This is a genomic window from Enterococcus sp. DIV0174, from assembly GCF_050529065.1.
Lineage (GTDB): Bacteria > Bacillota > Bacilli > Lactobacillales > Enterococcaceae > Enterococcus_B > Enterococcus_B thailandicus.
In genome coordinates this window covers 806,547-864,217 of the sequence record NZ_CP172881.1, presented here as the reverse complement: position 1 = coordinate 864,217, position 57,671 = coordinate 806,547, and the positions used below count along the sequence as shown (strand labels likewise).

43 protein-coding genes, 2 tRNA genes, 2 rRNA genes and 1 other RNA gene (1 of these 48 only partly in view) are annotated in these 57,671 nt (G+C 37.0%); 16 read left to right on the top strand and 32 right to left on the bottom strand.

The annotated features are described in order from the left end of the window. From IGJ93_RS04250 to IGJ93_RS04210, 9 genes are all read right to left on the bottom strand, one after another. Window positions 1-2,436: ribosomal RNA gene (locus IGJ93_RS04250) — 23S ribosomal RNA — on the bottom strand (it extends 478 nt beyond the left edge of the window). A 173-nt stretch (window positions 2,437-2,609) separates the two neighbouring features. Continuing rightward, window positions 2,610-2,682, bottom strand: a tRNA-Ala gene (locus IGJ93_RS04245). An 83-nt stretch (window positions 2,683-2,765) separates the two neighbouring features. Beyond that, window positions 2,766-4,326: ribosomal RNA gene (locus tag IGJ93_RS04240) — 16S ribosomal RNA — on the bottom strand. The 16S and 23S rRNA genes sit together here with 1 tRNA gene alongside, the layout of an rRNA operon. Before the next feature lie 652 nt (window positions 4,327-4,978). After that, the gene (locus IGJ93_RS04235) at window positions 4,979-6,484 is read right to left on the bottom strand and encodes a HAMP domain-containing sensor histidine kinase (RefSeq protein WP_067484140.1); all 1,506 of its coding nucleotides are present in this window, start codon (window positions 6,482-6,484) and stop codon (window positions 4,979-4,981) included. After that, a complete protein-coding gene (locus IGJ93_RS04230; RefSeq protein ID WP_002290973.1) occupies window positions 6,481-7,167 on the bottom strand; it encodes a response regulator transcription factor in 687 nt (228 codons plus the stop codon). The genes IGJ93_RS04235 and IGJ93_RS04230 overlap by 4 nt, the downstream gene beginning before the upstream one ends. A 191-nt stretch (window positions 7,168-7,358) precedes the next feature. Then, window positions 7,359-8,780: an NADP-dependent phosphogluconate dehydrogenase gene (gene gndA, locus IGJ93_RS04225; protein WP_067484139.1), complete on the bottom strand. Its 1,422-nt coding sequence runs from the start codon at window positions 8,778-8,780 to the stop codon at window positions 7,359-7,361. Between the two features lie 167 nt (window positions 8,781-8,947). Beyond that, entirely contained in the window at window positions 8,948-9,127 is a 180-nt protein-coding gene (rpmF, locus tag IGJ93_RS04220; protein WP_067484136.1) for a 50S ribosomal protein L32, read from the bottom strand. Between the two features lie 69 nt (window positions 9,128-9,196). After that, entirely contained in the window at window positions 9,197-9,757 is a 561-nt protein-coding gene (locus IGJ93_RS04215; protein ID WP_067484133.1) for a YceD family protein, read from the bottom strand. A gap of 161 nt (window positions 9,758-9,918) precedes the next feature. Then, on the bottom strand, window positions 9,919-10,050 hold the full coding sequence (locus IGJ93_RS04210) for a hypothetical protein (protein WP_285701910.1): 132 nt from the start codon (window positions 10,048-10,050) through the stop codon (window positions 9,919-9,921). Window positions 10,051-10,163: 113 nt separating this feature from the next. On the opposite strand from IGJ93_RS04210, the gene IGJ93_RS04205 reads away from it, so the two are divergent. After that, window positions 10,164-11,069, top strand: coding sequence for a LysR substrate-binding domain-containing protein (locus IGJ93_RS04205; RefSeq protein ID WP_430597013.1), 906 nt, complete (start codon window positions 10,164-10,166; stop codon window positions 11,067-11,069). A gap of 30 nt (window positions 11,070-11,099) precedes the next feature. On the opposite strand, the gene pyk is transcribed toward IGJ93_RS04205, so the two are convergent. The 3 genes from pyk to dnaE all read right to left on the bottom strand — a co-directional run bounded on the left by pyk (window position 11,100) and on the right by dnaE (window position 17,458). Continuing rightward, a complete protein-coding gene (gene pyk, locus IGJ93_RS04200) occupies window positions 11,100-12,884 on the bottom strand; it encodes a pyruvate kinase (RefSeq protein WP_067484128.1) in 1,785 nt (594 codons plus the stop codon). A 130-nt stretch (window positions 12,885-13,014) separates the two neighbouring features. Next, the gene (pfkA, locus tag IGJ93_RS04195; RefSeq protein ID WP_067484127.1) at window positions 13,015-13,977 is read right to left on the bottom strand and encodes a 6-phosphofructokinase; all 963 of its coding nucleotides are present in this window, start codon (window positions 13,975-13,977) and stop codon (window positions 13,015-13,017) included. 166 nt (window positions 13,978-14,143) lie between these two features. Continuing rightward, window positions 14,144-17,458 carry a DNA polymerase III subunit alpha gene (gene dnaE, locus IGJ93_RS04190; protein ID WP_270346749.1) on the bottom strand — a complete coding sequence of 1,105 codons (3,315 nt, stop codon included), beginning with the start codon at window positions 17,456-17,458 and terminating at the stop codon, window positions 14,144-14,146. 118 nt (window positions 17,459-17,576) lie between these two features. Between dnaE and IGJ93_RS04185 the strand changes: the two genes are divergently transcribed. After that, complete coding sequence (locus IGJ93_RS04185; protein WP_067484125.1) at window positions 17,577-17,765, top strand: YjzD family protein; 189 nt, start codon at window positions 17,577-17,579, stop codon at window positions 17,763-17,765. Between the two features lie 64 nt (window positions 17,766-17,829). Here IGJ93_RS04185 and IGJ93_RS04180 read toward each other — a convergent pair whose 3' ends face one another. Both IGJ93_RS04180 and IGJ93_RS04175 read right to left on the bottom strand, forming a co-directional pair. Beyond that, entirely contained in the window at window positions 17,830-19,026 is a 1,197-nt protein-coding gene (locus IGJ93_RS04180; protein WP_067484123.1) for a multidrug efflux MFS transporter, read from the bottom strand. A gap of 213 nt (window positions 19,027-19,239) precedes the next feature. After that, a complete protein-coding gene (locus tag IGJ93_RS04175) occupies window positions 19,240-20,676 on the bottom strand; it encodes an NCS2 family permease (RefSeq protein ID WP_067484121.1) in 1,437 nt (478 codons plus the stop codon). A gap of 276 nt (window positions 20,677-20,952) precedes the next feature. Between IGJ93_RS04175 and IGJ93_RS04170 the strand changes: the two genes are divergently transcribed. After that, window positions 20,953-21,762, top strand: a complete 810-nt coding sequence (locus tag IGJ93_RS04170) for a Cof-type HAD-IIB family hydrolase (protein ID WP_067484119.1) — start codon at window positions 20,953-20,955, stop codon at window positions 21,760-21,762. A gap of 191 nt (window positions 21,763-21,953) precedes the next feature. Here the strand turns inward: IGJ93_RS04170 and asnB are convergent, their stop codons facing one another. The 3 genes from asnB to IGJ93_RS04155 all read right to left on the bottom strand — a co-directional run bounded on the left by asnB (window position 21,954) and on the right by IGJ93_RS04155 (window position 25,048). Then, a complete protein-coding gene (gene asnB, locus IGJ93_RS04165; RefSeq protein WP_086270651.1) occupies window positions 21,954-23,849 on the bottom strand; it encodes an asparagine synthase (glutamine-hydrolyzing) in 1,896 nt (631 codons plus the stop codon). 416 nt (window positions 23,850-24,265) lie between these two features. Beyond that, a tRNA-Ser gene (locus tag IGJ93_RS04160) sits at window positions 24,266-24,353 on the bottom strand. 128 nt (window positions 24,354-24,481) lie between these two features. Continuing rightward, window positions 24,482-25,048: a TetR/AcrR family transcriptional regulator gene (locus tag IGJ93_RS04155; protein ID WP_067484071.1), complete on the bottom strand. Its 567-nt coding sequence runs from the start codon at window positions 25,046-25,048 to the stop codon at window positions 24,482-24,484. Window positions 25,049-25,529: 481 nt separating this feature from the next. Here IGJ93_RS04155 and IGJ93_RS04150 point away from each other — a divergent pair, with 481 nt between their 5' ends. Both IGJ93_RS04150 and IGJ93_RS04145 read left to right on the top strand, forming a co-directional pair. Further along, window positions 25,530-26,126: a TVP38/TMEM64 family protein gene (locus tag IGJ93_RS04150; RefSeq protein WP_071869302.1), complete on the top strand. Its 597-nt coding sequence runs from the start codon at window positions 25,530-25,532 to the stop codon at window positions 26,124-26,126. 103 nt (window positions 26,127-26,229) lie between these two features. Further along, on the top strand, window positions 26,230-28,029 hold the full coding sequence (locus tag IGJ93_RS04145) for a glycerophosphodiester phosphodiesterase (protein WP_270344837.1): 1,800 nt from the start codon (window positions 26,230-26,232) through the stop codon (window positions 28,027-28,029). Between the two features lie 248 nt (window positions 28,030-28,277). Here IGJ93_RS04145 and IGJ93_RS04140 read toward each other — a convergent pair whose 3' ends face one another. Continuing rightward, window positions 28,278-28,490, bottom strand: coding sequence for a hypothetical protein (locus tag IGJ93_RS04140; protein ID WP_067484065.1), 213 nt, complete (start codon window positions 28,488-28,490; stop codon window positions 28,278-28,280). 503 nt (window positions 28,491-28,993) lie between these two features. Here IGJ93_RS04140 and IGJ93_RS04135 point away from each other — a divergent pair. Beyond that, window positions 28,994-29,143, top strand: coding sequence for a hypothetical protein (locus IGJ93_RS04135; RefSeq protein WP_169819341.1), 150 nt, complete (start codon window positions 28,994-28,996; stop codon window positions 29,141-29,143). 169 nt (window positions 29,144-29,312) lie between these two features. Here the strand turns inward: IGJ93_RS04135 and IGJ93_RS04130 are convergent, their stop codons facing one another. Together IGJ93_RS04130 and gdhA are read right to left on the bottom strand one after the other, a co-directional pair. Next, window positions 29,313-30,659 carry a glucose-6-phosphate isomerase gene (locus IGJ93_RS04130; RefSeq protein ID WP_067484063.1) on the bottom strand — a complete coding sequence of 449 codons (1,347 nt, stop codon included), beginning with the start codon at window positions 30,657-30,659 and terminating at the stop codon, window positions 29,313-29,315. Between the two features lie 109 nt (window positions 30,660-30,768). Next, window positions 30,769-32,118 carry an NADP-specific glutamate dehydrogenase gene (gene gdhA / locus IGJ93_RS04125; protein WP_071869301.1) on the bottom strand — a complete coding sequence of 450 codons (1,350 nt, stop codon included), beginning with the start codon at window positions 32,116-32,118 and terminating at the stop codon, window positions 30,769-30,771. 62 nt (window positions 32,119-32,180) lie between these two features. Here gdhA and IGJ93_RS04120 point away from each other — a divergent pair, with 62 nt between their 5' ends. After that, window positions 32,181-33,497 carry an NAD(P)/FAD-dependent oxidoreductase gene (locus IGJ93_RS04120; RefSeq protein WP_256924757.1) on the top strand — a complete coding sequence of 439 codons (1,317 nt, stop codon included), beginning with the start codon at window positions 32,181-32,183 and terminating at the stop codon, window positions 33,495-33,497. Between the two features lie 91 nt (window positions 33,498-33,588). Here IGJ93_RS04120 and ybaK read toward each other — a convergent pair whose 3' ends face one another. The 3 genes from ybaK to IGJ93_RS04105 form a co-directional block, all read right to left on the bottom strand. Continuing rightward, complete coding sequence (ybaK, locus tag IGJ93_RS04115) at window positions 33,589-34,074, bottom strand: Cys-tRNA(Pro) deacylase (protein ID WP_067484057.1); 486 nt, start codon at window positions 34,072-34,074, stop codon at window positions 33,589-33,591. Window positions 34,075-34,140: 66 nt separating this feature from the next. Next, window positions 34,141-34,890, bottom strand: coding sequence for a type I 3-dehydroquinate dehydratase (aroD, locus tag IGJ93_RS04110; RefSeq protein ID WP_270346747.1), 750 nt, complete (start codon window positions 34,888-34,890; stop codon window positions 34,141-34,143). Between the two features lie 17 nt (window positions 34,891-34,907). Then, window positions 34,908-36,083 (bottom strand): class I SAM-dependent rRNA methyltransferase, encoded by a 1,176-nt coding sequence (locus IGJ93_RS04105; RefSeq protein WP_071869299.1) that lies wholly within the window; start codon window positions 36,081-36,083, stop codon window positions 34,908-34,910. A 237-nt stretch (window positions 36,084-36,320) separates the two neighbouring features. Here IGJ93_RS04105 and IGJ93_RS04100 point away from each other — a divergent pair, with 237 nt between their 5' ends. The 3 genes from IGJ93_RS04100 to IGJ93_RS04090 all read left to right on the top strand — a co-directional run bounded on the left by IGJ93_RS04100 (window position 36,321) and on the right by IGJ93_RS04090 (window position 39,831). Then, window positions 36,321-38,453, top strand: coding sequence for an LTA synthase family protein (locus IGJ93_RS04100; RefSeq protein WP_075491368.1), 2,133 nt, complete (start codon window positions 36,321-36,323; stop codon window positions 38,451-38,453). Between the two features lie 153 nt (window positions 38,454-38,606). Beyond that, window positions 38,607-39,335: a hypothetical protein gene (locus IGJ93_RS04095; protein ID WP_067484049.1), complete on the top strand. Its 729-nt coding sequence runs from the start codon at window positions 38,607-38,609 to the stop codon at window positions 39,333-39,335. Next, complete coding sequence (locus IGJ93_RS04090) at window positions 39,319-39,831, top strand: hypothetical protein (protein WP_067484047.1); 513 nt, start codon at window positions 39,319-39,321, stop codon at window positions 39,829-39,831. Before IGJ93_RS04095 ends, IGJ93_RS04090 begins: the two co-directional genes overlap by 17 nt. Window positions 39,832-39,924: 93 nt before the next feature. Here the strand turns inward: IGJ93_RS04090 and IGJ93_RS04085 are convergent, their stop codons facing one another. The 3 genes from IGJ93_RS04085 to IGJ93_RS04075 are packed head-to-tail and all read right to left on the bottom strand — an operon-like array spanning window position 39,925 to window position 42,432. After that, window positions 39,925-41,385, bottom strand: coding sequence for a sensor histidine kinase (locus tag IGJ93_RS04085; RefSeq protein WP_067484045.1), 1,461 nt, complete (start codon window positions 41,383-41,385; stop codon window positions 39,925-39,927). Next, on the bottom strand, window positions 41,385-42,101 hold the full coding sequence (locus tag IGJ93_RS04080) for a response regulator transcription factor (protein WP_067484043.1): 717 nt from the start codon (window positions 42,099-42,101) through the stop codon (window positions 41,385-41,387). Before IGJ93_RS04080 ends, IGJ93_RS04085 begins: the two co-directional genes overlap by 1 nt. Beyond that, the gene (locus IGJ93_RS04075; RefSeq protein ID WP_067484041.1) at window positions 42,082-42,432 is read right to left on the bottom strand and encodes an SdpI family protein; all 351 of its coding nucleotides are present in this window, start codon (window positions 42,430-42,432) and stop codon (window positions 42,082-42,084) included. Before IGJ93_RS04075 ends, IGJ93_RS04080 begins: the two co-directional genes overlap by 20 nt. A 144-nt stretch (window positions 42,433-42,576) precedes the next feature. Here IGJ93_RS04075 and IGJ93_RS04070 point away from each other — a divergent pair, with 144 nt between their 5' ends. The 4 genes from IGJ93_RS04070 (at window position 42,577) to ssrA (ending at window position 45,964) form a co-directional block, all read left to right on the top strand. Continuing rightward, window positions 42,577-43,350 carry a Cof-type HAD-IIB family hydrolase gene (locus IGJ93_RS04070; protein WP_067484039.1) on the top strand — a complete coding sequence of 258 codons (774 nt, stop codon included), beginning with the start codon at window positions 42,577-42,579 and terminating at the stop codon, window positions 43,348-43,350. Between the two features lie 232 nt (window positions 43,351-43,582). Then, window positions 43,583-44,005, top strand: a complete 423-nt coding sequence (locus tag IGJ93_RS04065; protein WP_095803485.1) for a MarR family winged helix-turn-helix transcriptional regulator — start codon at window positions 43,583-43,585, stop codon at window positions 44,003-44,005. Window positions 44,006-44,032: 27 nt separating this feature from the next. After that, window positions 44,033-45,382 (top strand): MFS transporter, encoded by a 1,350-nt coding sequence (locus IGJ93_RS04060; RefSeq protein ID WP_075491370.1) that lies wholly within the window; start codon window positions 44,033-44,035, stop codon window positions 45,380-45,382. A 214-nt stretch (window positions 45,383-45,596) separates the two neighbouring features. Continuing rightward, window positions 45,597-45,964: a transfer-messenger RNA gene (gene ssrA / locus IGJ93_RS04055) on the top strand. A gap of 2,139 nt (window positions 45,965-48,103) precedes the next feature. Here the strand turns inward: ssrA and IGJ93_RS04050 are convergent. From IGJ93_RS04050 to IGJ93_RS04035, 4 genes are all read right to left on the bottom strand, one after another. Further along, complete coding sequence (locus tag IGJ93_RS04050) at window positions 48,104-48,592, bottom strand: GNAT family N-acetyltransferase (RefSeq protein WP_083571979.1); 489 nt, start codon at window positions 48,590-48,592, stop codon at window positions 48,104-48,106. Window positions 48,593-48,694: 102 nt separating this feature from the next. Then, window positions 48,695-48,931 (bottom strand): hypothetical protein, encoded by a 237-nt coding sequence (locus IGJ93_RS04045; protein WP_067484028.1) that lies wholly within the window; start codon window positions 48,929-48,931, stop codon window positions 48,695-48,697. 173 nt (window positions 48,932-49,104) lie between these two features. Next, window positions 49,105-49,599, bottom strand: coding sequence for a GAF domain-containing protein (locus IGJ93_RS04040; RefSeq protein ID WP_067484027.1), 495 nt, complete (start codon window positions 49,597-49,599; stop codon window positions 49,105-49,107). A gap of 66 nt (window positions 49,600-49,665) precedes the next feature. Beyond that, window positions 49,666-50,328, bottom strand: coding sequence for a winged helix-turn-helix transcriptional regulator (locus tag IGJ93_RS04035; RefSeq protein ID WP_067484025.1), 663 nt, complete (start codon window positions 50,326-50,328; stop codon window positions 49,666-49,668). A gap of 239 nt (window positions 50,329-50,567) precedes the next feature. On the opposite strand from IGJ93_RS04035, the gene IGJ93_RS04030 reads away from it, so the two are divergent. Continuing rightward, window positions 50,568-51,944 carry a peptidoglycan DD-metalloendopeptidase family protein gene (locus IGJ93_RS04030; protein WP_086270647.1) on the top strand — a complete coding sequence of 459 codons (1,377 nt, stop codon included), beginning with the start codon at window positions 50,568-50,570 and terminating at the stop codon, window positions 51,942-51,944. Between the two features lie 119 nt (window positions 51,945-52,063). On the opposite strand, the gene budA is transcribed toward IGJ93_RS04030, so the two are convergent. Both budA and alsS read right to left on the bottom strand, forming a co-directional pair. Further along, entirely contained in the window at window positions 52,064-52,774 is a 711-nt protein-coding gene (gene budA / locus IGJ93_RS04025; protein WP_067484021.1) for an acetolactate decarboxylase, read from the bottom strand. Between the two features lie 19 nt (window positions 52,775-52,793). Further along, entirely contained in the window at window positions 52,794-54,458 is a 1,665-nt protein-coding gene (alsS, locus tag IGJ93_RS04020) for an acetolactate synthase AlsS (RefSeq protein WP_075491373.1), read from the bottom strand. Window positions 54,459-54,944: 486 nt separating this feature from the next. Between alsS and IGJ93_RS04015 the strand changes: the two genes are divergently transcribed. Then, window positions 54,945-57,287, top strand: a complete 2,343-nt coding sequence (locus IGJ93_RS04015) for a glycoside hydrolase family 18 protein (protein WP_067484017.1) — start codon at window positions 54,945-54,947, stop codon at window positions 57,285-57,287. Window positions 57,288-57,671 lie beyond the last annotated feature (384 nt).

Here is a 57,671-nt window from a genome sequence, read left to right as displayed (position 1 = left end):
GCGATGGCCCTTCCATGCGGAACCACCGGATCACTAAGCCCGACTTTCGTCCCTGCTCGACTTGTTGGTCTCGCAGTCAAGCTCCCTTCTGCCTTTACACTCTTCGAATGATTTCCAACCATTCTGAGGGAACCTTTGGGCGCCTCCGTTACCTTTTAGGAGGCGACCGCCCCAGTCAAACTGCCCATCTGACACTGTCTCCCACCACGATTAGTGGTGCGGGTTAGAGTGGCCATAACGCAGGGGTAGTATCCCACCAGCGCCTCCATCGAAACTAGCGTTCCGATTTCTACGGCTCCTACCTATCCTGTACATGCGGTACAGACACTCAATATCAAACTACAGTAAAGCTCCATGGGGTCTTTCCGTCCTGTCGCGGGTAACCTGCATCTTCACAGGTACTAAAATTTCACCGAGTCTCTCGTTGAGACAGTGCCCAAATCGTTACGCCTTTCGTGCGGGTCGGAACTTACCCGACAAGGAATTTCGCTACCTTAGGACCGTTATAGTTACGGCCGCCGTTTACTGGGGCTTCAATTCGTACCTTCGCTTACGCTAAGCACTCCTCTTAACCTTCCAGCACCGGGCAGGCGTCAGCCCCTATACTTCATCTTACGATTTTGCAGAGACCTGTGTTTTTGATAAACAGTCGCTTGGGCCTATTCACTGCGGCTGATCTGACGATCAGCACCCCTTCTCCCGAAGTTACGGGGTCATTTTGCCGAGTTCCTTAACGAGAGTTCTCTCGCTCACCTTAGGATTCTCTCCTCGACTACCTGTGTCGGTTTGCGGTACGGGCCGTTGTTTTCTCACTAGAAGCTTTTCTTGGCAGTGTGACATCAGGAACTTCGGTACTATTATTTCCCTCCCCATCACAGCTTGTCCTTAAAAGATTAAGCATTTGACTCAACCTAAGACTTACTGCTTGGACAGACATTTCCAATCGTCTGCATTCCTTAGCCTCCTGCGTCCCTCCATTGCTCAAACAAAAACAACGGGTACAGGAATATCAACCTGTTATCCATCGCCTACGCCTTTCGGCCTCGGCTTAGGTCCCGACTAACCCTGGGCGGACGAGCCTTCCCCAGGAAACCTTAGTCATTCGGTGGACAGGATTCTCACCTGTCTTTCGCTACTCATACCGGCATTCTCACTTCTAAGCGCTCCAGCAGTCCTCACGATCTACCTTCAACGCCCTTAGAACGCTCTCCTACCATAACACCATAGGTGTTATCCACAGCTTCGGTAATATGTTTAGCCCCGGTACATTTTCGGCGCAGGGTCACTCGACTAGTGAGCTATTACGCACTCTTTAAATGGTGGCTGCTTCTGAGCCAACATCCTAGTTGTCTGTGCAACCCCACATCCTTTTCCACTTAACATATATTTTGGGACCTTAGCTGGTGGTCTGGGCTGTTTCCCTTTCGACTATGGATCTTATCACTCACAGTCTGACTCCCGGATATGAATGAATGGCATTCGGAGTTTATCTGAATTCGGTAACCCGAGATGGGCCCCTAGTCCAAACAGTGCTCTACCTCCATCATTCTCAATTCCGAGGCTAGCCCTAAAGCTATTTCGGAGAGAACCAGCTATCTCCAAGTTCGTTTGGAATTTCTCCGCTACCCACACCTCATCCCCGCACTTTTCAACGTACGTGGGTTCGGTCCTCCAGTGCGTTTTACCGCACCTTCAACCTGGACATGGGTAGATCACATGGTTTCGGGTCTACGACTACATACTCAAACGCCCTATTCAGACTCGCTTTCGCTACGGCTCCGTCTCTTCGACTTAACCTCGCATGCAATCGTAACTCGCCGGTTCATTCTACAAAAGGCACGCCATCACCCATTAACGGGCTTTGACTTGTTGTAGGCACACGGTTTCAGGTTCTATTTCACTCCCCTTCCGGGGTGCTTTTCACCTTTCCCTCACGGTACTGGTTCACTATCGGTCACTAGGGAGTATTTAGCCTTGGGAGATGGTCCTCCCGGATTCCGACGGAATTCCTCGTGTTCCGCCGTACTCAGGATCCTCCTAGGTGTCTTCCAAATTTCATCTACGGGGTTTTTACCCTCTTTGACTGACTTTTCCAAGTCATTCGATTATCTGAAAAAACTACCATATCGGAGTCCTACAACCCCAACAAGCAAGCTTGTTGGTTTGGGCTTTTCCCGTTTCGCTCGCCGCTACTCAGGGAATCGAATTTTCTTTCTCTTCCTGCAGGTACTTAGATGTTTCAGTTCTCTGCGTCTACCTCAAATATGCTATGTATTCACATATTTGTAACATCCTATAAAAGATGCTGGGTTCCCCCATTCGGAAATCTCTGGATCATAGCTTACGTACAGCTCCCCAAAGCATATCGGTGTTAGTCCCGTCCTTCATCGGCTCCTAGTGCCAAGGCATCCACCGTGCGCCCTTATTCACTTAACCTTATCAACCTTACGGTTGGGTTTTGACATCATTTCTAGCGATAGAAACTAGTCAAGAAAAATAAGCAATTGAACTTATTAAAAAACTCATTCAACGCGGTGTTCTCGGTTTGTTTTGATCTTACTTCAAATATCCAGTTTTCAATGAACAAAGTTAACAACAAATGTTGTTAATGGAGCCTAGCGGGATCGAACCGCTGACCTCCTGCGTGCAAAGCAGGCGCTCTCCCAGCTGAGCTAAGGCCCCGTATTTAAATGAAGAGAGTAAACCTCTCAAAACTGAACAAAGTAATGATGACAAACGTGTGTAGTCTCCGTAATATTCCTTAGAAAGGAGGTGATCCAGCCGCACCTTCCGATACGGCTACCTTGTTACGACTTCACCCCAATCATCTATCCCACCTTAGGCGGCTGGCTCCAAAAAGGTTACCTCACCGACTTCGGGTGTTACAAACTTTCGTGGTGTGACGGGCGGTGTGTACAAGGCCCGGGAACGTATTCACCGCGGCGTGCTGATCCGCGATTACTAGCGATTCCGGCTTCATGTAGGCGAGTTGCAGCCTACAATCCGAACTGAGAGAAGCTTTAAGAGATTAGCTTAGCCTCGCGACTTCGCGACTCGTTGTACTTCCCATTGTAGCACGTGTGTAGCCCAGGTCATAAGGGGCATGATGATTTGACGTCATCCCCACCTTCCTCCGGTTTGTCACCGGCAGTCTTGCTAGAGTGCCCAACTAAATGATGGCAACTAACAATAAGGGTTGCGCTCGTTGCGGGACTTAACCCAACATCTCACGACACGAGCTGACGACAACCATGCACCACCTGTCACTTTGCCCCCGAAGGGGAAGCTCTATCTCTAGAGTGGTCAAAGGATGTCAAGACCTGGTAAGGTTCTTCGCGTTGCTTCGAATTAAACCACATGCTCCACCGCTTGTGCGGGCCCCCGTCAATTCCTTTGAGTTTCAACCTTGCGGTCGTACTCCCCAGGCGGAGTGCTTAATGCGTTAGCTGCAGCACTGAAGGGCGGAAACCCTCCAACACTTAGCACTCATCGTTTACGGCGTGGACTACCAGGGTATCTAATCCTGTTTGCTCCCCACGCTTTCGAGCCTCAGCGTCAGTTACAGACCAGAGAGTCGCCTTCGCCACTGGTGTTCCTCCATATATCTACGCATTTCACCGCTACACATGGAATTCCACTCTCCTCTTCTGCACTCAAGTCTCCCAGTTTCCAATGACCCTCCCCGGTTGAGCCGGGGGCTTTCACATCAGACTTAAGAAACCGCCTGCGCTCGCTTTACGCCCAATAAATCCGGACAACGCTTGCCACCTACGTATTACCGCGGCTGCTGGCACGTAGTTAGCCGTGGCTTTCTGGTTAGATACCGTCAAGGGATGAACAGTTACTCTCATCCTTGTTCTTCTCTAACAACAGAGTTTTACGATCCGAAAACCTTCTTCACTCACGCGGCGTTGCTCGGTCAGACTTTCGTCCATTGCCGAAGATTCCCTACTGCTGCCTCCCGTAGGAGTTTGGGCCGTGTCTCAGTCCCAATGTGGCCGATCACCCTCTCAGGTCGGCTATGCATCGTGGCCTTGGTGAGCCGTTACCTCACCAACTAGCTAATGCACCGCGGGTCCATCCATCAGCGACACCCGAAAGCGCCTTTCAAATCAAAACCATGCGGTTTCGATTGTTATACGGTATTAGCACCTGTTTCCAAGTGTTATCCCCTTCTGATGGGTAGGTTACCCACGTGTTACTCACCCGTTCGCCACTCCTTTTCTTTCGGTGGAGCAAGCTCCGGTGAAAGAAAAAGCGTACGACTTGCATGTATTAGGCACGCCGCCAGCGTTCGTCCTGAGCCAGGATCAAACTCTCATAATAAAAGTTAGAACAATCTTGCGATTGTTAAGCTCAATTTGTTTGCTAGCATATTGCTTGCTGTTTAAAAAATGTTTGTTGTCTTGAATTGAATCAAGACGCCCTACACATTTGGTTTGTCTTACTTTGTTCAGTTTTCAAAGGTCTATTCTTTTTTGTTTTAACAACTTTTATATCTTAACAGATTCTTTAGAAGTTGTCAACACTTTTTGTTTTTTAATTTTCCGCCGCTTTTTTAACGACTTGATAAGTTTATCATTCAGTTTGTTATTTGTCAACAACTTTTTTTATTGAAATATCAAACTTTTGAAAGCTTATTACTTAAGCGACTTTGTTATTCTAACATGTCATTCTTTATTCGTCAACACTATTTTTTAAAGAAATTAATGTTGTTAGTAGGTAAAGAATTATTAGAGAACAAATAATAATATAGCAATCTATTTCTTAAATTGCAACAGAAATAATTACTTTTTTGAATAATATTTTTAAAAACGAATATTCAAAAAAAATGTTTCTTTTTTGTTCTATTTTTCCTACTATTTTCTTGCTAAGTTTTACAAATTACTGCTTATAGTTCGTCCATCAAATACTTGTGTTCCCCCGTCTTGTAGCTATTTTCTATAAAAAAGGAAAAGACAAGCAAAACGAAATCGTTTTACTTGTCTTCAGATTTTACTATTGGGATGAATATTCGGAAAATCGTTCCTTGACCAACAACACTTTCAGCGATAATTCGCCCCTTATAACTTTCAACTAATTGCTTAGCGATAGACAGGCCGAGACCATTTCCACCTTTTGTGCGAGCTCTAGCTTTATCAACTCGATAAAACCGATTAAAGATTTTCTTCAAGTCTTCTTGTGGAATCCCCTCACCAAAATCTTGAATCGCAATCTCAAATTCACTTAACGTAGAAGAAATCGAAATATGCACTTCTTTTCTCGTCGTAGAGTATTTAACCGCATTATCAAGAATAATAATGATTAATTGTTCAAAATGATTACGGTAGATTTGCAAGATTACTTCTTTAGATAAATCATCATCCAAAGTGATTACATAGTCTGGATATAAGATCTTAAAGTTATTGTAAACTTGATAGGTAACTTCTTTTCCTTTTGTTGTTTCATTACCATAATGAATATCAACTTGTTCCGCCCTCGAAAGATCTAGCATTTCTTGAACAAGACTTTTCATACGGCTAATTTCTTGCATACTTGCGCTAAGAGACTCCTCTAAGATTTCAGGGTCATCTTTTCCCCAGCGGTTTAGCAAACTCAAATGACCTTCAATAATTGCTACTGGTGTTCGTAATTCATGGGACACGTCTTGAACAAATTGTTCTTGTTGCTCCATGTATAATCGCATCCGATCAAGCATTTCATTAAAGATCTCAGCTAAATCTGCTAATTCATCATTTGTATCAATTTCAGGCATATGAATATCTGACTGTGGATCTTTTCGGATAGTATCCATCGTATCTCGCAGAACTTTTAACGGCTTCAGGAAATAAGAAGATAGGAAAAACCCCAAGATACTACTTAGAATCAATGAAACGACTTCTAAAATAATCAGTGTTAACAATAATTTATTGCGTATATCATAAAAAGAGGACAGCTCATAGAAAGTTTGCGCATACCCAATTTTTTCACGGGTTCCTTTAGAATAGATTGGTTGAATAGATAAAAATCCTGTTCTCCCATCAATCGTAACGATCGTTGGAACTTTTCTGGTTGTTTGTAACAATGATTGACTATGCTGCTGCGTTTTAAATATCAGCTTTTCTTCTAAATTGTAGACGAATAAATCCAATGATGACTGACCAAGTTCTGCAATGAAAGAATCAATTTTCATTAAGTTCCCTTCGATATTCGTCGTTTGGTCGTCAATATTACTATCATTTGTAGTTGTATTAGTCAAATTTCGGTACGTATTGACTAAAGTCAGCTCTTCATCTGAGTTAGCTAACCGAGAGGCCACTTGTGAAATCGTTCGTTCCACATTGTTTCGTTCTTTAGCAACAATCAGATTGATTGAAGACTTATAAGTAATAACCGCAAAAATAGTAAAAACAACAAATATAAAGAAAGAACTTGCAAAGGCCCACTTGATAGTCAAGGAGGGACCTTTCAGTTCTCTTTTTTCCGATTTTTTCGGTTTGATCACGAGCGCATCACATAACCTGTTCCGCGGACAGTTTGGATATAGCTTTCCTCCCCAGGAACATCAATCTTATTGCGCAAGTAACGAATATATACATCGACAACATTCGTTTCGACTTCTGTTTCATAACCCCAAACTTTGTTTAATAGAACATCACGGGCTAATACTACATTGACGTTTTCCATCAACGTCAATAATAGCTCATACTCACGTTTGGTTAATTCAATTACTTCGTTTCCACGGCGTACCACACGATTTTCTTTTTCAATTGTTAGGTCGCGATAAGTAATTGTTGTTTGTTTTGCTACGTTTTTATCACCTTCGATATCAATTCGACGTAACAAAGCTCGCAAGCGGGCTAATAATTCTTCAATTGCAAATGGCTTAACAATGTAGTCATCTGCTCCATGGTCTAAACCTGATACGCGGTCAATCACTGAATCCCTAGCAGTCATCATGATGATTGGTGTGTTTTTTACTTGACGGACACGTCGACAAACTTCTAATCCATTTAACTCTGGTAACATCAAATCTAGTAAAATGGCATCCCATTCATTATTTAAAGCAGCGTCTAATCCTGTGCGGCCATTATAATGAACTTCAGCATTGTACCCTTCGTGCTTTAATTCCAACTCGACAAAGCGAGCTAAGTTCTTTTCATCTTCAATGATTAGAATATTACTCATCTATTATTTTATCCTTTCCCTCTACGCGATTTCTACAAACTCTATCATTATACCGATATTCTACTTAAAAATCTATAGTCATTCTATCATGAATAAACAATTTTAAAAAGAGCCGAAGTCTATTCGTAACAAATGACTTCAGCTCTATCATGATTTATCTAAATTTTCAGTTTTGCAAAGTCAAGAACTACTTACTCTTCATGATACCAAGAGTAGTGGAAGATTCCTTCTTTGTCCACACGTTCATAAGTGTGTGCACCAAAATAATCACGTTGTGCTTGAATAATGTTTGCTGGCAAGCGTTCTGCTCTATAAGAGTCAAAGTAAGAAATTGCTGAAGAGAACGTTGGCACTGGTACACCAGCTTGAACGGCTAAAGCAACTACATCTCTCACTGATTGTTGATATTTCTTTGTGATTTCAACAAAGTAATCATCTAACAATAAGTTTTCGATGTCTGGGTCTTTATCATATGCATCTGTGATCTTTTGTAAGAAACGAGCACGGATGATACATCCTGCACGCCAGATTTTAGCGATTTCGCCAAATGGCAAGTCCCAATCGTATTCTTTTGAAGCTACTCGTAGTTGTGCGAAGCCTTGAGCATAGCTCATAATTTTGCTAAAGTACAATGCTTCACGGATTTTCTCAACCAATTCTTTTTTGTCACCAGTATATTCAAAATTATTTGGATTTGACAAAATTTTACTTGCTTGGACACGTTCGTCTTTATAAGCAGAGATATAACGAGCAAATACAGATTCTGTGATCAATGGAAGTGGCACACCTAAGTCTAAAGCACTTTGACTTGTCCATTTACCAGTTCCTTTATTGCCAGCTGCATCAAGAATGACATCAACAATCGGTTTGCCTGTGCCTTCATCGTCTTTACGAGTCAAAATGTCAGCAGTGATCTCGATTAAGTAGCTATCAAGTTCCCCTTGATTCCATTCTTTGAAGATCTCAGCCATTTCATCAACTGATAGCCCAAGAATATTCTTCATTAAGTCATAAGACTCCGCAATCAATTGCATATCTCCATACTCAATTCCATTGTGAACCATTTTTACATAATGACCTGCACCATTTGGCCCAATATAAGTTACACATGGTGCGCCATCTTCTGCTTTAGCAGAAATTTGTTCTAAAATCGGTGCCACTAATTCGTAGGCTTCTTTTTGCCCACCAGGCATGATAGAAGGGCCTTTTAGCGCGCCTTCTTCTCCACCTGAAACACCAGTACCAATAAAGTTGATTCCAGAGTTTGCTAATTCTTCATTGCGACGAATTGTATCTTTGAAGAATGTATTTCCGCCATCGATCAAAATATCGCCTTTATCTAAATGAGGTAATAATTCTTGAATCGTTGCATCAGTAGCTGGTCCTGCTTTAACCATCAAAAGAATACGACGTGGTTTTTCAATTGAAGCAACAAAGTCTTCCATTGTATAAGTTGCTTTAAAGTTTTTATCTGGATGTTCTTCTACTACTTCTGTTGTTTTTGAACCAGTACGGTTAAATAGAGCGACTGAATAACCGCGGCTTTCAATATTTAAGGCTAAGTTTTTGCCCATAACGGCCATACCGACAACGCCGATTTGTTGTTTCGTCATATGAACTCCTCCTACATTTGGGGTTAATCCCCTAATCTCTCTCATTATAGCCTAACATTGGTGCAATGCAAACCAATGTGCAAAATATTTTGGCGATTCCGAGAAAAAAATAAACCCCAAGGCTCCATGGTTAGCCTTGAGGTTTTACATTTTCTAATTAAAATGTATTAAGCTTCTTTAGACATTACGTCCTTACCATCATAGTAACCACAATTTGTACATACGTGATGGCTTTTTTTCATTTCACCACAGTTAGGACATTCGTTTAAACCTTTGATTGTCAATTTGTAGTGTGTACGACGTTTTGCTTTTTTAGCTTTTGATGTTCTTCTAGCTGGTACTGCCATTTTGCTACACCTCCTTGTAAAGTCTTGCATCCATTTAGATACAATATATTCCAATCTTACTCGTTATCTTTATTCCTTTGATTCATCATCAAAAAATTCCGATAGTTTTGCAAGACGAGGATCTACTTTTGTCTCAGCTTCTTCCACTTTTCTGCGCTCATGTTCTGCTTCAGAAATAACTTCCCAATCTGCCCCTTTAGGTAGGTTGGTTTCGTCTGCTTCCTCTGCTTCAGTAAGCACACGCATTGGAATTGCCAATAAAATATTATCTTCGATTGACTCTGTCAAATCAAGCTGTGTGCCCTCAATCAACAAAATCTCATCAGCAGATAATTGTTCGTCTCGACTTTGATACTGTTCTACTGTCATGAATAATTCATCAACCGGAAAATCCATCACTAACTCAACAGGTTCGAGTGAACGTGTTGATGGGACAGTCAGAGTCGTTTGCACAGTGTAATGAACGATATAGCCTTTTTTATCAACGGAAACAAATCCTTCAACAGCCACTGGTGCAACATCGAGTATTAAATTATCGCGTTTCATTAAACCTGATTTTAAATCAAGTGTTTCATGAAATACTAATGGTGTCTCTTGATATTTTCGTAATTCTAGTAAAGACCATTTCATTTTTCATCACTCCTAAGCAACAAAAGCAATTATACAGGGCAAAAACGTCCTTGTCAATGAAATTTTCTTGACACCTTACAGTTCATAAAAAAACAGTACATTATTTGGAAAATCAGTTTTCTTTTTTCACTTTTCCAACAAAATTTCCCTTTTCTTTTTTGCTAAAGTTCGATTAAGACGTCTTTTAACAAATTGATTTCTTTTCTCAAAAAATTTTTTTGGAATTTTTTCTGTTCAATCGAAATAACAAGTAATCGGTTACTGATTTCGCAAATTTTTTCAAATGTATCCATCTAAACGTTTCCTGCTAACTTCGCAAACGACTTCGTTGAACTTTCAGTTGCTATCAAGAAACGAATCCATTACAATAACTATTATTTATATGGATAAAGAGAGGAGCTAACACATGAACACACGAGATATTGAATACTATGTTCAATTAGTCAAACTAAAAAACTTTACAAAAGTTGCTAATCTATTTCATGTTAGCCAACCCACAATCACTTATGCTGTCCAACGGCTTGAAAAAGAATTAAACGCTGTTCTCATCGTCCGAGATCGCTCGCACAATGAACTATTGATCACACCTGCTGGTCACCAACTGTTTATCCACGCACAGTCCATTCTTCAAGAAATCACTCGTGCAAAAGCTGAGATTCAACAACTACAAACAAAAAAAATTCGTCTTGGCATGCCACCAATCATCGGAAATGAATATTTTCCAAAATTATCCGGTTACTTCATTAGGCAAAAGTTGATGAATCAATTAGAAATCATTGATGGTGGTTCCCGCGATTTGTATGGAATGATTCATCAAGGTCAAATTGATTTAGCTTTACTTGGTTCAATTCAGCCAATTGTTGATCAGTCCTTAGAAACACAGTTGCTCTTAGACAAACGGTTTATGATTGTTGTCTCACCAGAACATCCACTTGCCCAAAAAGAAGCTGTTTCGTTCAAAGAATTGATCAGCGAAGAATTTGTTTTATTGAACGAGCATTACGTCCATCCTACTGCTTTTTCAAAATTAGCAAAACAAGCACACATCGAACCAAAAATTGTGTATCAAAGCAATGATTTATCCATTTTAAAAAGTATGATTCGCGAACAAGTTGGTATAGGTTTTTTAACAGAAATTGCGATTCATCCAGAAGACCAGTTAGTTGTACTTCCACTAACTGACACTGTACAGCCACGCTTTCTGATTTCACTTGTCACGCGCACACAGCAATTGCCAACTGATTTACAGCAACAAGTTGTCCGCGTCATTAATGAATTTATTCAGACACAAAAAAACAGCCCCTCAGATTGAGGAGCTGCTTTTTTTATACTATCTAGCAAATTAGATAGCTGTTGTTTCGCCACGGTATACAATACCACGACGTGAATCAACAGTAATTAATTCACCATCAACGATTGTTGAAGTCGCGTCTTTTGCACCAACGATTACAGGAATGTCTTGAGCGATACCTACAACTGCTGCGTGTGAAGTTAAGCCGCCTTCTTCAACTACGACTGCTGCTGCTTTTTCAATAGCAGGCATATATTCTTTATCCGTTGTTGGAACAACTAATACCATGCCGTCTTTTGCTTTTTTAATTGCTTCTTCAGCAGATGAAGCAACTACTGCGTTTGCAACAACAGATTTTTGGCCAACGCCTTGAGCTTCTAATAATTTAGAACCAATCATTTGAATTTTCATTACGTTAGTTGTTCCACGTTCACCAACTGGTACACCAGCAGTGATCAAGATTAGATCGCCTTCTGAAGCAAAGCCTAATTCAACTGCTTTTTTAGCAGCTAATTCAAACATTTCATCAGTAGTTGTTGGTTTTTCAGTAACTGTTGGGTATACGCCCCAGTTTAACATCAAACCACGTTTTGTGCGTTCGTCAAATGTAACTGCCAAGATGTCAGCATCTGGACGGTATTTAGAAATCATTTTAGCTGTGTAACCAGACTCAGTTGCAGCAACGATTGTTTTAACACCTAAGTTTTTAGCAGCACGAGCTACTGACAAACCGATTGTTTCAGTAACATCAGTTTTGTCAAATTGATTGATTTGGAATGTACCTAATTCAGCTAAAGCTTTTTCAGCTTCTTGGTCAATACGAGCCATTGTTGAAACAGCTTCTACAGGGTAGTCACCATTTGCAGATTCACCTGATAACATTGTTGCGTCTGTACCATCAAATACAGCGTTGGCAACGTCAGATGCTTCGGCACGTGTTGGACGTGGGTTTTCTTGCATTGATTCTAACATTTGTGTAGCTGTAATAACTGGGATACCAGCAGCGTTACATTTTTTAATGATACGTTTTTGAACCATTGGTACTAATTCAGCTGGAATTTCAACACCCATGTCACCACGAGCAATCATAACACCATCAGAAACTTTGATGATTTCGTCGATGTTGTCGATACCTTCTTCAGATTCAATTTTAGGGAAAATTTGAACGTGTGTCATATTTTTTTCTTCTAAAATTTCACGAATATCTAAAACGTCTTGTGCTTTACGTACAAAACTTGCAGCGATAAAGTCGATGTCGTTATCTAAACCGAAACGGATATCGTCAGCATCTTTTTCTGTAATACCTGGTAAGCTGATTGATACGCCTGGTGCGTTAACACCTTTACGTGATCCTAGCATACCTGCATTTTTAACTACTACAACTAATTCACGGTTTGCTTCGTCTTTTTCAACGATTTCCATGTCAATAAGACCATCATCGAATAAGATGTGTCCACCAACGTGAACGTCTTCAAACAATCCAGGATAAGTTACAGCGATTTTTTCTTTTGAACCAACATGTTCAGGGTCCATAGAGATACGAGTTTGATCTCCAACTTCGAATTTGATATAGCCGGCACGGCCAAAATCAGCTTCTGTTGTTCCTTGAACTGTTGTACGGATTTCTGCACCTTTAGTATCTAAAAGGATACCTACATCTTTGCCTGTTTTTTTAACGGCTTCACGAACCATTACCATACGTGATAATTGTTCTTCATGATCTCCATGTGAGAAGTTAAAACGGAAGACATTTGCTCCAGATTCGATCAGTTTAGAAATAGTTTCTACTGAATTACTTGCTGGTCCTAATGTACTAACGATTTTGGTTTTTTTCATTTTACAAAACGCTCCCATTCAATTTTGTTTATTTAAAGCTTTACAGCTTAAATAGCTATTAATTATAGATAGTTCAGTTGAGTCAAACAAAGTTTGCTCTGGTCTTATTCATTCCTTTGATTAAATCAAATTAGAATGAAAGAGTATTGTTTAATTCGTACAATGATAAGTCTGGTTTATGTTTGTTGTTTTCCAAAGTGTCAATGATGTCAGAAGCAACAATTTCATTGTCATGAATCCCAACACATAATCCGCCTTTACCTTGTTGTAATAATTCAACAGCATAAGCACCAAATTTACTTGCTAACACACGATCACGTGCGCTTGGTGCGCCCCCACGAACAACGTGTCCTAAGATAGATACACGAGTATGGTAGTCGCCGAATTCTGAAAGTTTTTCAGCAAATTCGTTTCCGCCCATTACACCTTCAGCCAAGATGATCAAGCAATGTTTTTTTCCACGATCGCGGCCTTCTTGGATTTTTTTAGCAACAGCAGCCATGTCAAAATCATGTTCTGGAATGATGATTTCATCAGCTCCGCCTGCAACACCTGACCATAAAGCGATATCGCCAGCGTTACGTCCCATTACTTCAATAACGAATGTACGAACGTGTGATGTAGCTGTGTCACGAATGCGGTCAATTGATTCAAGCACTGTATTAATTGCTGTATCAAAACCGATTGTGAAGTCTGTACCAGGAATATCATTATCGATTGTTCCAGGAATTCCCACTGCTGGGAAACCACGCTTAGTTAAAGCCATCGCTCCATGGTAAGAGCCATCGCCACCGATAACTACTAAACCTTCAATACCGAATTTTTTCAATTGTTCGATACCCTTTAATTGACCTTCTTCTGTAGCAAATTCTGGGTAACGAGCAGAGTACAAGAAAGTACCACCGCGTTGGATCTTATCACCAACGTCAGCAACGTCAAGACGACGAATATCTCCGGCAACTAATCCGGCAAATCCGTAGTTGATTCCATAAACTTCTAGACCTTCATAGATTCCTTTACGAACAACTGCGCGAATCGCTGCGTTCATTCCAGGTGCGTCTCCGCCACTGGTCAAAATTCCGATGCGTTTCATATAAACATTCACCTCATTAAAATACTTTATCCTAAGAAGACTTAGGCTATAACCATTTGTTTGCAATAACCACGTCTAACATTCTAACATTATTTTTCTAACTTGTCTTGATTAATAGCTAAAAAAATGAAAAAAAATGAAAGCACGTAGTATTTTTTACCGTAACTTATTTGAAAACAACATTTTCCTCTTGAAGTAAATAAGAAAGCTGTCCTCGCAGACTCTTACTTCCATCTACCCAGTTTTCCTCTGATAACACGATTTTCCGTTGTGTTTTTTCATAGTATAAAACAACTGGAATGTATCCGGGATGTTTCTGAAAAATTGTTTTCAATTGACGCATTGTTTCATGGTCTTCTTGTCCTTCCGTGATTCTTAAATAACAAGTTTGATCTGGAAAGTTTTTCTCAAATTCTTTCGCATCTGCAAATGTTTCGCCAATCAATTGTAATTCTTGGTTATAGCGACTTATTTCACTACGACCTTGTACAAACAGTACGTGATTCACTTCAAAAAGATTTCTGAATTGGCGATATAGCTTAGGAAAAACAGTAACTGTTACTTCACCTGAGCTATCCGTTCCTTCCACGAAAGCCATTCTTTCTCCTTTTTTTGTCCGAATTTCACGAATATTTTTGATGTACAATAACAAACTTACTGTCTGCTGAGGCACAATTTCGGTAACCAATTGAACACGTTTAGCTAAACGCAATCGCTCATAGCCTTCTGTTGGATGACCAGATAAATAAACACCAAGATATTCTTCTTCTAGTGTCAAACGTTCATCTAATGAATAATCTGCAATTTCTTCTTCCTTCAACGCCATGATTTCCATCAAGTCCAAACTGCCGCTACTGTATTGAACGTTTTGGATCTTTCCTTCTAAATCGAGCATGAGCTGCTTACGATTTTTTTCTAACTCATCGAATACACCTACAGCAACTAAAGGTTTCAGGATATCTTCTTTGAGCCATCGCTTATCTATACGAATCAAAAACTCATCGACAGATTTGAACGAACCATTTGTTTTTCTTTCATTGATAATCTCTTCTACAAAATCTCGCCGTACCCCTTTGATTGCTGTCAAACCAAAACGAATCAATTGCAAATTGACTAATTCAAACCCATAAGCACTTTGATTGATGGAAGGCGGACTCAGCGTTAACTTGTTCTTTCTAGCTTCAGCAAGGTATTCTTTAAGCTTAGCGGTATTGTGTCGCACAGCATTCATCAAACTAGTAAAGAATGCTCCTGGATAATGTGCTTTGAGATAAGCCATTTGAAACCCAACAAATGAATAAGCGAATGCATGTGAACGATTAAATCCATAATTAGCAAAACGCTCGATATAATCGTACACTTCAATTGCCTTTTCCTTAGAATAACCTTGCGCTAGTGAACCAGTTACAAAGTGTTCTCTTTCTCTATCAATAACTTCCTTTTTCTTCTTACTAATTGCACGTCGTAAAATATCTGCCTGACCTAAAGAAAATCCAGCCATCGTTGAAGCAATCTGCATGATTTGTTCCTGATACACAATAACTCCATAGGTATTTTCCAAAATTGGTTTTAATGCGTCATCCGGGTATTGAATAACCTCTTTCCCTTTTTTTCGTGCAATAAAGGTATCAATATTTTGCATAGGTCCAGGACGATACAAAGCGTTGACAGCAGCGATATCTTCAATATTTTCTGGTCCCAAACGTCGTAAAACATTTCGAATTCCTGCCGATTCAAATTGAAAGACGCCGGTTGTCTCCCCTTTTTGAAACAATCGGAAAGTTTTCGCATCATCCAGTGGTATTTGCTTAAGTTGAAGGTCGATTTTTTCTACACGTTTGATTGATTTAAGCGCATAATCAATAATTGATAAGTTCCGTAAACCTAAGAAATCCATTTTCAGCAATCCGATTTCTTCTACGGCATTCATAGTATATTGCGTTAAAAAAGCTTCGTCTGATCCCTGTTGTAAAGGAACTAGCTCTAATAGATTGCGGTCGCTCAATACCACCCCAGCCGCATGTGTCGATATGTGACGTGGCAGCCCTTCTAAAATGGTCGCTGTTTGAAACAGTAATTGATTTTTTTTATTTGCTTGCACCAATTCAACTAGTTTATTCGAAGTTTGGTAAGCTTGTGACAAGGTGATTTTTAATTGATTAGGGATCGCCTTTGACCAGCGATTTGCCTCACTTTGTGAAACACCAAATACTCGCGCAACGTCTCTTAATACCATTTTGGCAGCCATTGTTCCAAAAGTTGCAATCTGTGCCATATGATACTGCCCGTATTTTTCTCGGACATAATTCAAGACTTCTTCACGTTTATTATCAGGAATATCCAAGTCAATATCAGGCATTGTGTAACGTTCTGGATTTAAAAAACGTTCAAAGAGCAAATTATATTTCAAAGGATCCACATCTGTGATTGCCAAAACATAAGCAACTAATGAACCCGCAGCTGATCCACGACCCGCGCCAGTAACGATTTTTTGTTTGTGTGCAAAAGCCATCACATCCCACACGATTAAAAAGTAATCGTCAAATCCCATTTGATGAATAATTTTTAATTCATAGTCTAAACGTTGTTGATATTCTGGTGTCAAAGATTCTACTCTTTTTGATAACTGATTTTGACACAATTGTTTGAGGTATACCGCTGCCGATTCATCATTTGGTACTGGATAATGCGGTAGCAGTTTTTGATGAAATTGAAACTCAAAATTCACAGATTCAGCTAATTTTTGAGTTGTCTCAAGAACTTTGTACGTATATAGTTCATTAAATTTTTGAATCATCTTACTCTCTGATTCAAGAAAGTTTTTATTTTCTAGTTGACTACTATCTGCTAATTCTTCTGACGAAATCTGTGTACCTTCTTTTATATGTTTCATTGTTTCCAATGCAAACAAATCTTCCTGATGCAAGCTTGCAATCGGATGTAATGCACACAGTTGTTCCTCTTCAGCTGACAGAAACTCGTACCATTCTTTAGAATCCGAAACGGTTTGGCCAGTTACACCCACATAAAAATCGTGGAAATGGACTTTTTCTTTTAGCATTTGCCAATGACTAGCAAACGTTTCTGCCGTGCCATAATCATTTGCAATCGAATGACTATCTGGCACAATCAAAATCAAGTGGTCCGTCTTCGTCCATGTGTTCAGTTCAATAGTACCTTCAATCATTTTTTTACTCGAAACATTCATCAATTGTTGGTAACCAATCTTGTCTTTTGCATAAACTAACAGTCCGTAGTCTTTGTCTTCAAAAGTGTACTCAAGATGTAGGCCAATAATTGGTTTGATTCCTTCTTTGACGCACTCTTGGTAAAATTCTGCGGCGCCGTACAAAACATCCTCATCAGTGATAGCTAAATAAGTGTATCCAAGTTTTTTAGCTTCACGGACATACTCTCGGATGCGAATTGTACTTTGTAACAAAGAATATGAAGTTCTCGTATACAGTTGTGGAAAAAACATCTTGCATTCCGCCTTTTTTTTCGTTAAAATTCACTATCGTTAGTACAATTAAGCATTGTACCTTGCTTTACATTCAAAAAAATTCTGTTAAAATTGGGATAGAAAAGAGGTGTTCTTCATGCGATATATTGTAACGTTATTTTGGTCCCTAGTTTTAGGACAAGTTGTTGGTTACATTGGTAGTGCCTTGACAAAAGGAACTTACGATTTTGCTTTGACAGCAATTATGTCACTAATTGCCGGTATCATTATCATCTTAATCGGTGCAGTTGCTCCAACAAAAAAAGAAGCCTCATCGCACTCATAGTAAATCAAAACAGATTGGGAAAGCAAGTTTTCCCAATCTGTTTTTTTGTCTACGATTCGTTTTTTTAAAATTTACTACGTAAAACCTTTCTAAAATTAAAAAGCGAGAGTCCGATATTCGATAAGACAAAACAACTGGTTACCACAAACACCGCACTGTAACCAAATGAATGGGCAACAGTCGAACCAAGCATTGGTCCTAAAACCTGCCCAAAATTACTAAACATTTGATTGTAACTATACACTCGACTCACACCTTCTTGAGGCGTGATTTTGCTAATCAACGTATTAATCGAAGGCATCAATGCTCCAGTTGAAAAGCCCAAAATAAAACGTAAAATTCCTAACTGTAATGGTGTTTGAACGAATGCCATAGGAAGGTAACAACAAAACGATAAGACCAATCCAGCAAGCAACACTTTATGGTTACCGATTTTATCCCCTAGCTTCCCTAATTTGGGAGAAGACAGTACCGCTGAAACCCCAGCAACTGAAACGATCAACCCACTAATAAAGAGAACATTATTGATATCTCCGCTCAATTGGCGAATATACAACGTTAAGATTGGACTGATACTAGTCACACCAATTTGTAAAATCAATGTTGTGATAAATAGTCCCACTAAAATAGAGAAATGATCCATTTTTGAAAAAATTTCTTTTGTGCTGACTAAATCTTTCTTCTCAACTGGATGGAAATCCTCTTTTACTAGAAAAATTGTTAAGATTGTCGTTACTAAAAGTACTGCACCCGTAATAATAAAGACGTTCTCCATGCCAAACCATTGCGCTAACGCACCACCCATGGACGGACCAATCAAATTCCCTGCAATTGCTCCAGTCGAAAGTGTCCCTAATGCCCAACCACTTTTTTCCTTCGGCGCTTGTGATGCAATCATTGCTGTAGCATTTGGAATATACCCAGATAAAATTCCATTAAAGAAGCGCATAATTAACAGCCAATACACATTAGGAACAAAAGCCAGTGAGCCCATGGTGATTGTCATTCCCGCTGCCGCTCGAACCATCATAATTTTCCGCCCTTTTCGATCTGCTAAATTTCCCCAAACCGGTGCAACAATTGCTGCTGCAAAAGCAGTAACTGAAATCGCTAATCCAGAAAATAATTCAACCTGATCTTGAGGCGTCCCTAGTTGTTCGACGTAAACAGGAATAAACGGCATGACTAAACTAATACTTGCACCAGTGAAAAAACAACCAATCCATGCAATAATTAAATTCTTTCTCCATTTAATCCCCATTCATCATCCCTCTTTCATCTTTCTTCATCATACCTATTTTTAAAGCAACAAGCAACGAATGTGAAAGCAAAAACAAAAAAAGACAAAAAATTCTGACTTTTCTATTACTCAACTAAATAAAAAGACAAAAAGTATCGTCAACAGACGTACTCTTTGCCTTAAAAATTTTAACAGAGATATTTTTGATTGATTTGTTTCATTTACTTAACTAGTTTAGATTGTCGCTAAAATAATAAAGTTTAAGATAAATAAAATATCAACTACCCACAAAGCAAGCGATACTTCTTTTGCTTGTCCTTTAACTACCTTCACAATTGTATACATGATAAAACCAGCAGCAATCCCATAAGAAATGCTATAGCAAAGACCCATAAAAATTGAAGCAAAGAAAGCAGGTAAAGCTTCATCAAGATTCGCCCATTTGATATCTGCAAATGAAGCCATCATCATTACACCGACTAAAATCAAAGCAGACGCCGTTGCTTGTGCAGGAACAATAGCAATCAATGGAGAGAATAAACTGCTTAGTGCAAATAAGATTGCAACGACTACCGACGTTAAACCAGTTCGACCACCCGCACCAATTCCGGCAGCAGATTCGACATACGTTGTTGTATTTGACGTACCAAAAATTGCACCAACTGAAGTTGCAATTGCATCAGCAAACAAAGCTTTATCCATTTTTGTTTTGAATCCTTTTCCATCTTCCAATGCATCCTCATCTTCTTTTGAGAAAATGCCTGTACGACGTCCCGTTCCGATAAATGTACCAATCGTGTCAAATGTATCTGATAAACTAAACGCAATGATTGTCATTAAAACTTGTGGAAGTCTTGAACTATCACTGAATAAAGATTGCATTCCCTCCGCTCCAAAAGCAGCACCAAAAGTTGTTCCTAATTCTTTAACTGAGTTTCCTAATGAATTAGCTTGCCAATCAATCGCTTGAAGATCGACCACACCCATCAATACACCTAAGATAGTTGTCACTACAATACCAATCAGCATTGCACCACGCACATTTTTAACTACTAAAATTGCTGTAATAACTAAACCAATAACTGCTAATAAAATGGGTGCATTATTGAAATTTGCTAAGGCTGGAACAATTCCACCATTAATTGTTACGTTTGTTGCCTTACCACCTTCAACTACAGAACTCGTGATTGCTGATTGATCCGCACTGAAAGAAAGGAACCCTGCATTTTTGATTCCCACATACGCAACGAAGATTCCAATACCGCCCCCAATGGCGTGTTGTAAACTTTCTGGAATTGCGTGAATAATCATTTTTCGAATTTTTGTTACTGTAATAAAAATATTAATCAACCCACAAATAAAGACCATTGCTAAAGCTTCTTGCCAAGAATAACCAAGACCAAACACGACAGTAAAAGTAAAGAAGGCATTCAAACCCATCCCTGGTGCTTGTGCGTAAGGAACATTCGCAAACAAGCCCATTACTAACGTCCCGATAACCGAAGCAATAATTGTTGCCAAGAAAACTGCTTGAAATGGCATTCCTGAAGCTGATAAAATCGTTGGGTTAACAAAAAGAATGTAGCTCATTGCAAAGAATGTTGTAACCCCCGCCATTATTTCTGTTGATACATTTGTTTTGTTTTCCTTCAATCCGAAAAACTTATCCATAAAAAATTCCACTCCCTGATTTTTTCTGATGAGGAAAGATATTAAATAAGACCAACAACTAATTTCCTCGAACAATTATTGATTATATCGTCGCTTCATTCGTTTTTCAACTAAAAAATGATATTTAAACATTAAAAAGCAAAAAACGTTCGTGTTTTGCTTCATTCTTTCTAAAAAAGGGCGTTTTTCATTCTTCAGTTATTGATTTTCGCACTTGTTTATTGCGTCAAATATGCTAGACTAAAACAAATATCAGCTGAGAAAGGACTATCGCCATTGAATAAAAAGCTTATTGCCATTGATTTAGATGGGACTACTCTGAATCAAGACTCTTTAATTACAACTAAAACCGAACAAACCTTAAAAAAAGCCATTGCAGCAGGTCACTATGTTAGTATCGCTACTGGACGACCTTTTCGAATGAGTTATCAATTTTATCAACAGTTAGAATTAACTACCCCAATGGTTAACTTTAATGGGGCTCTTGTACACATTCCTAATCAACTTTGGAGTGGCGAAAAAGAATCACAAATCAATCGCGAGATCGCCTTTGAAATTGTTTCACAAAAAAAAGCATTGAATCTTGACTTCGTTGCCGCTGAAAACCGCGAAACTTTTTTTATTGATAGCTTAGATTTTTTCGATGAAAAAATCTTTGCTTCATCAAACCCGAGTGAAAAAAATCTGCTTTCTCCTCAAAACCTGACAACTAATCCAACTTCTTTGCTCGTTCGTACAGAAAAACAATTTGCAGAACAAGTTTCAAATGAATTGACCCGTCAATTTGGTAGTTATGTAGATGTCCGCACTTGGGGTGGACCAACAGCTATTTTAGAAATCGTTTCTAAAGGGATTGAAAAAGCAAAGGGTGTTCACCAAGTAGCCAATTATCTTGAAATCAAACAAGAAGACGTCATCGCATTTGGTGATGAGCACAATGATCTTGAATTATTGGAATATGCTGGTTGGGGCGTTGCAATGGCAAATGGCACCGATCAACTAAAAGGGATCGCTAATGACATTACGGAAAAAACGAACCAAGAGGATGGTCTAGCCGATCATCTAGAAAAATTACTTCAACTATAATTTGTATTTATTCTATAAGTAAGAAACAAAAAAAGCCTAAGACATTGATTGTCTTAGGCTTTTTTTTGCAGTGAAAAACTAGCTCATTTAGAATAATTTCAAGCGTTTCATCCACGGAAACATACATTTTATCAATGAATTTTTCAGCTTTTTTCTTCTATAGAAATTAATCCTTTTTTCTTCTATCCTTCTTAGACAGTTACATAATCAATTGGTTCTGCTTGAGGGATTGTTTCATCAATAAAGTAAACTTTGTACCAAGTTAAGAAACTAAAAATCGTCCAGATCTTACGTTGCTCTTCTTTGACTCCTTCATGATGATTGTTTAACAATTCCATGATTTTATCTTGGTCAAAGAATTCTTTTGCAAAATCTGCTTCAAATAAAGCTTTCACTTCTTGATAACCATGTTCTTCTTTTAGCCAAGCTTTAATTGGCACAGGGAAACCTAATTTCACACGGTTTGACCATTCTTCTGGCAACTGTTTGTTTGCTGCTTGTCTGAAAATATCTTTCGTGTTGTTTTGGTTTAATAAATATTTGCTTGGAATTTGTTGTGCTAATTTCATCACTTCAATATCCAATAATGGCACACGAACTTCCAATGAACTTGCCATTGATAATTTGTCAGCTTTCAACAAAATATCTTTTGGCATCCATTGATGAAGGTCAACATATTGCATTTTATTGACTTCATCTTTGATTCCATCCGTTTTTTCGTAATGGACAGCCATAATTTCACTCACAGATGGTGCATCTTGATAAGTTGCTGTCAATAAATCAGCCGCTTCCTTTTCTTCAAAGACACGCGCATGACCAATGAAATACTCTTTAGCCGGCGCAAGTGATTCATATAAATGAATACGTCCGTGGAAGTTTTTCATTTTACCAATTTTGCGACCTAAACTATAACGCGTTCCTTTTGGCAATTTCTTCAACCCTTGCGCAATCACACGAATAAATTTTGAATTCGTATGGAAGCCATATGTTTGATAGCCAGCAAATAATTCATCTGCCCCTTCACCGGATTGAACCACACGGACACTTTGTGAAGCAAGGTTAGCTAGAAAATACAAAGGAACACAAGAAGGATTTGAATCTGGTTCATCCAAATGATATTGGATCAACGGAAATGCTTTGAATGACATATCTCCGTCGATAACCGCCGCAGTATTGTCTAAATCTAAAATCTCTGTTAATTTACGTGCTTCAATTGCTTCATTGTATGTTTTATCATCAAAACCAATTGAAAATGAATGATCTGGTTTTAAAACCGAAGTCACATAACTTGAGTCAACACCACTTGAAAGGAATGAACCAACTTCAACATCACTGATTGTATGTGCCTCAATCGAAGCTTTAACTGTTTCATCAATTTTGTCAATCCATTCTTGGCGAGAATGTGTACCTTTTGTTTCAAAATCAGCATCCCAGTATTCTTGAATGTCTAACTCACCGTTTTTATAAGTAAAATAATGGCCTTCAGGTAAACGGTACACATCTTTAAAGAATGTTTCGCCATTCAAAGGTGAGTATTGAAAAGTCATATAAGGTTTCAATGCTTCTTTATTTAACTCTTTTTGGAAATCAGGATGTGGTAAGAAACTTTTGATCTCTGAACCGAACATAAACGTACCATTCATTTGTGCATAGTAATAAGGTTTGATTCCAAAATGATCACGGGCACCAAAAAGTTCATTTTTTTCATTGTCCCAAATAGCAAAAGCAAACATTCCACGAATTTTTTGTAATAATTCTGTTCCCCATTCTTCATAACCATGAAGAAGAACTTCCGTGTCAGCGTGTGTGCGAAAAACATGTCCTGCCGCAAGTAATTCTTCTCGCAGTGGACGATAGTTATAAATCTCACCATTAAAGATAATGATTTTTGTTCCATCCTCATTATAAATAGGCTGTGTTCCGCCTTCTAAATCAATAATACTCAATCTTCTAAAACCTAAAGCAACGTGTTTATCGACATACTCACCAGAACTATTAGGTCCACGGTGTACAATGCGATCCATCATCGCATTTACAACTGCACTCTTGTTATCTTTGTCATTAACAAAACCGACAATCCCGCACATTTAACTTTCACATCCTAATATAAATTACTTTTTCATTTTTTTATTTCATACTTTTCATCTTAACACACTCGAAAAGCGCTGACGAAAGGTTCTTCCCTAACAGTTTCGTCACATGAAAATAAGTTATGAAAACTTTTGAACATTTAATAAAAAGTTTTTCAATAACTAATTTAACATGTTTTCTTTTATGATGCTATCTTAATCCCTCATGCTTAAAAGAAATTTTGACTCTCTCATTTGCGCTATTCTATTTTTTAATTCCATAACTGCTAGAAAAGTGTTTTTTTAACTTTTTTCACATTTTCATTCTATTAAACCTGCATTTATTCACAACTATTTTTGTTTAGTCGTTATGTGACAGCACAAAAAAAGATTGAGATATGAATACTCAATCTTGTTTTGTTTTAGTTTAAATAAGGAAGGTACAGGATTTGAACCTGCGCGCCGGTATTAGCCGGTTCGGCGGATTTCGAGTCCGCTGCATTACCACTCTGCCAACCTTCCGCGATTTCTATTTTTAATCTTTTCGCCCAAAATGTCAAGCAACATTTTCACAACTGATTCTTTACATTTAAAGTCACAAGAAAAAGGTTGCACGTAATCAAACGACTACGCCAACCTTTTTTATTTTTTTAGCGGATAATTTCTGGATTTTCTAAAGACAACACAGAGTCAATTGTTCTAGAAATCAAAGAAATGATTTGCTCTTCTGTTGGCTGCATAATGTTTGAAGACATCAATGAAGCTAACCCAGTTACGACTACCCAAGTACCCGTATGTAACGCATCTAAATATTCGTCAGATAAATGACTGTATTTTTCGTCTTTCTTTGCAGCTTCATAGAAATAATTATATGAAAAATCATGCATTTTTTTACCGTCGCCATGCTCATCGATATACAATGCCATGTACAGACTATGATGTTTTTTCGCAAAGTTGATATAATTCAAACCTAAATCAATAATTTTGTCACCAGTATGCTCGACAGGGAAAACTTCTTCTTTGAGTTGATCAAAAATAGAATCCAAAAGAGTATTCTTTAAGTCTTCCATGTTTTTAAACTCTAGATAAATAGGTTGTGTCGAAATTCCCATCTTCTTTGCAATGTTACGAGCAGTAAATCCTTTGAAGCCTTCTTTAGCAACAACTTCATATGCTGCTTTTAGAATTTGATCTTTGGTATAGACTTTTCTTCTCATAAAAACTCCCCCACTTTGTACTGCATATATGTTCTTTAATTGTAACCGATAATCATCCTTCTTTGCAAACATTTTACTCATAATTGTTATATTTAAAGCAAATTAAGCTAAACTATTTAATGAAATTCTAATAAGGAAATGCGTCTTCATCAAATTATGCATTCCCTTTCATTTTTTTAGTCTTCTTTTTTTCCTTATTTTTTCACTCTTTTTTTGTCAGCTATGGCGAAAACACAACTAATCACCAAATAAGGAAACTATCGTTATTTATATTTATTTTAAAAAAGAAATAGTTACTAAATAAATTTCTTCGATAAAAATTAAATAAGTCTTTAGTAGGATGCATTTTCTTCACAAATCTTTTATACTTACTTCGAACTTACAAAACTGTTTGAATAGTGTCATCTAAAAAAGTAGCGTGTTTGCCACTTTATCGCGTATAGTAACCTTAGATCAAAAAACTTCAAGGAGATGATTCAAAATGAGCGTTGCAGCATCAAGAAAACTTATCAACTTTATTTCAATTATCGGTTTAGGCGCGTCTATCGCACTAACTGTTTACTTTATCAATCTTGGAGTCTTCAAGGACATCAATGCATTGAGAGGTCTTGTTGGACACTCAGTTATTCTTGGACCTGTTATTTTCATTTTGATTCAAATTCTACAAGTAGTGATTCCAATCATCCCCGGTGGCATCAGTACCGCAGCCGGCGTTCTGATTTTTGGTCCTTATGCTGGTTTTGTTTATAACTATGTGGGGATTTGTATCGGATCGGTTATTATCTTCTTATTAGGTAGACGCTACGGAAAACCCTTCATTTTATCTTTAATCAGCGACAAAACTTATGATAAATATATTGGTTGGTTAGATAATCAAAGTCGATTTGAGAAACTTTTTGCACTTGCAATTTTCCTACCAGTTGCGCCAGATGATGCGCTTTGTTTGATGGCTGGCTTAACAAATATTTCCGTAAAGAAATTTTCACTAATTATTTTCCTTGCTAAACCACTCTCTATTTTCTTATATAGTATGGCACTGATTTATGGTGGACAATACTTGACTGGTTTACTTGGTTAATTGGACAAAATAAATGAAGACATTCTGACACAGATTAGTGGTCTGACCTCTAACCTGTGTTTTTTTTATTTTTAAGATACAATAGAATTAGTAGGTGATAAAAATGAATTATTTAAAACATAGTTTAGGAAATGCTTGGGACTTTCTCAAAGGAACACAAAATTATTTTCGCGATGTTTTACTGATGCACGGCTTTATTTTATTTATTTGTCTGCCGTTATTGAATAGTACAACTCGTTTTATTTTACATCGTGGTGCAATTGATTATTTATCTTATGATAATATCGCCACCATTTTTTCTAAGCACCCTGGTGTACTAGGCTCGCTCTTTATCGTTTTGGTGCTGATTCTGCTTTTGGTCTATTTTGAATTCACTTTTTTATTGATTAGTGTTTACTTTATCAAAAAAAGAAAACCTGTGTCCTTAAAACAGCTACTTCGAATGACTGTCTTACAGCTAAAAAAGGTTCGTCCAGTTACGTTTCTCTTTTTCTTAGCTTATTTTCTACTGATTTTGCCGTTAAGTGGGTTAAGTTTTAACTCTGATTTATTATCAAAAATCAAAATCCCTTCATTTATTATGGATTTTATTTTTGAAAATCGGCTTGTGATTGTTAGTTTATTCATTTTAGTTTATCTTTTCTTAGCATACATCGGCATTCGGCTAATTTTTGCGTTACCAGAAATGATCTTACGCGACCGACCATTTCGCGAATCAATCCGAGAAAGTTGGCGACTTACGAAATCACGCTTCTTTGCGATTCTAGGTCAATTTATTATCATTGGTGGTAGTATCTTACTAATTTCCTCACTAGGTTATTTTCTGATTATCCTTTCACAAACGGCTGTTGAGAATTTTTTGCCTAATTATTCATTGATTAGTGCTGTCTTCGCAATGACGCTATTACAATTGATACTTCTGTTTAATATTGTTATGTCAACTGTTGGAATATTTTACATTATTGTCGACTTCATGGATGATGAAGGCTTCTTGCCAGAAATTCCTGAATGGTTCACTCCTGAGCCACCTTTACATCGATATTCCACCTTAAAGAATGCCAGTCTTGTTCTTTTTTGTGTTTTCTTTGGCGTTGGCGTTTGTTTGTATAATATGAATTATTTGACTTCTGCTGCACAGACTACCCCTTTAACTGTTTCTCATCGTGGTGTTAGCAATCAAAATGGTGTTCAAAACACGTTACCTGCGCTAGAAAAAACAAGTCAAACTTATCATCCTGATTACGTTGAGATGGATGTTCAAGAAACAAAAGATGGCCAATTCGTCGTGATGCACGATTTTAACTTGAAGAATTTAACGGGCGTCAATCAACTACCACAAAATTTAACCTTGAAAGAACTAGAAAAATTAACAGTCAAAGAAAATGGGCAAGCAGCACCACTTGTTTCTTTTGATAGTTATCTGGCAGCTGCTAAAAAATTAAATCAGAAATTATTGATTGAAATTAAAACAACGAAATATGACTCAAGCGATTTGGTTGAGCGCTTCACGGATAAATATCGGGCAGAAATTCTGGAACAACATCATATTTTACAGAGTTTGACTTATCAAACTGTCGAAGACTTAAAGAAAGTGGAGCCAAAGTTTTACGTTGGCTATATTTTACCGTTTAATATTGTGGGACCACCGATTACTTCTGCCGACTTTTTAACAATGGAATATAGCACCATCAATCGGAATTTTATTTCATCTGCCCATGCGGATGGTAAAAAAGTTTATGTCTGGACGGTCAACGACTCGGATGCAGTCAGTCGAATGATGTTCTATGGTGCAGATGGCATCATCACCGATCAGATGGGGATTTTAAACAAAGAAGTAAAATCACTTGATGACGAAATCACTTATTCAGATAAATTGCTTAACTTCGTACTAGGTGTCGGTTAAGCATCACTTCACTTATCAAAAAAAAAGGCAATCGCTAATTTGTTAGCGGTCGCCCTTTTTTTATTTACTTATTCTCTTTTCGCGTCTTTAACAGCTCGAAAGATGGCTAAAATTGCGGGAATCGCTGAGACAATTGCGAGAAAAATTCCTAGTTTCCCTGAATTTCTTTTCTTTGTCATAACATCTTCTCCCTTCCTCTTTCCTTAAGTATAAAAAACTTTTGCAAATTTCTCAAAAGAAGTGATTGTTTACGACACCATCTCAACTGGTGCGTAAATATCTGTTAACTTAACTAATACGCGAAACTGTTTCTCATCAATAACAAAATGATCACATTGCTCGTAGCTTTCAACTAAAACAACAGCTGTGTTGGTATAGGTATGTTCGATATAACCAACGACTTCATTAGTTACACCAATAGGTTTGCATATGTAAGACTTTCCCACTTCGATATTTAACATCAAAATTCACTCCTTCAATTATTATTTGTTTTATTTATAATAACAGAAAAGCAAATAAATGAAAACGTTTTATTTTATTTTTTTTGTATTTTTTTCTTTAAACCAACAAGAATTCATTCAGATTTTAAGTTATGCTATTTTTCATTTAATATCACTTAAATTTTATATTTTTTCGTCACGTAAGAAAGGTGACAAAACTGTTCTTTTATTATTGTTTCACGTTCGTGCAGTTTTTTCTTTTTTTTCATACACTGAAGGAAAGGAGGGATAGACATGGTTCTCATTCAAGCAGTAATCTTTATTACCTTAACAATTGGTCTACTCATTGGATTAACAGAAGATCGCTGATTTCTTTTGTTTTAAATAAACCATTTGTTTATGGATACCTCTTAATTGCAAGAAAAATGAGTTGGTGCTAAACTACAAATGGGTTTGAAAATTTACAGAGAGTTTAACTGAAAATTTCTCGAATTTTTCTCAATAATTGAAAGGGGGAACGAAACATGACTTTTAACAAAACAAATATGACTTATCGCGTAGCCTTTGACACTTCAACCAATCGTTTCATGGCAATTGACGCAAAAAATGAACACAATGTTGCTTTCGGTATTACAATCGAACAAGCTGTCCGAGCATTACATGAATCTAATTAAGGAGCTGGCCACCCCACATGACATCTAAATCATTCTCGGAAAAAAGCTAAAAGAGGTTTGCACATCTTAGACGATGCAAACCTCTTTTTGTTTTGCTCTATCAAATCATTTTGCTGTATTAAAAAAGAAGCTGCGACATATGCCACAACTTCTTTCCTTCACTAACATATTATAGACGTTCGTTCAATTCTTTTGCTAGGTCTTCAAAGCCAGGTTTGCCTAGTAGGGCGAACATGTTCTTTTTGTAGGCTTCTACACCTGGTTGATCAAATGGGTTGATTCCGTTCAAGTAACCAGAAATTCCTACAGCTATTTCAAAGAAGTACATTGTATAACCTAAGGTGTAAGCATCCATTTCTGGAATTTTAACTAGTAAGTTAGGTACATCACCATCTGTATGTGCTAATAATGTTCCTTCAAAAGCTTTTGTGTTAACAAAGTCAACTTCTTTTCCTTGTAAGTAGCCTAAACCATCTAGGTCAGCTTCTTGTTCAGGAATAGTGATTGACTTACGAGGTTTTTCCACTTTAACGATTGTTTCAAAGATATTGCGACGACCTTCTTGAATATATTGACCTAATGAATGTAGATCAGTAGAGAAGTTTGCACTTGAAGGATAGATTCCTTTTTGGTCTTTTCCTTCAGATTCGCCGAATAATTGTTTCCACCATTCTGAGAAATATTGCATTCCTGGTTCATAGTTGATCAACAATTCTGTCACTTTGCCTTTACGGTAAAGAATGTTACGCATCGCTGCATATTGATAAGCTTCGTTTTCTTCTAGTTTATCACTTGCATATTCTTTACTTGCATCAGCTGCACCTTTCATCAAGGCATCAATGTCTGCCCCACTAACAGCGATTGGTAGTAGACCAACAGCAGTTAATACAGAAAAACGTCCGCCGATATCATCAGGAATAACAAATGATTCCCAACCTTCAGCATCTGCTTCAACTTTTACTGCACCACGTGCTTTATCAGTTGTTGCATAAATACGTTTGTTTGCTTCTGCTTGACCATATTTTTTTACTAATAATTCTTTGAACACACGGAAAGCAATTGCTGGTTCTGTTGTTGTTCCTGATTTAGAAATAACATTAACAGAGAAATCACGATCACCAATTACTTCGATCAAGTCAGCTAAGTAAGTTGAGCTGATTGAATTTCCTGCATAAAAAATTTGTGGTGCTTTACGTGTTTTACCATCTAATAAGTTATAGAAAGTATGGTTCAAGAAATCAATTGCAGCACGTGCACCTAGATATGAGCCACCAATACCGATTACTACTAATACTTCTGAATCAGATTGGATTTTTTTAGCTGCTTCTTTGATACGTGCAAACTCTTCTTTATCATAATTTGTAGGTAAATCAATCCAGCCTAAGAAATCGCTGCCTGCGCCTGTACCTTCACGTAATAATTTGTCAGCCGCTGTTACTTGGCTTTGCATGTAACCTAATTCATGTTCATTGACAAACGGTGCTACTTTTGAATAGTCAAAATGAATGTGTGCCATTTGTTCTCCTCCTTAAAAGTTCACTATACAGGTATACTTTACGTTTTTTTTACTTTTTTTTCAAGCAAATATCTACGAACCTTTCAATATTTACAAGAAAATTTCACATTTAGACCAATCCTTGTGCAGACATTGCTTCCGCAACCTTTGCAAAACCGGCAATGTTCGCACCAAGTAATAGATTTTTTTCTTCATCATACTCAGCAGCAGTTTGACGACATGTTTCATAAATTGTTTGCATGATTTCGTCTAACTGTTGATCTACTTGCTCACTTTCCCAAGTTAAACGTTGAGAGTTTTGGCTCATTTCTAAGGCAGAAACTGCAACTCCACCCGCATTTGCAGCTTTTCCTGGGCAATACCAAACTCCTGCATCATGAAAAACAGTGACAGCTTCTACTGTTGCTGGCATGTTTGCCCCTTCTGCTACAATTTGTACGCCATTTTTTACTAAGATTTCTGCTAAGTCACCTGAGATTTCATTTTGTGTCGCACATGGCAAAGCAATAGCACATGCTTCTTCTAACGACCATACCGATTTTCCTTCATGATAAACAGCAGATGTCTTTTGAGCTGCATACTCAGTTAAACGTTGACGTTTTTTTTCTTTCACTTCTTTCAATAATTCTAAGTCAATACCTGTTGGATCATAAATAAAGCCACTTGAGTCGGAACAAGTCACCACTTTCGCTCCAAGTGCTTGCGCTTTTTCAATTGCATAGATTGCAACATTTCCGCTCCCAGATACAAAAACTGTTTTATCTGTAAATGAATCTTGCTCTTGAGCTAACAAGTGTTTAACAAAATAAACTAATCCATACCCCGTTGCTTCTGTACGAACTTTACTTCCCCAAAAATTCAAAGGTTTTCCTGTCAACACACCTGCATCATATTGTTTGATTCGTTTATATGCACCAAACAAATAACCAATTTCTCTTCCACCAACACCAATGTCGCCAGCAGGAACATCTAAAGAAGGCCCAATATGTTTTGAAAGCTCCAGCATGAAACTTTGACAAAAACGCATGATTTCACCGTCCGATTTTCCTTTAGGATCGAAATCACTACCACCTTTTCCGCCACCAATTGGAAGACCAGTCAGACTATTTTTAAAAATTTGTTCAAAAGCTAAGAATTTTAAAATACTCAAGTTAACACTTGGGTGAAATCTTAACCCACCTTTATATGGACCCAAGGCTGAATTGTATTGAATCCGATATCCTCGGTTCACACACCAATTCCCTTGATCATCTTGCCAAGGCACTCGGAATTGAATGATTCGTTCAGGTTCTACTAGAATTCCTAAAATATTTTGTTCGATGTATTCAGGATGGTTTTCTAAAAAATGCGTAACTGTTGGAAGTACTTCATCAATTGCTTGTAAAAATTCGACTTCTCCACGATCTTGTTGATGTAGTTTCTCTTGAATCGTTTGGACATATTTTTTTGCATTTGTCATTGTGTCACACTCCTTCGATTAGCTAATTTTTATTTTAGCTTATTTTCAGCCTCGGCTCAAAAATTTTTCTGCGTTTATTTTCGAAATATGCTACACTCACTTGTGAGGTGAAGCGAATGGAAACAAACTACGATGTAATCGTTGTTGGCGCTGGTACCAGTGGAATGATGGCAGCTATTAGTGCCGCAGAACAAGGTGCCAAGGTGCTATTAGTTGAAAAAAATAAAAAAGCTGGAAAAAAATTGCTAATGACTGGCGGTGGGCGTTGTAATGTCACAAACAATCGACCAGTGGAAGATTTAATCGCACATATTCCCGGAAACGGAAAATTTTTATATAGTACTTTTTCACAATTTGATAACTTTGATATCATGAACTTTTTTGAAACACAAGGCGTGCATTTAAAAGAAGAAGACCATGGCCGAATGTTTCCTGTTACAAATAAATCAAAAACAATCATTGAAGCGTTGATTACTCGTCTAAATGAACTTGGCGTCACACTCCTTTTTGGTACAAAAGTTGAAAAATTGGTACACAATAGCGGACAAGTCTACGGCATTCGAACAGAATTTGAAGAATTCCAAGCCCCTTGTGTGATTTTAACAACAGGTGGACGAACTTATCCATCAACTGGCTCAACTGGAGATGGCTACAAAATGGTAAAAAAAGTTGGTCATACAATTACCCCATTATACGCGACGGAATCTCCCTTGATTTCCGAAGAACCTTTTATTCAAGAAAAAACATTACAAGGATTGTCTTTACAAGATATTTCTTTAAGTGTCTTGAATAAAAAGGGACGAGTAATTACTGAGCACATTATGGATTTACTTTTCACACACTTTGGCATTTCAGGGCCTGCTGCCTTACGTTGCTCAAGTTTTATCAATCAAGAATTAAAGAAAACGGGCGAGCCAGTTACAATTTCTCTAGATTGTTTCCCAACTCGATCAAGTCATGACTTGATCCGAGAACTAACTGCTAAGAGTCGTCAATCGAAAAAAACGTTGGTCAATACTTGGCACGGCTTTTTACCTGAACGACTACTAACTTTTTATTTAAGTCATCTGAATTTGGAACAACAAACGGGTCAACAAACGTCGGAGAAACAAATTCAAGACTTTGTCCAATTATGTAAAGAATTTCATCTCTTGATAAACAAAACTTTCCCGATAGAAAAATCTTTTGTAACTGGCGGGGGTGTTTCCTTAAAAGAAATTAATCCCAAGACCTTAGAAAGTAAACTGGTAGCTGGATTATATTTTGCGGGTGAATTACTCGATGTCAACGGCTATACTGGTGGCTTCAATATCACTGCGGCTTTTGCTACGGGTCATGTTTCTGGTATGAATGCCGGTCAACAAGCCCAGGCCATTTAAAATATTACTAGTCCACTTAAATTATTCATTGGTTACTTATAAAAAAAATCCCCTTCAAGTTAAACTGGATACTAACTTGAAGGGGATTTTTTTATGCTCTGATATCGACAAATTTTCCATTTGTCAGTTGGCAGATTGCTTGTGGAGCTAACTCCATCTGCAGTCCTCTTTTGCCAGCGGAAATAATGATTTGTTCATAATTTTCCGCAATTTGATCAAGATAAGTTGGAAATAGTTTTTTCATTCCGATTGGTGAACAGCCACCACGAATATAACCAGTAGTTGCTTCTAACTCACGTAAATGGAGCATTTCTACTTTTTTATTTCCAGAAACTTTTGCCAATTTCTTTAAATCTACTTCATTTTCTCCCGGAATGACAGCAACTAGTGGACCAGTTACGTTTCCTACAGCCACCAATGTTTTAAAAATTCGTTGCTCACTCCCAGGAATCTGTTCAAAAATCGTAGTTGCACCTAAATGATTTTCATCCCATTCATATTCGTGTTCTGTATACGCAATTTTTTTTTGCTCTACGAGTCGAATTGCATTTGTTTTGACTTGTTTTTTCTTTGCCATATTTCCACCTCATTGCAACAAGCATGATAAATTCAAATACCATTCATCGTTGGTTGATACGATTACTCATGCTAAACTCTTAATTATTTGTTGCAGTTCTTTCACAGATAATTGTCCTGGGGCCGAAGCAGACGCTTTTGAAATTGCCCCAAAAGTAACTGCCGAACCTGTTAAGCATCCTGCTACTCTTGATAACTTACCCATTTCTCCCATTGAAACAGTAATCAACGGGATTGAAACAAACGCACTTGCTCGTTTAGTCAATTCAAGCAAGCGAAAAACATCTTGTTCTGTTTGTGGCATCATTGCTAATTTTCCAATGCTAGCTCCAAAATGTTCCATCATATTTAGCCGGTAAAGCAGAACAGGATCTGATGGTGTTTCTTTAAATTCATGATTGCTGATAATGATTGGAATTTGATGATCTTTGATGCGCTCAATCATTCCGCGTCCCAAGCTTTCAATCTGAAACAATTCAATGTCTACCATATCAACCAACTGTTCAGTCACAACTGTTTCATACAAATCATGATATTCTCTAATCGATAGATCTTGTTTTCCGCCCTCAGCTAGCGTACGAAATGTAAAAAGCAACGGTAATCCTTGAAGCTCATGTCGAAGAAGGACTAGTGTTTCTAGAACCTTTTCTAATTGCAAGATTTCTTGATAAAAATCGACACGCCATTCCACTAAATCCGCGCCTGCCTCGCGCGCGAGACGTGCTTCACTTAAGATTTTTTCTTGGGTCACACCAGTTAATGGTGCACAAACTTTTGGCCGACCAGTACCGATTTGCAAATTTTTCACTTGGATCATCCGTAACGACTCCCTTCTTACATTTGATTGATTTTATAAACAAATACCTTTAAGTAATCTCCTTCTGGAAAAGCGTTTGTCGTTTGAAAATCATTTGGTAGGCGATAAAGTCCGATTTGTTGATAGGAGACACCTTTCGCAATGAACTCTTCTTCAATCATCTTTTGAAATTGTTGAATCGTGACATTCGCCGCATTTGTTGAAGCAATCAGCACCCCTTCATCTGCTAAAATTTCCAGACTGTCTTTGACCAATTCGCCATAGTTTTTTGCCACGCGGAAAACTTTCTTTTTGTTGCGGGCAAAACTAGGTGGGTCCAAAACAATGACATCATAAGTCAATTGTTTACGACTCGCATATTTAAAGTACTCAAAAACATCCATAACGATAATTTTTTGTTGTTCAAGATCTAAACCATTGACTTCAAACTGTTCCTGCGTTTTTTTCAGGCTCCGTTTTGCAAGATCCACGCTGGTTGTCTCAACAGCACCACCCATCGCAGCCGCAACTGAGAAAGCACCTGTATAGCTAAACATGTTTAGTACCGATTTTCCTAACGCTAATCCATCAACCAACGCTCCGCGAACTTCCTTTTGGTCTAAAAAGATTCCTGTCATCAAGCCTTCATTTAAATAGGTTGCAAACTGAACACCATTTTCTTTTACAATCAATGGCTCTGGTGCTTCTTTTCCATAAATAAACTGACTTTCTGGCAGACCCTGCGTATCAAAACGAATTTTTTCATACGCACCTAAAATTTCCGGATATGCTTTTTTAAATGCTTCAACTAATTTTTCTCGATGAAGGTACAGTGTTTGGTTATACCAAGAAAAGACAGCAAACTGGTCATAATAATCAATAATCAAACCACCCATGCCATCACCTTCACCATTGAACAAGCGAAAAGCATTTGTTAAGTCATCACTAAAATAAGTTGTGCGTTTTGCTTTTGCTACCACAAATTTTTTCTCAAAAAAAGTTGTATCAAATACTTCGTTGTCTCGGCTTAATACCCAACCAATTCCTTTGTTTTGCTTTCCTAAGTAGCCTTTTGCCACAAATTGATTTTGTTGATCTACTAAATCGATCCATTCCGTCGTTTCCACTTGCGTATCGACTAAATCTTCTTTTTGAATGAGCGGATAACCTTTTCTAAATTGAGTGCTCGCTCGTTTTTTTACTTTTATTTTCATTCATTCACCTGCTTTTACTTTCTCATCCTTCAGTATAACAAAAATCAAACAGCTTGTCTTAAGCCACAAACCTCTAAGAAAGCTTAAAGAATCCCTTAACCAACTGCCATAAATCATCGCTTAGAATTGACACTAAAATCTTCGACTAGTAAAATAGATTAGAATATATAAGTTGTGTACTATGGGTTTTATGACACTCTTATTCTTATTTTTTTGAGTGTAGAAAGGAAGATTACTTTGAAACGTATAAAAACGCCCGCTTTTTTAAATAAGCGGCTCGGATTTTTTTCTTTGTTAGCTGTTTTAGTCTGGCTAAAAACAATTTTCGCCTATTTGATTGATTTCAATTTAGGGATTGAAAGCGGAGTGCAATACTTTATCTTATTTATCAATCCAATTGCGACTACTTTGTTATTACTTGGGATTGCTTTGTATGTGAGACGGGCAAGAGCTTCGTATATCACGATGATGGTGATTTTTTTCTTACTCACTTTGTGGGTGTTTTCAAATGTCACTTACTATCGTGAATTTACAGACTTTATTACCATCAATACTATTTTAGGCGCTGGAAAAGTTGCTAGTGGTTTGGGCGAAAGTGCCATTCGCTTGTTCCGCCCTTACGATTTATTGTACTGGATAGATTTTATTATCTTAACGGTTTTATTAGTCACTAAAAAAATCAAAATGGATGAACGTCCTGTCCGGGCCCGTATGGCATTTGCGATTTCAACATTAGCAGTTATGATTTTTTCTGGTAATCTTTTCTTGGCTGAAGCTGATCGCCCAGAACTATTAACTAGAACATTCTCTCGTGATTATCTAGTTAAATATCTTGGTCTTAATGCCTTTATGGCTTACGATAGTTTCCAGACTTATCAAACCAACCAAGTTCGTGCGGAAGCAAGTCCTAACGATATGAAAGAAGTTGAAAACTACGTTAAGGAACACTATGCTGAACCAAACGACGAGATGTTTGGTGTGGCAAAAGGTAGAAACGTTATCTATATCCATCTAGAAAGCTTCCAACAATTCCTGATTGATTACAAACTAAAAGATGAAGCAGGCGTTGAACACGAAGTAACTCCTTTCCTTAATAGCCTGTTTCACAGTAATAGTACGTATAGTTTCGATAACTTTTTCCATCAAGTCAAAGCTGGAAAAACCAGTGATGCTGAAACATTAATGGAAAACTCTCTCTTCGGATTAAACCAAGGATCACTCTTTACTCAATTGGGTGGAAAAAATACTTTCCAAGCTGCACCTGACATCTTGAGCCAAACACAAGATTATACTAGTGCTGTTTTCCACGGAAATTCTGGTACCTTCTGGAACAGAAATGAGACGTATAAAAATCTTGGTTATGATTATTTCTTTGATTCATCTTATTACGATGTAACCGATGAAAACTCATTCCAATACGGGTTGCATGATAAGCCATTCTTTGACCAGTCCGTTCAGTATTTAGAACATTTGCAACAGCCATTTTATTCAAAATTCATTGCTGTATCAAACCACTATCCTTATTCAAAATTTACTAATGAAGAAGCAGGATTCCCGATGGCAGCAACCAGTGATGAAACAATTAACGGCTACTTCGCAACTGCGAATTATCTGGATACAGCAGTCGAAGAATTCTTTAACTATTTGAAGTCAAGTGGACTATATGATAATTCTGTTATTGTTTTATATGGTGACCACTATGGTGTTTCCAATTCAAGAAACAAGACCTTAGCAGAACTACTTGGAAAATCAAGTGATACTTGGTCAAACTTTGATAACGCACAAATGCAACGTGTCCCTTACATGATTCATGTACCTGGTCAAACAAATGGCGGGATTAATCATACTTATGGAGGTCAAGTTGACGCGTTACCAACGTTACTTCACTTACTAGGTGTTGACACCAAAGATTATATCCAACTTGGACAAGATTTATTCTCTAAAGACCATGACCAAGTGGTAAGCTTCCGTGATGGCGATTTCGTTACACCAACTTACACTTACTACAGTGGTACGATTTATGATAACGCAACAGGTGAAGCCATTACCGATCCTTCCCCTGAAGTTCAAGCAAAAATTGATGCATGGAAAGTTGAGGTTTCAAAACAATTAGCTGTTTCTGATCAAATCAATAACGGTGATTTACTCCGTTTCTACACGAATAGCAATCTTGATCCAATTGACTCTGCCAACTATGATTACAAAAATGGTTTAGAAAAAATGACTGCTATTGAGAAAAAATTAGGTGATAAATCAACCAGCGTATTTAGTCAAAACGGTAATAAATCAACAACTAATCTTTATGAAACAAAAACGTACCAAGAAATAAATGGTACACCAACGACTGATACTTCTTCTTCAGAGGAATAAACGATTAAAAAGCGTGAGAAGCTAACTTCTCACGCTTTTTTGTACTCTCAAATAACAGCTTCTCACCTCTTTGCAGAATAACTCGCAATTTATCAAAAAGAATTTCATACTTTATTCATATTCATTTTTTATACTCTAATAGAGGTGAAAAGTATGAAAATAATCCGTTATGCTATTGCGCGTTTAGCATATTATAAAAAGCAAACAATTGTATATATTTTATTTTCAAGCTTCTTTGCTTTTTTGTTACTTATCTCTTTTAATTTATATAATTTACAAACTACTTTACACAAACAAATCCAAAACCGTTTAGCTATCTTTAGTTCAACTAGTCAAGAAGAAAAGATTCCACAATTAGATAGCGTTAGTCACTTCTATTCATCAGCTATTCTTGTCTTTGTGCTCTGCTTTGCGATTTGTTTTTTCTTCTTTTTTATCCATATTTTGAAACAAAATCGACAAGAATTGATGAACTGGCGTTTAACCGGATTTTCACAAAAAAAATTATTCTTCTTTGTTTACACTCAAATGTTTGTACCAATTACTGTTGCTTGCTTAGGTTTACTATTATGGAGTATCAGTTTCCAGCATCTTTACGAAACACTGTTACAAAGAATCAACCTAACTGTTCTTACCTTATTTAAGTTTCCTGACTTTTCTGTTCCTTCTTCAATTAGTGGATTAACCATTCCTATCAATCAAGAAGCATTTTTTCAGATTGATTTTACGAGTGATTTTTTACTTGTTGATACATTTAAAGGAATTGTTCAAACACTATTCACTTTGACTTTTGTTAGCTTATTTATAAGTATTTTGTCATTTATCTATTTTTCTCGAAGACTGCAAAAAGGGAGGTTCACCCACCATGGAGCAACCAAATAATACGACTCATTTCAATTGTCTAACTGTTATTCTTAGTTCTAAAGAAAAGCAACAACAACTACTTAATGAATGGAAAGAAAACTTGTTGCTAGATGACTCGCCAAACTACACAATTGTTCAAAAAAATTGGCCTGTCTTTCCTTATTTAAAGTTAAAGGATCATGTCTACCTAGACATTTCAAGTAAAGATATCAAGTCAACCAGTTCCACTTATCAATCACAATTAAAGCTGGATTCCTCTTGGGAAAAGCAGTCAGCAGATGACCTCTCTTTATTAGAAAAAATCAAACTGCAACTCTTACATTCTTTACTTGCTAAACGCACACAAATCATTGTAGAAGACGCATTTGACGACTTAACTATTGCAGAAACACAAGAATTGTTAGACATTCTTTGCTTACTAGCTCGTCAAAAAAATCAAACAATTCTGCTGTTCACCAACAATACGACTATTGCCCATAGTCCTTACATCGATCATTTAGAAGATGCTTCCTAAAGTATTTTTCTCACATATTTTACTCCACTATGCTTACTAATTGATGATCACTAAAAAAGCCAGATGCGGAAATTTCCACATCTGGCTTTTGGTTTAGTTTTCTTGAGACACTTCTTTGATTTCTACATCCGGAAGTCGGACAGTAAATGTTGTTCCTTTTCCTTCTTCACTTTCGACCTCAATTTTCCCTTTATGCAGACGAACTAGTTGTTGCACGATGGGTAAGCCGAGACCAGATTCACCATACTTAGTATTTTTTCTTGATGGATCAACCTTATAGTAGCGTTCCCAAATATTTTTCATCTGCTGTTCTGAGATACCGATTCCTGTATCTTTGATTTTAATAATCGTTTCAAGATAACCTTTTTCAATACTGATAGTAATTTGACCATTTTCAGTAAACTGAATCGCATTTTGAATGATATTTACCATAATCTGTACGAAACGATCATAGTCAGCATAAACATCAATTTCTTCCTGAGCTTCCAAAATCAGTGTATCTCCTGCTGCTTCTGCTTTTGCTTCAAGCTGTGTCACAAGATTTCTCAAGGTTTCTGTTCCATTGAATTTCTTGATGACCATCGTAATTTGGTCGGTCCGAATTTTCTCATAGTCCAGATTCTCATTGACTAATCGAATAAGGCGCTCCGTTTCATTTTTCATTAACTTGATTGCATTCTCTCGTTGATTTTCTGGAATCGCATCATAGGCAAGCCCCTCTAGCAATCCATTGATTGTCGTCAAAGGCGTGCGCATCTCATGTGCAGCATCTGCCATAAATTGGCGTCGCCGATTCTCTTGCTCTTCGATTTCTGCTTGCGACTCTTTAAGTGAATTCGTCATCTTATTGAAATCATCTGCAAGTTCGTCAAATTCATCTTTGTCATGAACAGGCAGTTGGACATCAAAATTCCCGTTAGTCACTTCTTTTGTTGCATTGCGTAAACGATTGATTCGCTTCACCTGAAAAGCAGCAAACACATAACTAGCAATAACTGCAACAATACTTGAAAAAATAAACCCCTTGAAAAGATTCAAGGTAACTGAACGCACGCTATTATCAATATTTCGTGCTGGTTGGCTCACAACCAAAGCACCGTAAAATTCATGATTCAAATTAAACGGAACTAATGCATAAGAAGTTGCTTGCTGTTGGCCTAAAATATTTTTATGATCGGTAAACTTTTGTTGCTTTCCGTTACGCAAGTTTTTCCATTGCTCAGGACTAATCGTGAAATCCAGCATTGAATCGTCTGTTGGATAAATAAGCCGCTCATTTTTGTCAATAAAAATAAAGTTAACATTCTGCTCCGTTAGCACTTGTTCTGTCAAAAGCAATGCATTTTGGAACGCCTGATCTTGACTCAGTTGCGGAAAATTCGCAGCATATGTTTGTGTCGTTTTTTCAACAGATTCAGCATAACCAAACAACTGTTGGTAATTATTTTCTTCAATCGTTTGCTTCGTTAATTGTGTAAATGAAACCCCGACAATCAAAATAATCATGGCAATCATACTACAAAAAGCAAGTAATTGTTGATAAAGATAGCGCATTAGGCAACACCAGAATCATCAAACTTATAGCCGACGCCCCAAACCGTTTGAATTACTTGTGGACCGACTTTCTCAATTTTTTGACGAAGTTTTTTGATATGTGCATCAACTGTTCGCTCATCACCAAAATATTGATAATCCCAAACTAATTCCAATAGCTGTTCTCTTGAAAAAACTTGACGTGGTTTTTTCGCTAAAGTAAATAAAAGATCAAATTCTTTTGGTGTCAAACCTTCAATCAATTGACCATCTAGATAAGCTTCACGAGTTTTGGTATTCATTTTGAAATGTTCTGTTTGAATGTCGAAATGACTATCTGATTCACTGGTTTCTTCTTTTGCATCGACAAGTTCGCTTCGACGGTGCAAGGCTTTCATTCGTGCAATCAAGGTCAGTGGACTAAACGGTTTCGTTACGTAGTCGTCTGCCCCCATTTCCAGACCAATAACTTGGTCGCTCTCTGAATCGCGTGCAGTCAACATAATGATAGGTACTGTGCTTGAGATTTTCCGAATCTCACGCCCAACAACCATGCCATCCATTGTTGGTAAATTCAAATCAAGTGTAATCATGTCCCAGTGTGCAGGATTTTCTAAGAAGGCATCTAGCCCGTCTTTCCCATCATACTTGAACGTTGCCTCCCAGCCTTCATTCAAAAAAAACATCTGCATCATTTCAGAAACAGATTGGTTATCTTCAATCATTAAAATGTTCATAGTCATCCCCTCCGGATTTCTGGTCAAATTTCTGTAATTTTTTTTCCGTTAAAATAAAAATCGGCATAATTGGAAAAACTAATACCAGCATTTCAATTAAAAAGTAATTCGTGTTTCCTGTTACTTTTAATAAATAGCCAATCGCAGCCATTATCAAGCCGAAAATAATAAAGTATTTTCCACTAACTTTCTGGGCTAACTGCCAGAGTTCATCTGTTTTAGCAGCTAACGGTGAGTGGTATCCATACAATGGCAAATTTCCCTTGGAAGGAAATAAGCGAAAGAAAATACCAATAGTCGTTAAAGCAACTCCTACAACTAAAAAAATCATTGATTTCCTCCTAAAAAGTTCTCTTTCTAGTATACTCCAAATAGTCTTGCGAACCAATATATTCAATAATTCTTCATGAAAGGTTTGTCTTTTGTTCATTCTTTGTTAAGATAGTTTTATTGAAAAGATAAAGGAGTTTTTTTTGTGTCAAACTATCAAGCAATTACTTTTTTTGACCTAGATGGAACACTGCTGGATGCGCATTCAACAATCACCTCAGAAGTTGCATCTGCCATGAATGCCTTAAAAGAAAATCATGTCTTGCCTGTCATTGCCACAGGTAGAACAGAAATTGAAATCCAAAAGATTATGCACGATGCTGGAATCACTTCAGCTGTTACCATGAATGGCTCTTATATTCGTGTGGATGGAAAAGAAATCCATTCCGAGCTTTTTTCAGAACAAGAATGTCAAAGAATGTATGAACATGTGCGGTTACAAGGCCACGAACTTTCGTACTACAATCACCAAAATATTTGGTGTACTGGCCACAATCAACTAATGATTGATGCCTATAATTTTATTCATTCTGAAGTGCCACCGATTGATCCTTTTGCCTTTCGTCAAAATCCAATCAACATGCTTTTGATTCTTTCACAAAGTGGCGATGAGTATTATCATGAACAGTTTCCTGAACTAACTTTTTATCGAAACGGTCCTTATTCAATTGATACCGTGAAAAAAGGAATTTCTAAGGGTGCTGGCGTCAAACGATTAAAAGAAGAATTAGGATTGACCAATGTCCCAACTTTTGGATTTGGTGATGGTCCGAATGACTTCGCTCTGCTAGAAGCTTGCGACAATAAAATTGCAATGGGCAATGCCTACGATGGACTAAAAGAGTTGGCGACTTTCGTAACTAAGAAAAATACTGAAGGTGGCATCGTCCACGCATTGAAACATTTTGACTTAATTTAATTTTTTTAAAATAAAAAATCCGTAACGAATCTCAAAGCAGATACTACTGTTTTGAGATTTTTTTCTTTTTCTCTTAAGAAAAAACAACAGCAGTAAGAGTTCTCACTAACTAATTCAATCAGTCGGTGCCAATCAATATAAAAATCAAAAAAATTGACAAAAAAAGAAAAAATCTTTTAATGGACATATCCACTTATGGAGATGTCCATTAAAATTTTATGAGGTGATCTTTATGAATGAAATAAATTTAAGTAAATATTTGGCTGCGATTTATCGCCAAACGAAAAAATCATGGAACCATCAAAATAGTTTTGACTTTTTAAGGGCAACACAAACAGATATTATGATGTTTGCTCTAAAAAATCCTCATCAAATCCAAAAAGATATTGCACGTCGGATGGCAATTGATCCAAGCTTATTAACAAAAGACTTGAAGTTTTTAGAAAAAGAAGAAATTATTACCCGCTCACTAAGCAATGAATCACGTGCCTATCATGTTGATTTAACTGATAAAGGGAAAAAAATTGCAGAACAACTTGGTAATGAAATGGAAGAATGGTGGATTTCGTTCTTTCACGCCCACCCAGAAATCAATCAAGCACAGTTTACTGAACAATTGAAACTCGTTTATGAAGCATTTAATGCTAATGAATAGTGAAACGCAAGGAGACCTGAATCGAAAATGGAAAAACAACTTTTAGTAAAAAACCGAAAATTGATCACTGTCATCATCTTATCAGCAACATTTATCAGTATGATGAGTCAAACAATGATGGTTACAGCGTTGCCTTTACTCAAAGACATCATGAAAGAATCATTAACTACTGTTCAATGGTTAACCACAGGCTACACCTTAATGGTTGGCGTTGTTACCCCACTAACTTCTAATGTTTATGAAAAATACTCAAGTCGTACAGTCTTTTTATCTTTGTTACTTGTCTTTTCTGTGGGGACGTCAATTGGAGCAATCGCACCCAATTTTTGGTTTTTATTATTAGGTAGACTATTACAAGCTGCAGCCGGTGGTTTTTTGATGGCTTTTCAAATGACTACTATGATGACAATCTACCCACCCAGCCAGCGTGGCATGATTATGGGCTTATCTACTTTTGTCATTGCTTTTGGCCCTGCTGTAGGTCCGACAGTTGCGGGGATCATTTTAAATTATTTAAATTGGCGTTACTTATTCATTAGTATCTTACCAATCATGCTCTTAATCCTTCTCATCAGTTTTTGGCGATTTCCTAATTATTCTCAACCAAAACCAGTCAAGATTGATTTTATTTCAGTCATCGAATCTTTCTTAGCCATCTCTCTTATTATGCTAAGCATCACCATGATGAAAGGCCAACTGATTCTAGGGATTTTTCTTTTTATTCTTGGCTTTTTGATTGGCTGTCTTTTGTTGAAACGACAATTACGTATGAAAAAACCTTTAATCAATATCTATTTACTGAAACAACCCACTTTTGTAAAAATGACTGGCATTAGTATCCTGGCATACATCATTTTGGTTGGGCTAGGACAGCTGGTCTCCATCTTTGCCCAAATGCAGCTTTCAGTCGATAGCTTAACTGCTGGTCTTATCTTATTACCAGGAGCCATTTTGAACGCTTTTTCTTCGATTGTTGTTGGACGAATTTACGACAAGCATGGACCAAAGAAATTAATCATAACTGGCAGCTTTTTGATGCTCGTATCCTTTATCCCCTTCTTTCTTTCACGAGTAGAAATCAATTTAGCTTTGTTGTCCGTGACTTATGCGCTTTGTCTCTTAGGAATTGGATTAATTTTTTCACCGTCACTAACCGAAGCTTTTAAAGAAATTGAACCTTCACAAATCAGCCAAGCAACGGCTTTGAATAACACACTTCGTCAAATGTTTGCATCTATCGGAATTACGATCATGATCAGCATCGTGACAACTCCTTCATCAATGAATGTTGGGATTACTTGGGTAATGGCTTTGTGTATTGTTTTGACTATTGCTATTCCGCTTCTCCTATTCCGTTTAACATCAGAAAAAAAGTGACCATTTTATTCAAGAAAATGTTACTAAATCTCGAAGCAAGTAGTACAGCTTCGAGATTTTTTCATGAAACTAAAAAAGATTCAGCGAATAAAATTGATTGAACCTTTCGTTAACTCTTCTCGCATTTTAGTGCCAATACTTTTTTATTGAAAATGAATAAAAATGTGGTATACTATCTTTGTGCATAATGCATCTGTAACCCTTGTTACTTTACGGGGACGTTACGGATTCGACAGGCACAGTTTGAGCTTGAATTGCGTTTCGTAGGTTACGTCTACGTTAAAACGTTACAGTTAAATATAACTGCTAAAAACGAAAACTATTCTTACGCTTTAGCTGCCTAAAAACAGTTAGCGTAGATCCTCTCGGTATCGCCCATGTGCTCGAGTAAGGGTCCTAACTTTAGTGGGATACGTTTCAACTTTCCGTCTGTAAGTTGAAAAAGAGCTCATCAGACTAGCAATACAAAATGCCTGTCACTCGGCAAGTTGTAAAGCGAAACCTTAAATGAGTTGACTATGAACGTAGATTTTTAAGTGGCGATGTGTTTGGACGCGGGTTCGACTCCCGCCGTCTCCATATTTATATTGTTGAGACAAACAATAATCCGGAAAAACGTTGTTCAATCAACGTTTTTTTATTTTGGTCAAATAGAGAAAAGTAGCAAAACACAAGCTTTTTGCATTCAAATCATAAGCGAAGTGATAAATATACCACTTTAAAATGAGAAAATTTGTTTAACTTCCTTGTAAGTAAAGATGCTAAATTACCTGCGAGAAAAAAGACATTAAAAGCTTTTATTGCTAACAAAAAGACGACCTATTTTCAGCCTTTCACGAAAAAGAGAAAGACCTAGGTCGCCTTTTTTATAAAATTATAGTGTCGGTCTGAATATTAACTAAATTTATCTACTATCATCTGATTTTGATTGATGATCAACTTCATCATTGATTATACAAAAAATACTTCATAAGATTTGCAGGGTGACATTCTGATAGATTCGCTATTATTCACACAAAAAATGCCGGAAAGATAAACACGAGAACTAAATATATCGGAAATACTAACATCATGATACTATTTGCTAAAAGAATAACTGTCCTATAAGTCCCTCTTCTCAATCTTATCGCTATTAATAGTCCGATTGAACCGATTAATGGTGTAAAAACAGATAGAGGAATTCTTAATGAAAAAAAAGATTGTTGAAGAAACATAACTATGCCTAATAAAATAGTCATTACTGAAAAAGTAATCCTTACTTTTTCTGAATTTGTATGTTGTAATGTGTTTGATATCTTTTCAAAATAAAAAATTAAATATCCCCCCATCGTTATTAAAAGAACTAAACAAAATATTACGAAAACAAGCTCCCTTCTTCTCATTGATTTTTTTCCACCTCCAAAAAATCTACTATCCTTTCTACCAAACTATCCATTCTTTACAAAATGTTGATATATGTATTATCACCACGATCATTAAATCACAAAAACATCTCAAAAGAAATCGTTTTCTTTAATGACAAGAGTTACTCAATAAATTTTAATGCAAACTTTCTAGATATACTCACTGCAACAACTGCGAATTCCCCTTACTCACTTCTATTTGTCATCTAAAAATGAATCCTTTTCTTAACTAAAATAAAGAAATCTGTATTTCAGCAAAAAAAGCAAGGAAAATCTAAAGATGCAATATTAGAGTGCTTGAAGTGTATAGAAATAAAATTTTTTGAAACTATCAAAAATATTGAAGAGAACACTTCTGATATTGAATATGAAGATTGATAAAGAAATAAGTAGAGTAGGAGGTAGTGGATATATTGCAATTAGGATTTGAACATCATCCAAATAAAAAAGGTGATAGAATCTTTGAAAGATTATTTGTATAGAAGAAAAGAAGACAACCTAATCATTTTTTGCTATACTTAAATTTGTAAGTTGAGTGATTACTTCATGACTGAAACCCAAGTATTTTTTTGGAGGTGATAAAGTCATGACTGAATATCAAGTAATTGCTTTGATAATCGCAGCCTGCAATTTATTTTTAAAGTGTTATGATAGTTTTAGACAAAAATAAAGAGCCCTCATCTGCTACCCTAGCAAGTAGAAATAGATAAGAGCCATGTAATTAACTGCTGAGCTTTCAGTTATGAAAATGCTCAACTTATACTATTAAGGCAATGTTTGCAGACATTGCCTTTTACTTATCGCTTTTGGTACAGCGTAAGCTTGTTTGTAAACTTATATTAACACTTGTTGTTGATTTTAACAACACATATATAAATATAAACATAAACATATATATGTTTATATAACCCACGCTGTGGGTACAGCATAAGTAGCCATTAAGCAGTGCCTACTTAATGACTATTAAAATGTTCTTCCTGATTATTCATTGGTGGTGACCTCTGACTATTTATCGACCTCATTTCAAAGGAAAAGTGAGGTCATTTCTTGTTTTTATATTGTTGAGACAAACAATAATCCGAAAAAACGTTGTTCAATCAACGTTTTTTTATTTTGGTCAAATAGAGAAAAGTAGCAAAACACAAACTTTTTGCATTCAAATCATAAGCAAAGTGATAAATATACCACTTTAAAATGAGAAAATTCTACATCATCAAAAAATGAGCCCTTTTCTTGCTTAAAGCAAATGAAATCTATATCTTAACAAAAAAACGCAAGGAACATCTCTCCTCACGCTTTTCCTTTTTATTCAATTAATCTATAAAAATTTTTCCATTCGAATATGCTCAACCGGCGCAATCGCCATCAAATACGTATCCCCATACGCAACGTAACCCATTTTTTCGTAAAATGACTGGGCACTTACGCGCGCTTCTAATTCGATTGTTTTCGCATGCTCTTTTTTCGCATAAAGTTCAAGATGACTGAGTAATTGTTTTCCCACACCTGCACTTTGCCTTTGCGAATCAACACATAGATACTCAACTTTCATTTTTGATTCATCTAACTTCTGACTAAGCACACCAACACCTAAAAGGAACTCATCATCAAATGCTCCAAGAATATATTGCTCCGCCTCGTGTGAAAAATCCTCTTCTTCAATCGTTAACCCCAACGGAACGCGCATGACTTTATTTCGCAAGTTTAACGTTTGTTGATATTTTTCTGAGTCGTACTCAATTTTTTGGATATCCATTTTCTTCATTCCTTTCAAATAATCATTAAAACTAGTTTCCAGTATAGCCATTCTTCAGTAACTTTTAAAGAGCAAATAAACATCTCAATCATTTTTTCAAAAAAAAAACCATTAAACACCTCCGCCAAGTGCTTAATGGTTTTGCTTACTGGATTAGGCAATTTCAATTAGACCATATTCTGATACTTCTTGACTACAAATTTCAGAATACTTAGCCATTACTTTTCCAGCTTTATCTTGAACTTCTGCATGATCGATACGATCATATTCTTCTACACAAAGAATCACTGAGTTCTCTAATTTTTTAATAATTTCGCCGGTCACTTTCTTTTTCAATCCAATCGCATGACATTCATAAATTTGTCCCAAAATGATTTCTTCTTTCTTCATAGTTAATCACCTTCTAATTATTTTATAATTCCATTGAAATTATATTAACATTAAAACCAAATGAAGAAAAATGATAACTTAAGTATTTTTATAATAAAAAAACTGATTAAATTAATTGCTGAATTTTAGCAACCATTTCAATCAGTCGAACTGTTTTTGTACTTAATTTAAACTTAATTAGCAAGTAGAACTGTTTTAGCCGGCAATGTTTGTTCCAATAATGCCACGTATTGTTCTAAAAATTGTTTGTCGATTTCATCATAACCCGCGACTTTTCCGCAATCAATATCCAAAACACCTACTAATTTTCCGTCTTTAACTAAAGGAACAACGATTTCTGAACGTGCAGCTGAATCACAAGAAATATAATTTTCATGTTTTTTTACATCTGTGACAATTAATGTTTTTCTTTTTGCTGCTGACTCCCCACAAACGCCCTTACCTAGTTTGATTCTTGTACAAGAAACTCTTCCTTGAAACGGCCCAAGAATTAGTTCTTCTCCATCAAATAGATAGTATCCAGCAAAGACAGTTTCTGGTAACGCATCTGCTAAGAGTGCCGAAGAATTCGCAAGATTAGCTAACCAATTACTTTCAGCTTCAAGTAATCCTTTTTGTTGTAACAGTAAAAGCTCATACGCATCTCTTTTTTGTTTTTCTGACCACATCGTAACAACACACTCCTTTTATTCAGAAATTATAGCTCACTTATCCCTCCAACACCAGCTGTAATTTTAATGAGTAGCATTGGTAAAGCGATATCCACGACCATGAACCGTTTGGATATAGTTGACACTTCCTGCAACTTCTTCAATTTTCTTACGAATATTCTTGATGTGTGTGTCGATCACTCTTCCCGAACCTTCTTCGTTTCCTAGCAAAATCAACAACTCTTCACGAGAAAAGATTCGTAATGGATGATTCAGTAACAAGCCAAACAAACGATATTCTGATTTGGTTAAAGAAAGTTCTTTTTCATGTAACAAGATCACTTGCTTTTCTTCCAACACTTGAAATTTCTGGTAAACAGGCTGCGTATTATTTTTTAATTGTTTTTGCTTCAGCAATGCTGAACGTAGAGATTCTACTTTTGCCTTCATTAATTCAAAACTAACAGGCCAAGACCACAAAATGTTCACACCTTTTTGGAATAAGACAATTTTTTCTTTCTCTGAAAGTGGCTGAGTACAAGCGACAACTAATGGAAAACGATTCGTAACTGTTTCCGAAAGCTCTGTCAAGCGATCATCCGTAATAAGTAAAATATCTGCTGGTTCATTATGTAGCTTTGCCAGAGCAGATTGATAACTCACCTTTAGCTCTAACTGCTCTTTTTGCAATCGTTTCATTATAGGAAATACTGTTTTTTTATTTTTGGTAAATACTTTTATATGCATCTAATTCGCTCCTTTCTCTTCACTATTTTTCGCAGTTTACTCAATCATACCTCTCTTTCACTCACGATCACTTATCAATTCGATTGAGTTTGTATCAATTATTTTGTAATTGTTTCAGTTATATTAAGTTTTTCTTTTTTTCGCTCAACGGATGAATCTTCACAACTTCCACACAACTCTGCCTTACAATACAAAATGTAAAAATTGAAATTGATAAAAAAGATGTTAGTGGGGAAACTATGATTAAGCTAAAAAAAATGGTCACATTTTCATTCGCGCTAAGTTTACTTTGTGCGCCAATTGCCGCGCAAGCAGACACTTTAGACGACAAAATCAATGAACAAGATCAAAAAATTGAACAACTACAAAAAAATCAAACAGCTTCTGAACAAGAATTGGCAATCATTAAAGAAAATGTCAGCCAAATTGAAAAAGAAAGTTATAAGATTCTTCAACAAAAAAATACTGAAGAACAAATGTTAACTGACTTGATTCAAAAAATTGCTGATTTGAAAGAGAAAATCGCTAAACGTGAAGAACAAATTCAAAAACAAGCGCGGAATGTTCAAACGAATCAAAATGCCAGCGACATTTTGTCAGTGATGGCCGAATCTGATTCGATTAATGAAGCAATCACAAAAGCTTATGCTGTAACAAAATTAATCAGTGCAAACAAAGAAATCATGTCTGAACAACAAAAAGATCAAGCTGAATTAGAAACGCTTCAAAAGAAATCAGAAGAAAAGTTACACTCTTTGACTGAAACAACCAATGAATTGCAAGCCAAACAAGACGAGTTAACAAAGGCAAAATTAGATCAAGAAGTTAAAATCAATGAACTCTCCGCTAGTTTAGCTACTGAGAAAAAACAAAAAGAAAAATTTGAAAAACAAAAAGTTGAAGCAGAGAAAAAGCGTCAAGAGCAATTAAAAGCTTTGGCAAAACAACGTGCTGCTGAAGAAGCTGCTCGCAAAAAAGCAGAAGAAGACGCGCGCAAAGTCCAAGAGCAAAAACAAAAAGAACTAGCTGCAGCTGCTGAAAAGGAGCGCATTGCTAATGAAGAGCAAGCCCAAGCACTAGCGGTCCAAAAAGAACAAGAGCAAAAGTCTGATTCTTCAAACGAAATGAAAACAGAAACCAACACAGAAGACAGCTCACCCGTCAGTTCTGTTCCTGAAGTGCCTGAAGCAGACAACGTAACAAAACCAGAAGAAAATACTTCTGGATGGAGTGCGCCATTAAGTTCACTTGTGATTACAAGTCCTTTTGGTAATCGTGTTGATCCAACAGGTGCATCTGGTACATCTCATGACGGAATTGATTTAGCTGGAGCTTCTGGAACACCTGTTTTTGCAGCAAAAGCTGGAAAAGTCGTTGAAGCTGGCTATCACTGGTCTGCGGGAAATCACGTGATTATCCAACATGCCGATGGCTATTATTCTTACTATATGCATTTAAGCAGCTTCTCTACAACTGTTGGTGCCTCCGTTAATGCCGGAACACTTTTAGGCGGTATGGGAACAACAGGAAATTCAACTGGTGTTCACCTTCACTTCGGTATCTCAACAAGTTTATGGTCTAATTTTGTTGATCCGGCTCCACTATTAGGTATTTAAATTTAGAAAAAGCGCGAGACGACGTTCGCATTTTTCAAAAGAATTAGCTATTACGCTATTTTTTGAAAAATGATAACTTGTGTCTCACGCTTTTTTTGTATGTTGGAAATGAAAACTGGTTATTCTGCTGTTTGAATTTCTTCTGCCAAGTTAGCATAATCAATTTCTGTGTCAACAAATGTTGAATCATTGACTGGAAAATGTTGAACGAGTGATTCAATTCGACTACTTTCCACGATGCCATTTGCCAATTCAAAATCAATCACATGTCCGCCGAATGTCTTACTTTTGTCAATAAAATGTAAGTGAAAGCCAGCAGCTGCTACGCCTTGAAATAGTTCAGGAGTAAAGAAGCCAACTAATGTCCCTTCAACTTCTTCTTGGCGAAATTCTGGTTGATTTTGCGAAACTTCGACAAGCCGTTTGTAAGGTTTTTCTTGCTTTGGCATGATACGGATATGCACATTTTTAAATAATCCAGTAATTTTCACTGCAATAAATAAATTTTTTCCTGCTTCTTCTGCCAAAATTGTTTCTTTTAACACATCTCCTGTATGAGGCGTTGTGATTTCAACACTTTTATCCGCTGTAAAATCTGTTACAGCTGCATAAGGTGTTTTTTCCTCACCATTCAAACGTACAACCGAACCATCTGATCGACCTTGATAAGCAATCCCATCAACAACAATGACTTCCCCGTCTAACCCATGAAGTGTTCCTAGTCCTAACGTACCATGTTTCAAGATCTCAGCCATCTTTTCTGTTCCATCCATCAACCCAGCCATCAAGGCACCTAACGTTCCGTGTTGATATAAACTTGACTCTGTCATCTTATACACGTCCTTTTTCTTAATAGAATTGATCTGGTAAAATCGTTTCTCCGAGTTTTTCATTATCACGATAATCAATTGGAATATCAATGATTACAGGCCCTTCAGTAGCAAATCCGTCAGTTAAGGCTTGTTCTAGTTCACGAACATTTGTTGCACGAATTCCTTTTGCGCCAAAAGCTTCTGCATATTTGACAAAGTCAACTGGACCAAAGTCAACACCTGATGACCGTTGATATTTCATTTTTTCTTGGAATTCAACCATGTTATAGTGACCGTCATTCCAAATCAAGTGAACGATATTTAACTTTTTGCGTACAGCTGTTTCTAAGTCTTGTGCAGAAAACAGGAAGCCACCATCACCAGAAACTGAAACAATTTGTGTATTTGGACGAACTAATGCCGCAGAAATCGCCCATGGTAAAGCCACACCTAATGTTTGCATTCCATTACTAAATAGTAAGTGACGTGGTTCATAGCTTCTAAAGTGGCGTGCCATCCAGATATAGTGACTACCTACATCAACAGTAACTGTCATATCATCCGTAACTGCTGATTGTAGTGTATTGATGACTTCTAATGGATGTAAAATTCCTTCATCTTCTGTCTGTTCTACAACATCACGAGCGGTTAATTTTTCTTGTAACGAGTCAAGATATTCGTTAGCATCCACTGATACTTGTTGTGCTTCTAAAGAATCACTAAGTAGATCAAGTGTTGCTGCAATGTCACCAATCAATTCTCTTTCTGGTTGCATAAATGAGTCGATTTCAGCTGGTGTTTCATCGATGACGATGATTCTTGCATCTTTTTCTGCATTCCAGTTACGTGCTTCATATTCAATCGGATCGTAACCAATGGCGATTACTAAATCACTTCGTTTTAATAACATATCACCAGGTTGATTTCTAAATAACCCCACTCTTCCAAAGAAATGTGATTCTAACTGACGTGAGATGACCCCAGCAGCTTGGAATGTTTCAACAACTGGTAACGAAGTCTTTTCTACTAATTTGCGAATAGCTGTAGTTTCTTTTTCACTTGATCCGCGCATTCCTACCAATAAAACAGGAAGCTTGGCTTCGCGAATACGGTCAGCCAAGTAGTTGATATCATTTGCAGACGCAGATCCTAGTTGTGGGTCATTTAAGGGTTGGATTACATCACTTTTCACCGGCGCATCAACGACGTCCTGTGGGATACTGATAAAGCTTGCACCTTTCTTTGAACTTTTTGCCATACGATATGCATTGGCAATCACTTCTGAAATCGTTTCTGGATCTTGGATTTCAGCACTGTACTTCGTAATTGGTTTAAATAATGCTGCATTGTCCATACTTTGATGCGTCAGTTTTAATAAGTCACTTCGCTTTACTTGTCCACCAATTGCTAAAACTGGATCACCTTCAGCAGTTGCTGTTACTAATCCAGTTGCTAGATTACTTGCACCAGGACCACTTGTTGCAATAACCACTCCAGGTTCACCAGTAATTCGGCCAATTGCTTGTGCCATAAATGCCGCATTTTGTTCATGACGTGTCACGATTAACTCTGGGCCTTGGTCTTCTAATTCATTGAATACCCCATCGATTTTTGCTCCAGGAATACCAAAGATATAATCTACGTGATGATTAATCAAGCTTTCTACTACAGCGCTAGAACCTTGTTTCATTTCTTTTTCCATCATACAACTTCCTTTAACAGCTTATTTTCTTTCTACTCAGATAATAAACAAGCAACATAAAGTAATACAGTTTATATATCTGTTACAAAAAATAGTATAGCATGCCTTGCAAGATTTGTTTAGTAATAAGCTAAATAAATTTCAAAAAAATAGTAACAGCTCACTCAATGTATATTCATCTACTATCTCGAAGAAAAAGGCTGATAAAGTGGCAGATTTTCTTTACCAGCTTTTTACAAGCCCCCGTTTCTTTTTTCTTTTAATTATTTTTGGCTAAAAAACATTCACGTAAAAAAAATATTTCCCCCCTAAAAAAAGCTCAATTTGCTTTCAAGACTGCTTTTATATTAAATAACAACGTTCTCTTCCTATCACGCGGTAATTTTAGAAATTTACTTTGAACATCATAGGCTTTAACTTTAGATGTGGTTGCTGGGGAATCACCTCGACCGCTACAAAAAAATATTTTATCAAGGGGAGAAAAAAATGAAGACAACAAAATGGAAAACGTTGCTAGCAGCTTCGATGGCAGGATTTACACTATTATCTTCTGCACCACTTCAAGCATTTGCAACTGAAACACAAGGGAATAATTCTGGTTTAGTGATGGATGACACAGCAAATATCATCAACGGCCTAACAGACGCACACATGTGGTCAAATGACAACGGCACTTCTTGGACACGTGGAAAAGAAAACCAAATTTTTAAAGGAACTCAAAAAGTTATCATTGCTAATTATGACGAACAAATCGCTTCAGCACAAACTTGGACAGCAAAAGCTTATGCTGGTGGTTCAATGGTCATTTATAAAAATGCACTGTGGACTAACTCTTATTGGGCAGAAGCTAATCAAGCTCCAGGATCTGCACCAATGTGGACAAAAGTAAAAGATGTTCCAGCTGGAATTGCAACATTTAATTTCAACAAATTTACAGGTGCAGCCGCTGATGACTATCAAAAGGTTCAAGCTGAAACTGTTCAAAATCAGAAAAAAGTTATTGGTTACTTCGCTAACTGGCAAGGTTACAAAACAGATTATGAACCAAATAACGCTGACTATAACTATAGCCAAGGCGTTCTTGATGGAAAAGGATATGATCCAGTTGACGTACCTTTCGATAAAATCACGCACGTAAACTATGGCTTCATGATTATTGATCCTAAGACAGGAAAATTAACTTCAAACGATGCTTGGGCAGATTTTGATGATACTGTATCAGGTGGTGGGAAAAACTATATCGGCCAAATCACTGACATGGCGGATGAAAATGACGTAGCAGCAATGGTTTCAATCGGTGGTTGGAACAATTCAGTTAACGATATGGCTTTTGATATTGTGACAAAAACACCTGAAAAAATGGATGCTTTCACAGATGAAGCAGTTAAATTTATGTTAGATCATAACTTTGATGGTATTGACATCGATTGGGAATACCCGGACAACACCGATCGCCAGACAAAATTTATTGCCTTGATGAAACAACTACGTGAAAAATTAACAGTGGCAGGAAAAGAAAATGATACATATTATCAATTAAGTATTGCTGTAACAGCTTCACACGAAAAAATGGAATTTATCGCTCCTGAAACAGTCAATGAGTACGTTGATAACTTCAATGTCATGACTTATGATTTCCGTGGTGGATTTGATACACAAACTGGGCATCACTCTGGATTGTATGCAACTGAAACAGATAAAGACCAAAAATTCAACGTTTCTTCCGCAATGAAAGAATACAGCGAAACATATAACATTCCTAAAAACAAATTAATGGTGGGTATGAGTTACTACTCACGTGGATTTGCAAATGTGGAATCTGGTGAATTAGGTGCTGCAAGTAGTGGTGCTCCAGTCGGTGGCACTTGGGATGATCCTTACCAACCAGCTGGCCTAAAACCTTGGTGGCAAATCAAAGACCTCGAAGCTCAAGCGAACGAAGATCCTAATGACAGCTTAGTTGCTAAATGGGATGATCAAGCAAAAGCTCCTTACATTTACAATGCGGACACAAAAGAATTTTATTCTTATGATAATGTTCAATCTATTGAAGAAAAAGTGAACTGGACAATTGAAAACGAATACGGTGGCGCAATCGTTTGGGAACTTGGTTATGATACAACAGATGCGGAATTAGGTTCTATCGTGGACAATGTATTAACTTCTGAACCAACTGATCCGACTGATCCTCCTGTTGAAGAAAATAAATTACTTGCTGTTGGTGTCAATGAACGGACACGAAAAACATATATCAACTTAAATCTAACGACTGAACAATTTAATAGTGAAGAACGTTTCGTTGTTTACTTGGATGGTAAATATTCATTTGAAACTTATAAAGGAAAAAGTTATTACAGCAATTCAACAAACTATGGCGAGAAAACTGGTGTTGCCAAAGTCTTCGCTGGTTGGAAAGGTCAAAAAATCGAAGTCTATAGTGCACCTGGTAAACCAAGTGAAAGTACGAGTGGTAGAAAATTACTGGAAACACTTGTTTTAGATAAAGATGTTGATTTAGGCATCGAAAAAATGAATGATGCTGTTAAGAAAATCAGTTACGACGGGGAAAACATTTATGTTGATTTTGACAAATCAGCATTTGAAGGAAGTAATCGTTTCGTCGTTTGTCAAAATTACAGTTATGTAGCTGAGGTTTTTGAGAACAAAGCATACAGTAGCCAAATAACAAATCGTACAGCTGATACGATTCAAATCAAAATTAGCCAAAAATCAAAAGTTGGGGATCTTCTCGAAGTACGATTAAGTAGTGGCGTACCTGGTGAAAATTCTAGCAATTTGAAATCTCTATTAACTTTAAAAGTTAAATAATAATTAACGTCAAAAAGAGCGTACAGTGAAAAACTGTGCGCTCTTTTTTGTTAATCTATTTGGACCTGTATTTGTCAATCACTACACAAGTAATCAAATAGATTTGTGAAGCTATACCGATAAGACCACACACCCACATTTTATTCTCTCCATTTTTTTATTCAATGAAAAGGATGGAACTACTTTTTCACCAGCTAGAAATCAATTGAATTGAATTCTTTTACTTTTCATATGTATAGGGTTATTAAGCACTTTTTTATCTACTAAAGATAGATCTACCACTCTTTCAGAGTAACGGGGAAGTCATCAAAGAATTCTTTTTTTCAACGTGTAACTTCAGCTATGTTTGTAATTACTAGATTATTCAGTACTACTTTTTTACAA

What these genes read in the sequence shown, in the direction of transcription:
- IGJ93_RS04155 (WP_067484071.1), bottom strand. Translation starts at nt 25,048, where the DNA reads ATGAGAAGAAAAGTCTATACCAAAGATCAAATTCTAAAAGCAGCATAT.
- IGJ93_RS04175 (WP_067484121.1), bottom strand. Translation starts at nt 20,676, where the DNA reads ATGGATAAGTTTTTCGGATTGAAGGAAAACAAAACAAATGTATCAACA.
- IGJ93_RS04205 (WP_430597013.1), top strand. Translation starts at nt 10,164, where the DNA reads ATGAACACACGAGATATTGAATACTATGTTCAATTAGTCAAACTAAAA.
- IGJ93_RS04085 (WP_067484045.1), bottom strand. Translation starts at nt 41,385, where the DNA reads ATGCGCTATCTTTATCAACAATTACTTGCTTTTTGTAGTATGATTGCC.
- gndA (WP_067484139.1), bottom strand. Translation starts at nt 8,780, where the DNA reads ATGACGAAACAACAAATCGGCGTTGTCGGTATGGCCGTTATGGGCAAA.
- budA (WP_067484021.1), bottom strand. Translation starts at nt 52,774, where the DNA reads ATGACAGAGTCAAGTTTATATCAACACGGAACGTTAGGTGCCTTGATG.
- IGJ93_RS04130 (WP_067484063.1), bottom strand. Translation starts at nt 30,659, where the DNA reads ATGGCACACATTCATTTTGACTATTCAAAAGTAGCACCGTTTGTCAAT.
- IGJ93_RS04030 (WP_086270647.1), top strand. Translation starts at nt 50,568, where the DNA reads ATGATTAAGCTAAAAAAAATGGTCACATTTTCATTCGCGCTAAGTTTA.
- IGJ93_RS04075 (WP_067484041.1), bottom strand. Translation starts at nt 42,432, where the DNA reads ATGATTTTTTTAGTTGTAGGAGTTGCTTTAACGACTATTGGTATTTTC.
- IGJ93_RS04060 (WP_075491370.1), top strand. Translation starts at nt 44,033, where the DNA reads ATGGAAAAACAACTTTTAGTAAAAAACCGAAAATTGATCACTGTCATC.
- rpmF (WP_067484136.1), bottom strand. Translation starts at nt 9,127, where the DNA reads ATGGCAGTACCAGCTAGAAGAACATCAAAAGCTAAAAAAGCAAAACGT.
- IGJ93_RS04150 (WP_071869302.1), top strand. Translation starts at nt 25,530, where the DNA reads ATGAGCGTTGCAGCATCAAGAAAACTTATCAACTTTATTTCAATTATC.
- dnaE (WP_270346749.1), bottom strand. Translation starts at nt 17,458, where the DNA reads ATGTTTTTTCCACAACTGTATACGAGAACTTCATATTCTTTGTTACAA.
- IGJ93_RS04080 (WP_067484043.1), bottom strand. Translation starts at nt 42,101, where the DNA reads ATGAACATTTTAATGATTGAAGATAACCAATCTGTTTCTGAAATGATG.
- IGJ93_RS04015 (WP_067484017.1), top strand. Translation starts at nt 54,945, where the DNA reads ATGAAGACAACAAAATGGAAAACGTTGCTAGCAGCTTCGATGGCAGGA.
- IGJ93_RS04035 (WP_067484025.1), bottom strand. Translation starts at nt 50,328, where the DNA reads ATGCATATAAAAGTATTTACCAAAAATAAAAAAACAGTATTTCCTATA.
- IGJ93_RS04105 (WP_071869299.1), bottom strand. Translation starts at nt 36,083, where the DNA reads ATGAAAATAAAAGTAAAAAAACGAGCGAGCACTCAATTTAGAAAAGGT.
- IGJ93_RS04050 (WP_083571979.1), bottom strand. Translation starts at nt 48,592, where the DNA reads ATGGCTATACTGGAAACTAGTTTTAATGATTATTTGAAAGGAATGAAG.
- pyk (WP_067484128.1), bottom strand. Translation starts at nt 12,884, where the DNA reads ATGAAAAAAACCAAAATCGTTAGTACATTAGGACCAGCAAGTAATTCA.
- aroD (WP_270346747.1), bottom strand. Translation starts at nt 34,890, where the DNA reads ATGATCCAAGTGAAAAATTTGCAAATCGGTACTGGTCGGCCAAAAGTT.
- gdhA (WP_071869301.1), bottom strand. Translation starts at nt 32,118, where the DNA reads ATGACAAATGCAAAAAAATATGTCCAAACGATTCAAGAGAAACTACAT.
- IGJ93_RS04140 (WP_067484065.1), bottom strand. Translation starts at nt 28,490, where the DNA reads ATGTTAAATATCGAAGTGGGAAAGTCTTACATATGCAAACCTATTGGT.
- IGJ93_RS04145 (WP_270344837.1), top strand. Translation starts at nt 26,230, where the DNA reads ATGAATTATTTAAAACATAGTTTAGGAAATGCTTGGGACTTTCTCAAA.
- IGJ93_RS04215 (WP_067484133.1), bottom strand. Translation starts at nt 9,757, where the DNA reads ATGAAATGGTCTTTACTAGAATTACGAAAATATCAAGAGACACCATTA.
- IGJ93_RS04185 (WP_067484125.1), top strand. Translation starts at nt 17,577, where the DNA reads ATGCGATATATTGTAACGTTATTTTGGTCCCTAGTTTTAGGACAAGTT.
- IGJ93_RS04230 (WP_002290973.1), bottom strand. Translation starts at nt 7,167, where the DNA reads ATGAGTAATATTCTAATCATTGAAGATGAAAAGAACTTAGCTCGCTTT.
- pfkA (WP_067484127.1), bottom strand. Translation starts at nt 13,977, where the DNA reads ATGAAACGCATCGGAATTTTGACCAGTGGCGGAGACGCACCTGGAATG.
- IGJ93_RS04065 (WP_095803485.1), top strand. Translation starts at nt 43,583, where the DNA reads ATGAATGAAATAAATTTAAGTAAATATTTGGCTGCGATTTATCGCCAA.
- IGJ93_RS04135 (WP_169819341.1), top strand. Translation starts at nt 28,994, where the DNA reads ATGACTTTTAACAAAACAAATATGACTTATCGCGTAGCCTTTGACACT.
- alsS (WP_075491373.1), bottom strand. Translation starts at nt 54,458, where the DNA reads ATGGAAAAAGAAATGAAACAAGGTTCTAGCGCTGTAGTAGAAAGCTTG.
- IGJ93_RS04095 (WP_067484049.1), top strand. Translation starts at nt 38,607, where the DNA reads ATGAAAATAATCCGTTATGCTATTGCGCGTTTAGCATATTATAAAAAG.
- asnB (WP_086270651.1), bottom strand. Translation starts at nt 23,849, where the DNA reads ATGTGCGGGATTGTCGGTTTTGTTAATGACAAAGATAACAAGAGTGCA.
- IGJ93_RS04180 (WP_067484123.1), bottom strand. Translation starts at nt 19,026, where the DNA reads ATGGGGATTAAATGGAGAAAGAATTTAATTATTGCATGGATTGGTTGT.
- IGJ93_RS04040 (WP_067484027.1), bottom strand. Translation starts at nt 49,599, where the DNA reads ATGTGGTCAGAAAAACAAAAAAGAGATGCGTATGAGCTTTTACTGTTA.
- IGJ93_RS04090 (WP_067484047.1), top strand. Translation starts at nt 39,319, where the DNA reads ATGGAGCAACCAAATAATACGACTCATTTCAATTGTCTAACTGTTATT.
- ybaK (WP_067484057.1), bottom strand. Translation starts at nt 34,074, where the DNA reads ATGGCAAAGAAAAAACAAGTCAAAACAAATGCAATTCGACTCGTAGAG.
- IGJ93_RS04045 (WP_067484028.1), bottom strand. Translation starts at nt 48,931, where the DNA reads ATGAAGAAAGAAGAAATCATTTTGGGACAAATTTATGAATGTCATGCG.
- IGJ93_RS04210 (WP_285701910.1), bottom strand. Translation starts at nt 10,050, where the DNA reads ATGGATACATTTGAAAAAATTTGCGAAATCAGTAACCGATTACTTGTT.